General features: G+C 50.7%; 52 protein-coding genes and 1 other annotated feature (1 of these 53 running past the window's edge). Of the genes, 9 read left to right on the forward strand and 43 right to left on the reverse strand.

Annotation, left to right across the window (positions count from 1 at the left end; all coding sequences use genetic code 11):
- Positions 1-226: 226 nt before the first annotated feature.
- From KNP77_RS08750 to KNP77_RS08850, 21 genes are all read right to left on the reverse strand, one after another.
- Complete coding sequence (locus KNP77_RS08750) at positions 227-2878, reverse strand: valine--tRNA ligase (RefSeq protein ID WP_214890159.1); 2652 nt, start codon at positions 2876-2878, stop codon at positions 227-229.
- 55 nt (positions 2879-2933) lie between these two features.
- Positions 2934-3154: a binding site (T-box leader), on the reverse strand.
- Positions 3155-3201: 47 nt separating this feature from the next.
- The gene (gene hemL, locus KNP77_RS08755; RefSeq protein WP_070327715.1) at positions 3202-4506 is read right to left on the reverse strand and encodes a glutamate-1-semialdehyde 2,1-aminomutase; all 1305 of its coding nucleotides are present in this window, start codon (positions 4504-4506) and stop codon (positions 3202-3204) included.
- Entirely contained in the window at positions 4503-5483 is a 981-nt protein-coding gene (hemB, locus tag KNP77_RS08760; protein WP_071399362.1) for a porphobilinogen synthase, read from the reverse strand. The genes hemL and hemB overlap by 4 nt, the downstream gene beginning before the upstream one ends.
- Positions 5480-6145 (reverse strand): uroporphyrinogen-III synthase, encoded by a 666-nt coding sequence (locus tag KNP77_RS08765; protein WP_214890161.1) that lies wholly within the window; start codon positions 6143-6145, stop codon positions 5480-5482. Before KNP77_RS08765 ends, hemB begins: the two co-directional genes overlap by 4 nt.
- On the reverse strand, positions 6138-7055 hold the full coding sequence (gene hemC, locus KNP77_RS08770) for a hydroxymethylbilane synthase (RefSeq protein ID WP_131440976.1): 918 nt from the start codon (positions 7053-7055) through the stop codon (positions 6138-6140). The genes KNP77_RS08765 and hemC overlap by 8 nt, the downstream gene beginning before the upstream one ends.
- 58 nt (positions 7056-7113) lie before the next feature.
- Positions 7114-8457, reverse strand: coding sequence for a glutamyl-tRNA reductase (gene hemA / locus KNP77_RS08775; protein ID WP_214890165.1), 1344 nt, complete (start codon positions 8455-8457; stop codon positions 7114-7116).
- Positions 8458-8643: 186 nt separating this feature from the next.
- The gene (locus tag KNP77_RS08780) at positions 8644-9816 is read right to left on the reverse strand and encodes an AI-2E family transporter (RefSeq protein WP_236633418.1); all 1173 of its coding nucleotides are present in this window, start codon (positions 9814-9816) and stop codon (positions 8644-8646) included.
- A gap of 95 nt (positions 9817-9911) precedes the next feature.
- Complete coding sequence (yihA, locus tag KNP77_RS08785) at positions 9912-10508, reverse strand: ribosome biogenesis GTP-binding protein YihA/YsxC (RefSeq protein WP_071399358.1); 597 nt, start codon at positions 10506-10508, stop codon at positions 9912-9914.
- Positions 10505-12808 (reverse strand): endopeptidase La, encoded by a 2304-nt coding sequence (lon, locus tag KNP77_RS08790; RefSeq protein ID WP_070327724.1) that lies wholly within the window; start codon positions 12806-12808, stop codon positions 10505-10507. The genes yihA and lon overlap by 4 nt, the downstream gene beginning before the upstream one ends.
- A gap of 72 nt (positions 12809-12880) precedes the next feature.
- The gene (gene clpX, locus KNP77_RS08795; RefSeq protein ID WP_016508522.1) at positions 12881-14149 is read right to left on the reverse strand and encodes an ATP-dependent protease ATP-binding subunit ClpX; all 1269 of its coding nucleotides are present in this window, start codon (positions 14147-14149) and stop codon (positions 12881-12883) included.
- 210 nt (positions 14150-14359) lie between these two features.
- Positions 14360-15652 (reverse strand): trigger factor, encoded by a 1293-nt coding sequence (gene tig / locus KNP77_RS08800; RefSeq protein ID WP_070327725.1) that lies wholly within the window; start codon positions 15650-15652, stop codon positions 14360-14362.
- A 98-nt stretch (positions 15653-15750) separates the two neighbouring features.
- A complete protein-coding gene (locus KNP77_RS08805; protein ID WP_214890168.1) occupies positions 15751-16656 on the reverse strand; it encodes a hypothetical protein in 906 nt (301 codons plus the stop codon).
- Positions 16657-17201: 545 nt separating this feature from the next.
- The gene (locus tag KNP77_RS08810; RefSeq protein WP_214890170.1) at positions 17202-17714 is read right to left on the reverse strand and encodes a metallophosphoesterase family protein; all 513 of its coding nucleotides are present in this window, start codon (positions 17712-17714) and stop codon (positions 17202-17204) included.
- 5 nt (positions 17715-17719) lie between these two features.
- Positions 17720-18310, reverse strand: a complete 591-nt coding sequence (locus KNP77_RS08815; RefSeq protein ID WP_071399354.1) for an XTP/dITP diphosphatase — start codon at positions 18308-18310, stop codon at positions 17720-17722.
- Positions 18307-19056: a ribonuclease PH gene (gene rph / locus KNP77_RS08820; RefSeq protein ID WP_214890172.1), complete on the reverse strand. Its 750-nt coding sequence runs from the start codon at positions 19054-19056 to the stop codon at positions 18307-18309. Before rph ends, KNP77_RS08815 begins: the two co-directional genes overlap by 4 nt.
- A complete protein-coding gene (racE, locus tag KNP77_RS08825) occupies positions 19049-19855 on the reverse strand; it encodes a glutamate racemase (RefSeq protein ID WP_070327730.1) in 807 nt (268 codons plus the stop codon). The genes rph and racE overlap by 8 nt, the downstream gene beginning before the upstream one ends.
- 117 nt (positions 19856-19972) lie before the next feature.
- On the reverse strand, positions 19973-20236 hold the full coding sequence (locus KNP77_RS08830) for a phosphocarrier protein HPr (protein WP_021066838.1): 264 nt from the start codon (positions 20234-20236) through the stop codon (positions 19973-19975).
- A gap of 72 nt (positions 20237-20308) precedes the next feature.
- Positions 20309-20749 (reverse strand): acyl-CoA thioesterase, encoded by a 441-nt coding sequence (locus KNP77_RS08835; RefSeq protein ID WP_070327968.1) that lies wholly within the window; start codon positions 20747-20749, stop codon positions 20309-20311.
- 9 nt (positions 20750-20758) lie between these two features.
- Positions 20759-21547, reverse strand: coding sequence for a succinate dehydrogenase iron-sulfur subunit (gene sdhB, locus KNP77_RS08840; protein ID WP_201739228.1), 789 nt, complete (start codon positions 21545-21547; stop codon positions 20759-20761).
- Between the two features lie 8 nt (positions 21548-21555).
- A complete protein-coding gene (gene sdhA / locus KNP77_RS08845; RefSeq protein ID WP_070327732.1) occupies positions 21556-23313 on the reverse strand; it encodes a succinate dehydrogenase flavoprotein subunit in 1758 nt (585 codons plus the stop codon).
- Positions 23314-23328: 15 nt separating this feature from the next.
- The gene (locus tag KNP77_RS08850; protein ID WP_071399350.1) at positions 23329-23946 is read right to left on the reverse strand and encodes a succinate dehydrogenase cytochrome b558 subunit; all 618 of its coding nucleotides are present in this window, start codon (positions 23944-23946) and stop codon (positions 23329-23331) included.
- 214 nt (positions 23947-24160) lie between these two features.
- Here KNP77_RS08850 and KNP77_RS08855 point away from each other — a divergent pair, with 214 nt between their 5' ends.
- Positions 24161-24562 (forward strand): YslB family protein, encoded by a 402-nt coding sequence (locus KNP77_RS08855; protein WP_214890174.1) that lies wholly within the window; start codon positions 24161-24163, stop codon positions 24560-24562.
- A gap of 31 nt (positions 24563-24593) precedes the next feature.
- Here the strand turns inward: KNP77_RS08855 and uvrC are convergent, their stop codons facing one another.
- Positions 24594-26378: an excinuclease ABC subunit UvrC gene (uvrC, locus tag KNP77_RS08860; RefSeq protein WP_214890176.1), complete on the reverse strand. Its 1785-nt coding sequence runs from the start codon at positions 26376-26378 to the stop codon at positions 24594-24596.
- Positions 26379-26449: 71 nt separating this feature from the next.
- On the opposite strand from uvrC, the gene KNP77_RS08865 reads away from it, so the two are divergent.
- A complete protein-coding gene (locus tag KNP77_RS08865) occupies positions 26450-27763 on the forward strand; it encodes a dihydrolipoyl dehydrogenase family protein (RefSeq protein ID WP_131489909.1) in 1314 nt (437 codons plus the stop codon).
- 37 nt (positions 27764-27800) lie between these two features.
- Here the strand turns inward: KNP77_RS08865 and mnhG are convergent, their stop codons facing one another.
- The 16 genes from mnhG to KNP77_RS08945 form a co-directional block, all read right to left on the reverse strand.
- Entirely contained in the window at positions 27801-28160 is a 360-nt protein-coding gene (gene mnhG / locus KNP77_RS08870) for a monovalent cation/H(+) antiporter subunit G (RefSeq protein WP_016510023.1), read from the reverse strand.
- Positions 28138-28434 (reverse strand): Na(+)/H(+) antiporter subunit F1, encoded by a 297-nt coding sequence (locus KNP77_RS08875; RefSeq protein WP_199749311.1) that lies wholly within the window; start codon positions 28432-28434, stop codon positions 28138-28140. The genes mnhG and KNP77_RS08875 overlap by 23 nt, the downstream gene beginning before the upstream one ends.
- Positions 28431-28916 (reverse strand): Na+/H+ antiporter subunit E, encoded by a 486-nt coding sequence (locus KNP77_RS08880; RefSeq protein ID WP_214890178.1) that lies wholly within the window; start codon positions 28914-28916, stop codon positions 28431-28433. Before KNP77_RS08880 ends, KNP77_RS08875 begins: the two co-directional genes overlap by 4 nt.
- Positions 28917-28923: 7 nt before the next feature.
- A complete protein-coding gene (locus KNP77_RS08885; RefSeq protein ID WP_214890181.1) occupies positions 28924-30405 on the reverse strand; it encodes a Na+/H+ antiporter subunit D in 1482 nt (493 codons plus the stop codon).
- Positions 30398-30739 (reverse strand): Na(+)/H(+) antiporter subunit C, encoded by a 342-nt coding sequence (locus KNP77_RS08890; RefSeq protein ID WP_071399343.1) that lies wholly within the window; start codon positions 30737-30739, stop codon positions 30398-30400. The genes KNP77_RS08885 and KNP77_RS08890 overlap by 8 nt, the downstream gene beginning before the upstream one ends.
- Positions 30739-31176, reverse strand: a complete 438-nt coding sequence (locus KNP77_RS08895; RefSeq protein ID WP_131469271.1) for a Na(+)/H(+) antiporter subunit B — start codon at positions 31174-31176, stop codon at positions 30739-30741. Before KNP77_RS08895 ends, KNP77_RS08890 begins: the two co-directional genes overlap by 1 nt.
- Positions 31160-33589, reverse strand: coding sequence for a Na+/H+ antiporter subunit A (locus KNP77_RS08900; RefSeq protein WP_214890184.1), 2430 nt, complete (start codon positions 33587-33589; stop codon positions 31160-31162). The genes KNP77_RS08895 and KNP77_RS08900 overlap by 17 nt, the downstream gene beginning before the upstream one ends.
- Positions 33590-33952: 363 nt before the next feature.
- Positions 33953-34267 carry a thioredoxin gene (gene trxA, locus KNP77_RS08905; protein WP_070327741.1) on the reverse strand — a complete coding sequence of 105 codons (315 nt, stop codon included), beginning with the start codon at positions 34265-34267 and terminating at the stop codon, positions 33953-33955.
- A gap of 107 nt (positions 34268-34374) precedes the next feature.
- Positions 34375-35340, reverse strand: coding sequence for an electron transfer flavoprotein subunit alpha/FixB family protein (locus KNP77_RS08910; protein ID WP_214890187.1), 966 nt, complete (start codon positions 35338-35340; stop codon positions 34375-34377).
- 14 nt (positions 35341-35354) lie between these two features.
- A complete protein-coding gene (locus tag KNP77_RS08915; RefSeq protein WP_214890190.1) occupies positions 35355-36128 on the reverse strand; it encodes an electron transfer flavoprotein subunit beta/FixA family protein in 774 nt (257 codons plus the stop codon).
- A gap of 79 nt (positions 36129-36207) precedes the next feature.
- A complete protein-coding gene (locus KNP77_RS08920) occupies positions 36208-36786 on the reverse strand; it encodes a fatty acid metabolism transcriptional regulator FadR (RefSeq protein WP_070327744.1) in 579 nt (192 codons plus the stop codon).
- Positions 36787-36866: 80 nt separating this feature from the next.
- Positions 36867-38540, reverse strand: coding sequence for an AMP-binding protein (locus KNP77_RS08925; RefSeq protein WP_214890194.1), 1674 nt, complete (start codon positions 38538-38540; stop codon positions 36867-36869).
- A 136-nt stretch (positions 38541-38676) separates the two neighbouring features.
- Positions 38677-39153, reverse strand: coding sequence for a DUF4825 domain-containing protein (locus KNP77_RS08930; protein ID WP_071399337.1), 477 nt, complete (start codon positions 39151-39153; stop codon positions 38677-38679).
- Positions 39154-39165: 12 nt separating this feature from the next.
- Positions 39166-40293 carry an ABC transporter permease subunit gene (locus KNP77_RS08935; RefSeq protein ID WP_131443468.1) on the reverse strand — a complete coding sequence of 376 codons (1128 nt, stop codon included), beginning with the start codon at positions 40291-40293 and terminating at the stop codon, positions 39166-39168.
- Positions 40283-41164 carry an ABC transporter ATP-binding protein gene (locus KNP77_RS08940; RefSeq protein WP_214890197.1) on the reverse strand — a complete coding sequence of 294 codons (882 nt, stop codon included), beginning with the start codon at positions 41162-41164 and terminating at the stop codon, positions 40283-40285. Before KNP77_RS08940 ends, KNP77_RS08935 begins: the two co-directional genes overlap by 11 nt.
- Positions 41139-41522 carry a GntR family transcriptional regulator gene (locus tag KNP77_RS08945; protein WP_251139008.1) on the reverse strand — a complete coding sequence of 128 codons (384 nt, stop codon included), beginning with the start codon at positions 41520-41522 and terminating at the stop codon, positions 41139-41141. Before KNP77_RS08945 ends, KNP77_RS08940 begins: the two co-directional genes overlap by 26 nt.
- A 197-nt stretch (positions 41523-41719) precedes the next feature.
- Between KNP77_RS08945 and KNP77_RS08950 the strand changes: the two genes are divergently transcribed.
- From KNP77_RS08950 to KNP77_RS08965, 4 genes are all read left to right on the forward strand, one after another.
- Complete coding sequence (locus tag KNP77_RS08950) at positions 41720-42466, forward strand: hypothetical protein (RefSeq protein WP_214890200.1); 747 nt, start codon at positions 41720-41722, stop codon at positions 42464-42466.
- Positions 42467-42572: 106 nt separating this feature from the next.
- Positions 42573-42983: a MarR family winged helix-turn-helix transcriptional regulator gene (locus KNP77_RS08955; protein ID WP_131441008.1), complete on the forward strand. Its 411-nt coding sequence runs from the start codon at positions 42573-42575 to the stop codon at positions 42981-42983.
- A 22-nt stretch (positions 42984-43005) separates the two neighbouring features.
- Positions 43006-43644, forward strand: coding sequence for a nitroreductase family protein (locus KNP77_RS08960; protein ID WP_214890203.1), 639 nt, complete (start codon positions 43006-43008; stop codon positions 43642-43644).
- Positions 43645-43659: 15 nt separating this feature from the next.
- Positions 43660-43944 carry a putative quinol monooxygenase gene (locus KNP77_RS08965; protein ID WP_131465525.1) on the forward strand — a complete coding sequence of 95 codons (285 nt, stop codon included), beginning with the start codon at positions 43660-43662 and terminating at the stop codon, positions 43942-43944.
- Positions 43945-44076: 132 nt separating this feature from the next.
- Here the strand turns inward: KNP77_RS08965 and KNP77_RS08970 are convergent, their stop codons facing one another.
- The 5 genes from KNP77_RS08970 to KNP77_RS08990 all read right to left on the reverse strand — a co-directional run bounded on the left by KNP77_RS08970 (position 44077) and on the right by KNP77_RS08990 (position 49142).
- Entirely contained in the window at positions 44077-45615 is a 1539-nt protein-coding gene (locus KNP77_RS08970; RefSeq protein ID WP_131489916.1) for a hypothetical protein, read from the reverse strand.
- A 127-nt stretch (positions 45616-45742) separates the two neighbouring features.
- The gene (locus KNP77_RS08975) at positions 45743-46000 is read right to left on the reverse strand and encodes a hypothetical protein (RefSeq protein ID WP_131465531.1); all 258 of its coding nucleotides are present in this window, start codon (positions 45998-46000) and stop codon (positions 45743-45745) included.
- A gap of 8 nt (positions 46001-46008) precedes the next feature.
- Positions 46009-46452, reverse strand: a complete 444-nt coding sequence (locus tag KNP77_RS08980) for a hypothetical protein (protein WP_214890207.1) — start codon at positions 46450-46452, stop codon at positions 46009-46011.
- Positions 46453-46465: 13 nt separating this feature from the next.
- Positions 46466-48823: a DEAD/DEAH box helicase family protein gene (locus tag KNP77_RS08985; protein ID WP_214890210.1), complete on the reverse strand. Its 2358-nt coding sequence runs from the start codon at positions 48821-48823 to the stop codon at positions 46466-46468.
- Complete coding sequence (locus tag KNP77_RS08990; RefSeq protein ID WP_131469287.1) at positions 48816-49142, reverse strand: nucleoside triphosphate pyrophosphohydrolase; 327 nt, start codon at positions 49140-49142, stop codon at positions 48816-48818. Before KNP77_RS08990 ends, KNP77_RS08985 begins: the two co-directional genes overlap by 8 nt.
- Before the next feature lie 119 nt (positions 49143-49261).
- Between KNP77_RS08990 and dptF the strand changes: the two genes are divergently transcribed.
- The 3 genes in view from dptF to dptH are tightly spaced (at most 1 nt apart) and all read left to right on the forward strand, a layout consistent with a single transcriptional unit that may run on beyond the window.
- Positions 49262-51652 (forward strand): DNA phosphorothioation-dependent restriction protein DptF, encoded by a 2391-nt coding sequence (gene dptF, locus KNP77_RS08995; RefSeq protein WP_214890213.1) that lies wholly within the window; start codon positions 49262-49264, stop codon positions 51650-51652.
- 1 nt (position 51653) lies between these two features.
- Positions 51654-53045 carry a DNA phosphorothioation-dependent restriction protein DptG gene (gene dptG, locus KNP77_RS09000; RefSeq protein ID WP_070327758.1) on the forward strand — a complete coding sequence of 464 codons (1392 nt, stop codon included), beginning with the start codon at positions 51654-51656 and terminating at the stop codon, positions 53043-53045.
- Positions 53026-57671 carry the 5' portion of a DNA phosphorothioation-dependent restriction protein DptH gene (dptH, locus tag KNP77_RS09005; protein WP_214890216.1) on the forward strand. The gene runs 532 nt beyond the window's last position, so only the first 4646 of its 5178 coding nucleotides appear in the window; it begins with the start codon at positions 53026-53028; the stop codon falls past the right edge of the window. Before dptG ends, dptH begins: the two co-directional genes overlap by 20 nt.

Genomic DNA, 57671 nt, shown 5'->3' on the forward strand with positions numbered 1-57671 from the left:
AAGATGATTTTACTCATGATTGTTTCTCCCGTCTGAATGAATAGGTTCATTATAGCGATTCGTACGCACACGAAAAACCCCGAGTGAGGGACTTTTTCAAGTGTCCATCATTCGGGGTTCAGTTCATTCGTGACGTCGGGGGTTCTTCTCGTTTAGATGCCAAAATTCTCCCAAACCACAAAAAAAACCTTCCTTGGAGCATAAATCTCCAAAGAAGGTCCAACTTTTACTTACGCAACTCTTCAAGACGCGCACGCACGGCGTCACGCTTGTCGAGGTAGTCTTTTTCTTTCGCTTTCTCTTCGTCGATGACGTGAGCCGGTGCTTTGCCGGTGAAACCTGGGTTGCCGAGTTTCTTCTGCACGCGTTCGACTTCTTTCTCGTACTTCGCCACTTCTTTTTCAAGACGGGCGATCTCTTCTTCGAAGTTGATCAAGTCGGCGAGCGGGATGAACAGCTCCGCGCCCGTCATGATCGCTGACATCGACTTGTCAGGGGCCGTCAAGCCACGACCGATTTCGAGCTCGGTCGCGTTCGTGAACTTGCCGATCGTCGCTTCGTTCTCGCTCAAGTATCCTTGTGTCGTGTCGTCACTCGTCGCGATGAACAGTTGGATCGGTTTCGACATCGGTGCGTTCACTTCCGAACGGATGTTACGGACTGAACGGATGACGTTCATGACCGCTTCGAACGCCGGTACCGACTCCGCATAGTGGAGGTCGTCACGACGCGTCGGATAGCTCGCACGGACGATCGAGTCGCCTTCGTGCGGCAAGTGCTGCCAAATTTCCTCTGTCAAGAACGGCATGAACGGGTGCATGAGACGCATGATCGAGTCGAGTGTATGCGCGAGCACCGAACGTGTCGTCGCTTTCGCCGCTTCGTCCTCACCGTAGAGCGTGAGTTTCGCCATCTCGATGTACCAGTTACAGAACTCTTCCCAGATGAAGTTGTACAAGTAACGACCGGCTTCACCGAACTCGTACTTGTCGACGAGGCGTGTCACTTGGTCGACCGTGTCGTTCAATCGTGTCAAGATCCACTTGTCGGCGAGCGTCTTCTCACCTGAGAGGTCGATGTCTTCAAACTTCATCCCATCCATGTTCATGAGGGCGAAGCGGCTCGCGTTCCAAATCTTGTTCGCGAAGTTCCATGTCGATTCGATTTTCTCCCAGTAGAAGCGAAGATCGTTCCCTGGTGTCGAGCCCGTGAGCAGGAACCAGCGGAGCGAGTCGGCACCGTACTGGTCGATGACTTCCATCGGGTCGACGCCGTTACCGAGCGATTTCGACATCTTGCGGCCTTCCGAGTCACGGATCAGACCGTGGATGAGCACGTCGTTGAACGGCTGCTTGCCCGTGAATTCGAGCGATTGGAAGATCATCCGCGATACCCAGAAGAAGATGATGTCGTAACCCGTGACGAGCGCGCTCGTCGGGAAGTAGCGTTTGAAGTCTGCTGAATCCGTGTCCGGCCAGCCCATCGTCGAGAACGGCCAGAGCGCTGACGAGAACCACGTGTCGAGCACGTCTTCATCTTGATGCCAGTTCTCAATGTCAGCCGGCGCTTCTTTGCCTACATAGATTTCACCTGTCTCGTTATGGTACCAAGCCGGGATGCGGTGGCCCCACCAAAGTTGACGGCTGATGCACCAGTCGCGGATGTTTTCCATCCAGCGGAGGTACGTGCCTTCGAACCGCTCTGGGACGAAGTTGACTTTCGTCTCGTCGTTGCCTTGCGCTGCGAGCGCCGCTTTCGCGAGTGGCTCCATGTCGACGAACCATTGCTTCGACAAGTAAGGCTCGATGACTGCGCCTGAACGTTCCGAGTGACCGACCGAGTGCGTATGCGGCTCGATTTTGACGAGCGTGCCATCTGCTTCTAAGTCTTTGACGAGCTGCTTGCGGCAGTCGAAGCGGTCGAGCCCTTCGTACTTGCCAGCATTCTCGTTCATCGTCCCCGACTCGTCCATGACGAGGATGCGCGGCAAGTCGTGACGGTTCCCGATCTCAAAGTCGTTCGGGTCGTGCGCCGGCGTGATCTTCACGCAACCGGTACCGAACTCGACGTCGACGTAATCGTCCGCGACGATCGGGATCTCACGGTTCATGACCGGGAGCATGATCGTCTTACCGACGAGGTGCGCGTAGCGCTCGTCTTTCGGGTTGACGGCGACGGCCGTATCGCCGAGCATCGTCTCTGGGCGCGTCGTCGCGATCTCGATGTGACCTGAGCCATCAGCGAGCGGATATTTCATATGGTAGAACGCGCCTTCGACTTCTTGGTAGATGACTTCGATGTCGGAGACGGCCGTCTTTTGTGCCGGGTCCCAGTTGACGATATATTCGCCGCGGTAGATCAAGCCTTTTTCATACAAGCGGACGAAGACTTCCTGGACCGCTTTAGAGAGTCCCGCGTCGAGTGTGAACCGTTCACGCGAGTAGTCGAGACCGAGGCCGAGTTTTGACCACTGGGCACGGATCGTGTCGGCGTACTCGTCTTTCCATTCCCACGTCTTCTCGAGGAACTTCTCGCGTCCGAGGTCGTAACGCATGATGCCGTCCTCACGGAGCTTCTGTTCAACTTTCGCCTGTGTCGCGATACCGGCGTGGTCCATCCCTGGGAGCCAGAGGACGTCATAGCCTTGCATGCGCTTCAAGCGCGTGAGTAGATCTTGGAGCGTCGTATCCCACGCGTGTCCGAGGTGAAGTTTCCCTGTGACGTTCGGTGGCGGGATGACGATCGTGTAAGGCTGTTTCGAGTCGTCCTCGTCCGCCTTGAACACGTTGTTCTCCATCCAATAGTCGTACCATTTCGCTTCCGTCGCACTCGGGTCGTACTTCGTCGGCATGCTGATTTCGTTTGTTTCGTTGGTCATTGTGCCAATCCTCCTCTATCTGTCTACACAAAAAACGGCTACTCTCGTCCTTAACGCTAAGGACGAAAGAAGCCGTATCTTCCGCGGTACCACCTTAGTTCGCCAACACGTGGCGCCCTCAAAATCGAATAACGGTCGATGGACCGGACCTTCCTACTTGATTCAAAAGGTCAGCTCCGAGGCGACTTCCGCACACTTCCCTCGCGACCTTGCACCGTGCGGCCGCGTCTCTAAAAAGGAGTGTTGTTGCGTACTATTCCTCATCATAGCTTTTAAACGTATCTGTTAAACAATTGTAGCGATTGAAGACGTTTCAGTCAAGATTACAGTGAAAACTCTTGTTGCAGCTCTTTAAACGTCGCATCGACCGCAGCGAGCGTTGCGTCGATATCCTCGTCCGTATGCACAGTCGACAAGAACAAGCCTTCGAACTGTGACGGTGGCAAGAACACGCCGCGCGCCGCCATCTTCTGATAGTACGAGCGGAACATGTCGAGGTTAGACGTTTTCGCCTTCTCGAAGTTCGTCACTTTCTCGTTCGTGAAGAAGAAGCCGAACATCGAGCCGGCCCGGTTCGTGTCGTGCGGGATGTTATATTTCTCGGCCGCTGCCGTGAAACCTGCCGCGAGACGGTCGGCTTTGCGCTCGAACTCCTCGTAGTGCTCAGGCTTGAGTTGCGACAGCGTCGTGTAGCCGGCGATCATCGCGAGCGGGTTGCCTGAAAGCGTCCCTGCTTGGTAGATCGGCCCTTGCGGTGCGATGTGTTCCATGATCTCCCGTTTGCCGCCGTATGCGCCGACCGGAAGGCCACCGCCGATGACTTTGCCGAGGCACGTAAGATCAGGCGTCACGCCAAAGTAACCTTGGGCGCAATTGTAGCCGACGCGGAAGCCGGTCATGACCTCGTCAAAGATGAGGAGCGCGCCGTTTTGTTCCGTGATTTCACGAAGTCCTTCGAGGAATCCTGGCTGCGGCGGGACGAAGCCCATGTTGCCGGCAGCCGGTTCGACGATGACGCCGGCGATGTCGTCGCCGTGCTTCTCGAACGCGATGCGAAGCGCGTCGAGGTCGTTGTATGGGACGGTGAGCGTATGGCTCGCCAAGTCTTTCGGGACGCCCGGTGAGTCCGGGAGACCGAGTGTCGCGACACCAGATCCGGCCTTGATGAGGAGCGAGTCCCCGTGGCCGTGGTAGCAGCCTTCAAACTTCAAGATCTTCGTCTTGCCCGTATAGCCGCGTGCGAGACGGAGAGCCGCCATCGTCGCTTCCGTACCGGAGTTGACCATGCGGACCATCTCGATCGATGGGACGCGGTCGATGACGAGCTCGGCCATCTTTGTCTCAAGCTCTGTCGGTGTCCCGAACGTCCAGCCTTTTTCAGCCTGATCTTGGATCGCTTTCATGACGACCGGGTCGCGGTGACCGAGAATGAGTGGTCCCCATGAGAGGACGTAGTCGATATACTCGTTGCCGTCGATGTCGTAGACGCGTGAACCTTCACCGCGTTCGGCGAAGATTGGTGTCATCCCGACCGATTTATAGGCACGGACCGGGCTGTTGACCCCGCCCGGCATGAGTGGGAGTGCTTGTTTGAACGCTGCTTCTGAGCGAGTTTGCTTGTATGTCATGCGAATTCTCCTTCCAAATAGCGACAGACGTCTTTTGCGAAATACGTGACGATCAAATCGGCACCGGCCCGTTTGAAACCGACCATCGTCTCCATGACGATACGTTGTTCATCGATCCAGTCGTTCATCGACGCCGCTTTAATCATCGCGTACTCCCCGCTCACGTTATACGCCACGATCGGCATATCGAGCGAGTCGCGCATGTCGCGGATGATGTCCATGAACGCGAGCGCCGGTTTGACGATCATGAAGTCGGCACCTTGCTCGACGTCTGACTGTGATTCCCGGAACGCCTCACGACGGTTGGCCGGGTCCATCTGATAGCCTTTGCGGTCGCCTTCACCAGGCGCCGACTGCGCCGCGTCACGGAACGGGCCGTAGTACGCCGATGCGTATTTGACGCCGTAGCTCATGATCGGGATGTGGCTGAAGCCGTTTTGGTCGAGCCCTTCGCGGATGGCGGCGACGAAGCCGTCCATCATCGAGCTCGGCGCGATGATGTCTGCGCCCGCTTGCGCTTGCGTGATCGCCGTCTGGACGTGAAGCGGCAGTGACGCGTCGTTATCGACGTCACCGTTCTTCACGATGCCACAGTGGCCCGTCGACGTATATTCACAGAGGCACGTGTCGGCGATGACAGTGAGCTGTGGTGCCCACTCTTTCACTTTGCGGATCGCTTCTTGGACGATGCCGTGATCGTGGTATGCTTCCGTGCCTTCCGGGTCTTTATGCTCAGGTACACCGAACAAGAGAACGGACTCGAGCCCGAGGTCGACGAGCTCACGGATCTCGTCTTCGAGACGATCGAGCGAGAAGTTGAAGACGCCAGGCATCGAGCTGACTTCGCGTTTAATATTTGTCCCTTCGACGACGAAGAGCGGATAAATCAAATCTTCTTTCCGAACATGGTTTTCACGTACGAGTGCACGCATCGACTTCGACGAGCGCAGACGACGGTGACGGTCGAATTGGTTCATGAAAAATCTCCCCCTACACACTGTATTAATGCATCCATAGTATAACACTCAGGCACTCGGACCGGTAACGTCGAAACTTCTCGGACGGCCCGCTCGGTCACTTCACCGATGGCGTACCATGTCCCGTGGAACCGTTCGAGGTAAGGCGTGAGCGCGTGGACGGCGGACGGACTGAGCACGAGTAGCGCCTCGACATGTTCGAGCGCGGCCGCTTGATCGGCCGTGAGTGCTTTCTCGACCGTCTCATAGACGACCCAGTCGTACACATGCGGCAATTGTCGCATATGCTCGGTGTTCGCCAAATCCCCACGGGCGAACAAGATGACGTCATCCTCCCCGACGACGTTCGCCAACTCGCGGAACAACGCCTCGCCCGTATACGTCTCTGGCATGAGCGAAACGGTGAATCCTTCTGCCTCGAGCGCGTCCCGCGTCTTCTCGCCGACGGCAGCGACTTGAACGTTCCGAGGAACGTCTTGAAGCGCTGGGACAGCGGTTTGACTCGTGACGACGAGCCAATCGAACGAATCAGTTGGCGTTGGTTTCCCGGTCAGCCGTGTCTCGATCATCGGGACGTGATGAACGGAAAGACCGCTCGCGTCGAGCAAGGCCCGTTGCGAAGCGGTCAGTCGTTTTGTCCCTGTGTACCAGACGTCACACATTGACCGAGGCGAGGATCTCGCGTCCGCCACGTCCGAGCAAGTCGTCAGCGACGTCTTGACCGAGCGCGACTTCGTCCGTTGACGTTTTCGTCACACGGAGCACGTCTTTGCCGTCGACCGAGGCGATCAAGCCGGTGAGCGTGACCGTGTCCCCGTCGACCGTCGCGTAGCCGCCGACCGGTACGTGGCAGCTGCCTTCGATCGCCTTCAAGAACGTCCGCTCCGCCGTCGCAGCTTTCGCCGTTACGTCATCGTGAAGGAGCTGTAAAATCTGTGTCACTTCGGCGTCGTCTTTCCGGCTCTCGATCGCGAGCACGCCTTGTCCGACGGCCGGTACCATCATGTCGGCGTCGAGCGCTTCGAACTTGACGCGGTCGGTCCAACCCATGCGCTCAAGTCCCGCTTTCGCGAGCAAGATGGCGTTGAAGTTCTCGGTATCGAGTTTTTTCAAGCGCGTGTCGATGTTGCCACGGATCCATTGGATCTCGAAGTCCGGACGGGCTGCGAGCATCTGCGCACCGCGACGGAGCGAGCTCGTCCCGATGACCGCGCCTTGCGGCAACGTCTCGAGCGTATAGCCGTTCTCGCAAATTAGTACGTCACGCGCGTCGACACGTTTTGGCATACAGCTGATAAAGAGGTCTTCCGGCAGTTCGGCCGGGACGTCTTTCATGCTGTGGACGGCAAAATCGATATCCCCGGCGAGCATCTGCTGTTGGATCTCTTTGACGAACAAGCCTTTCCCGCCGACTTTCGACAGTTGGACGTCGACGATTTGGTCACCTTTCGTCACGATTTCTTTGATCTCGAACTCGTTCTGGGCCCCGGCTTGCTTCAATTGTTCGATGACCCATTTCGTCTGTGTCATCGCGAGTTGTGAGCGGCGTGAGCCGACGATAATTTTACGCATAATGTTTAGTCCCCTTCATAGAAAAAGGCGACGAGATTCGCCGCCTTTTTGGTTTGTATTAGCGCATCAACGCGCGAAGTGGTGCTTTAGCCGCCATCGCTTCTAGCTCTTCCGGTTCTGTGTCCGCAGTCGGAACGTCGACGTCTAGCGCGAACGCTTCGACGAACTGGGCGATGCGCGTGTTCGCGTCCGGCTGTGCGGCCGCGTCTTTAATGTAGTCGATCGGTTCACGCAGCATGTGGTTGATGATCGACTTCATGTGCTTGCCGATGACTTTCTTGTCCCGGTCCGACAGATGGTCGAGCTTGCGCTCAAGACTATCCATCGTCTCTTCTTGGACGCGGAGCGCTCGTTCGCGCAACTCGTTCATGATCGGCACGACACCGAGCGTGACGAGCCATGCTTGGAACTCTTGAATCGCCTCATCAATCTTCACTTCAATCTTTTCTGCCTCGACGAGACGGGCTGCCAAGTTTTTATTGACGATCCCGTTCAAGTCATCGACATCAAACAAACGGACGCCCGGAAGCGACCGGACCGCTGGATCGATATCTCGCGGCACGGCAATGTCAATGAGAAGAAGTGGACGTTCCCGACGCAACAATTGCGCTGCGGCGACGTCGTCATACGCGATAACGGCTTCTTTGGCCCCGGTCGAGCTGATCAAAATATCGGCATCGAGCAGTCCACAGGCGATCTCGCGGATCGAGTGGGCTCGGCCTTTGAACTTGGCAGCGACCGCTTTCGCTTTACTTTCAGTCCGGTTGAAGACGGCAATTTGTTTGGCGCCGGCTTCGAACAAGTTGAGCGTTGTCAGCTCACCCGTCTCACCTGCACCGACGACGACAACTTGTTTGTCATCGAGGCGCGTGTACATCTCTTGGGCGAGCGCGACCGCAGCCGAGCTGACCGATACAGACATTTCCCCAATTTGCGTGTCAGTATGGGCCCGTTTGGCGAGCGTCACGGCTTCTTTGAACAATTTATTAAACACTGTCCCCGTCGTCCCGTTCTCTTGGGCGCGGAAGAAGCTTGACTTCACTTGTCCTAAAATCTGCGTTTCCCCGATGATCATCGAGTCGAGACCCGACGTGACACGGAACAAGTGACGAATCGCTTCCTCCCCTTCACGGATCGACAAGTATGGTGTGAACTGATCCATCTCAAGATCGAACCAGTTCGCTAAAAAACGTTTTGTATAATAACGACCCGTATGGAGCTGGTCTGTGACGACGTATAGCTCGGTACGGTTACAGGTCGACAAAATAACCGATTCAAAAATGCTTTTCTCTTCGCGGAGCGCAATCATCGCATCCACGATTTCTTGCTCCCCAAACGAGAACTGCTCCCGAATCGCGACAGGGGCTGTCTTGTTATTTAGTCCAACGACGACAATATGCATGTACCTCTTCCCCTCATCTAAAATCACAGTGGCGGTTGTCATTTCTTTTTTACGTCTCTACCGTACAGTATAACAATTTTTATTTAGGAACTATAATCTTCTGTTCGATTTTCGTGAAATAATTTAAGAACTTTTTGTGACGAAAAAAAGTAGAAACGGTCAAATTGGCCATTTCTACTTGTTTTGTCATTTAAGTGACGATGAATCTGTGATAATCGTACTTTCCGGCTTGTCTTCTTCTTCCGACTCGAGGTAATGTTGTCGCTCTTTCAATTTATAGATGCGGACGATGTTTTTGACGACGACTTTCGCCACCGCATACGTCGGAACCGCAACCAACATCCCGATGATCCCAGCCAGGTTACCGGCCACGAGCAAGACGATGATGATCGTAAGCGGATGCACTTTGAGCGTCTTCCCTTGAATGAGCGGGGAGATGACGTTCGCCTCGATCTGTTGGACGATGATGATGACGAGGATGACCCAGAGCACTTTGATCGGATCTTGGATGAAGGCGACGACGACGGCCGGTGCCGCCCCGAGGAACGGTCCGACGTACGGGATGATGTTCGTCACCATCATGAAGAGTGCGAGCAAGATGGCGTAGTCGACACCGACGATCCAAAGACCGATGAGCGACGTGATCCCGACGAAGAACGCGACGATCAGTTGGGCGTGCACGTAGTTCTTAACGGTCGTGTGCATGTCGTTCAAAATTTTACGCGTCTCTTTCTCATAGCTCGATGGCAACAGCTTGACGATCGAGTCCGGCAAATGCTTCCCGTCAAGCAGCATATAGAGCAACATGAACGGAATGACGACGATCGTGATGACAGCTGATGTAATGAATCCGATGACTTGGCCGAATGAAGAAGCAATATTGCCAAAAATATCACCGAGGTATGTGGTGACATTGTTGGTCAAGTCGGTGAACATGTCATCGTTCTCCGCCATGAAGCGCGACAGGAACTCGTTTTGCATGAGCGAGTCACGCACTGAGAACGCTTGTTGCTGCAACTCTTTGGCGATGCTCGGCATCGCGTTGACGAGATCGGTCACTTGTTCGACGAGCACGGGCCCGAGAATACTGAAAACGAGCGTGATGATCAGGATAAGCGATGTTAGCGTGATTGCGACTGACATACCACGTTTCCCGGACCGTCGTTCTAAATAATCGACGACTCCAACGAGAAAATAAAAGAAAAGTCCTGAAATAATAAGCGGTACCGTGACGAGCGCCAATATGACTTGGATCGGTTCGAACACGAATGAAATCTCTGTCCCGACCAAGATCACTAAGAAAATCGTCAACGTCCAAAATAAGAAGCGATACCATTTGCTTTCAAACATTCTCTGCATCTTTCCACCTCGTTCATTAATGTATTGCTATACAATATGACAATTATACGATACTTACCCGTTCACGTAACCCTAAAAACAAAAAGACGAGGGGGTTATCCCTCGTCGTCCGTCAACAAATCGTAGATGGCTTTCCACGCTTCGTCTTTTCCTTCCGCCGTCTCGGCCGAGAAAGAGACGAATCGGTCAGTCGATTCGAATTGAAGCTTCCGCTTCACGGCCGCCTCATGTTTCTGGCGCTGCGCTTTCTTGATCTTATCGAGTTTCGTCGCGACGACGATGACCGGAATCTCATAATGTTTCAAGAAATTGTACATCGTCACGTCATCACCCGACGGCTCGTGTCGGATATCGACCAAGAGGACGACACCTTTGAGTGCGCTTTGCGACGTCAAGTATTGCTCCATCATGACGCCCCACTTCTCACGCTCGGTCTTCGAAACTTTGGCATACCCGTAGCCCGGGACGTCGACGAACATGATCTCGTCATTGATGTTGAAGAAGTTCAGCGTCTGCGTCTTCCCCGGTTTTGATGATGTCCGGGCGAGTGCTTTACGCTGACAGATCTTGTTGATGAATGACGATTTCCCGACGTTCGAACGGCCGGCGAGTGCGACTTCTGGCAACTCGTGGACTGGATAGTGGTCCGGCGCCACGGCACTCGTAATAAATTCTGCTTTATTGATTTTCATTGTTTTCCTCCAAATGCTACTTCTAATACTTGATCGAGCATCGTGACCGGGACGAACGTCAGTTTTTCACGGACGGTGTCTTGAATGTCATCGATGTCACGTTCATTGTCTTTCGGGATGATGATGGTCGTGAGTCCGGCTCGGTGCGCGGCGAGCGCTTTTTCTTTCAAGCCGCCGATTGGCAGGACACGGCCACGGAGCGTGATCTCTCCGGTCATCCCGATGTCACGCCGGACTTTCTTCCCGGTCAAGGCCGAGATGAGCGCCGTCGCGATCGTGATCCCGGCGGATGGCCCGTCTTTCGGGACGGCACCTTCCGGGACGTGGATGTGCACGTCTTGCCGCTCGTAGAACGTCGGGTCGATCCCGAACCGTTCCGCGTTCGAGCGGACGTAACTGTACGCCGTCTGCGCCGACTCCTGCATGACGTCGCCGAGTTTCCCCGTCAACTGCAGCTTGCCTTTGCCCGGTGCGAGCGCGACTTCGATCGTAAGCGTATCACCGCCGAACGCCGTGTAAGCGAGGCCTGTGACCGCTCCGATCGAGTCTTCCGTCTCGCCTTTGCCGTAACGATATTTCGGTTTCCCGAGGTAGTCGCTTAGGACTTTGAGCGACACGGTGACACGTTTCTTCTCGCCAATCGCGATCTGTTTCGCCGCTTTCCGGCAAAGCGATCCGATGACACGCTCAAGGTTGCGGACGCCGGCCTCGCGTGTGTAGCGGCGGACGACTTCATAGAGCGCGTCTTCTTTAATCGTGAGCTGGCTCTTTTTCAAGCCGTGTTCTTTATATTGTTTCGGAATCAAGTGGCGTTTCGCGATCTCGACTTTTTCGAGCTCCGTGTAGCCACCGATTTGAATGAGTTCCATCCGGTCGAGGAGCGGGGCCGGAATTTGCGAGACGTCGTTCGCCGTCGCGATGAACAGCACGTTCGACAAGTCGAACGGCTCCTCGATGTAATGGTCCGAGAACGAGACGTTCTGTTCCGGGTCGAGCACTTCGAGCATGGCCGAAGCCGGGTCGCCCCGGAAGTCCGACGCCATCTTGTCGATCTCATCGAGCAAGAACACCGGGTTCTTACTTTCAGCTTGCTTCAAGCCACGGATGATCCGGCCTGGCATCGCGCCGATATACGTCCGGCGGTGACCGCGAATCTCAGCCTCGTCACGCACCCCGCCGAGCGAGACGCGGACGAAGTTACGTTCGAGCGCCGAAGCGATCGAGCGGGCGAGCGACGTCTTCCCGACCCCAGGAGGTCCGGCGAGACAAAGGATCGGTCCCCGCAGCGAGTTCGTCAATTGACGGACCGCCAAGTATTCGAGGATCCGGTCTTTGACCGATTCGAGCCCGTAATGGTCATCGTCGAGGACACCGGCCGCATGTTTGACGTCCAATTTATCTTCGGTTTCAATTCCCCACGGCAGCGAGACGATCCAATCGAGGTAGTTGCGGATGACGGCGTACTCAGGTGACGTCGCTGGGACGACGTTCAACCGTTCCGCTTCCCGCATGACGTTCTTCCGTGTCGTTTCCGGCAAGTCGAGCGCCTCGAGCTTCTCAAGGAGACGGTTCGGTTCCGACTCTTGCGACTGGTCCCCGAGTTCTTGTTGAATCGTCTTCATCTGTTCACGTAAGTAGTACTCTTTTTGCGCTTGTTCAATCGTCTTCTTCGTCCGTTCACGCAACTCTTGCTCGAGCTCGATGATCTCGACTTCATGCGTCATGATCTCGAGCAGTTCGAGCCCGCGTTTGACCGCGTCTGGTTCTTCAAGCATCGCTTGGCGAATGTCGACATCGACATCGAGTTTCGATGAGATGTAGTCGGTCAATGACTCGAGCCGCTCATACATCTCAAACCGACGACGCTCGTCCGGTGACAAGCCTTTGATCGTCCCGACGAGTTTGCCGAACTGTTCTTTCAAGAGACGCACGAGTGCCGTCCGCTCGACTTCTTCCCCTTCAACGAGTTCGAGCGAGTCGACGTCAGCAAACCAACCGTCTTTCGTCGCTTCGACGGCGTTGATTTTGACGCGTTCTTTCCCGACGAGGCGGACCCGTACCGTATCGTTCGACAGTTCGCTCATCTTGGCGATGTGGACCCGCGTCCCGATCGCGTAAAGGTCTTCCGGTTCAGGTGATTCTTTGCCTGTCTCTTTTTGTGTGACGACAATCAAGTCTGTCTCGTGTTCCTTTGCGGCAAGGAGTGCTCGTAATGAGAGCGGTCGCCCGACGTCGATCGTCACTCCGATCAGCGGATAAACGACAACTCCACGCAAAGGAAGAATTGGTAATTGTTCCATTACAACGCCTCCTGTGCAAAAAGGCCCAAAACTCGGTTGTGCCGAGTGTTTGAGCCTTTTTCGTTAAGAACTTTAAGCTGTTTCTTGGTTGTCCCCTGTCTGTTCGACAGTACCATCACGGAGAACATATTTCGGACCGGCAAGACCCGTAATCGTTTCGTCTGTAATGATGACTTTCTCGATATCGTCACGCGATGGGACGGTGAACATCACATCGAGCATCATTTCTTCGATAATCGAGCGGAGACCACGTGCACCTGTCTTACGTTTGATCGCAAGTTTGGCAATTTCAATCAACGACTCGTCTGTGAACGTGAGTTCGACATCGTCGAGTTCGAGCATCTTCACGTACTGACGGACGAGCGCGTTTTTCGGCTTCGTCAAGATTTCGACGAGCGCTGACTCGTCGAGTGTCATGAGCGTCGCCATGACCGGTAGACGTCCGATAAATTCAGGGATCAAGCCGAATTTTTGAAGGTCTTCCGGCAATGCGCGGGCGAGCAAGTCTTCTTGCGTCATCTCGCGATTTTCTTGTTCGTTCCCGAAGCCGATGACTTTCTTCCCGATGCGGCGTTTGACGACCGCTTCGATGCCGGCGAATGCGCCGCCGACGATGAAGAGAATGTTCGTCGTATCGATTTGGATGAACTCTTGATGCGGATGCTTCCGTCCACCTTGTGGCGGTACGCTCGCAGTCGTCCCTTCAAGAATCTTGAGCAAGGCTTGTTGGACCCCTTCACCAGACACGTCACGCGTGATCGATGGGTTTTCCGACTTGCGGGCAATCTTATCGATTTCATCGATATAGATAATCCCTTTTTCAGCCTTCTCGACATCGTAGTCAGCCGATTGGATCAGCTTGAGCAAGATGTTCTCGACGTCTTCCCCGACGTAACCGGCTTCCGTCAAGCTCGTCGCATCCGCGATTGCGAACGGGACGTTCAAGACGCGAGCCATCGTCTGAGCGAGAAGCGTTTTACCGCTACCAGTTGGTCCGATCATGACGATGTTCGACTTCGAAAGTTCGACATCATCAGAACGGCCACCGGCGTTGATACGTTTATAGTGGTTATAGACAGCTACCGAAAGCGCACGTTTCGCCCGGTCTTGGCCGATGACATACTCGTCAAGGACGTTACGGATCTCTTGTGGTTTTGGAATGTCTTTGAATTCGACTTCTTCTTCGACACCGAGCTCTTCCTCAACGATTTCATTGCAAAGTTCAATACATTCGTCACAAATGTATACGCCAGGACCGGCGACTAGTTTACGGACTTGTTCTTGCGATTTCCCGCAAAACGAGCATTTAAGTTGTCCCTTTTCCTCGTTAAATTTGAACATTCGGTACACCCCTTCTGAATGAAAATGGATGTAAGTGCGATAAATCGCCTATTTGTATTTTCAGGTGCAAAGCACTCACGAAAAAACATTTACATCTCTGCGTTGCAATAATTGTAGCATGAACATATAGCGACATCAAAGATTAACACATACAAAGTGTCATTACAGAAAAAAGGACGACTGCGTGGCAGTCGCCCTCATCTCATCTAATTACTTCGCTTTACCAGTTTCAACGAGGATGTCGATCGCCTTACGGAATTTGAGGTCACCTTTAAGTGTCTCGATTCCGCCTTGCGGTGCGAGCATCGTACGGAGTTGGTCCGGTGCGATGTTGTAGAGTTTAGACATTTCTTCGAGTTCTTTCTCAGCATCTTCATCAGTTACTTCGATCGCTTCTTTTTCAGCGATTGCTTTCAAGACGAGACGAGCTTTAACGCGCTCTTCAGCTTGCTCTTTCATCTCTTCACGCATAGCTTCTTCTGTTGTGCCAGTGAGTTCGAAGTACATGTTGAGGTCGATGCCTTGTGAAGATACACGAGTACCGAACTCTTGAACCATGCGGTCTACTTCTTGGTCGATGAGGATTGCAGGTACGTCGATTGTCGCGTTAGCAGTTGCTTGCTCAACGAGTTGGTCGCGCATCGTGCCATCAGCTTCTTGTTGCTTCGCAGCTTCTAAGCGCTCACGAATCTTCGCTTTCAACTCGTCGAGTGATGCTACTGACTCGTCGATGTCTTTTGCGAACTCGTCGTCGAGCTCAGGTACTTGCTTCGCTTTTACTTCGTGAAGTTTGACTTTGAACGTCGCTGGTTTACCCGCCAAGTTGTCAGCGTGGTACTCTTCAGGGAATGTTACTTCGATGTCTTTTTCTTCACCAGCAGTCATGCCTACCATTTGCTCTTCGAATCCAGGAATGAATTGACCTGAACCGATTTCAAGTGTGTAGTTTTCAGCCGTGCCACCTTCGAATTGCTCGCCTTCAGCGAAACCTGCGAAATCAAAGACAGCTGTATCGCCGTTTTCGACTGCGCCTTCTTTAACAGCAAGTTCTGCGCCTTGCTCTTTGAGGGCGTCAAGTTCTGCTGCGACTTCTTCGTCTGTGACGTTCGTTTCTACAGCATCGTACTCGAGACCTTTGTAGTCGCCGAGCTCAGCTTCTGGTTCAACCACGAATGTTACTTTGAAAGTAACCGGTTGACCTTTTTCGAGTGTGCCATCCACGTCGATGTTTTCGAGAGCCATTGGTTCGAAACCAGCTTCTTCGACTGCAGATTGGATTGTGTCACGGTAGAGGATATCAAGCGCATCTTGGAAGAGTGCTTCTTCTCCGTACATTTTGTTGAACATTGGACGTGGCAATTTCCCTTTACGGAAGCCAGGTACGTTCAAGTTTTTGACGACATCTTTAAATGCTGCGTCGACTGCTTTATTGAATGCTTCTGCAGGTGCTTCGTACGTGAGTACGCCTTGGCTACCTGATGTTTTTTCCCATTTTGCTGTCATGCTAAGTCCCTCCAACAAATTCGTTTATTCTTCTATACCGTACAAAAATGTACAACAATCAGTATTATAGCATAAATCCGGTGACTGCACACAAGGATTTAGTCTAGAAACGCTTGCGTGAAACGGATGTCCGCCTCTAAAATTTCAGCCGCGAGCCCGTCTGTTTCTTCATCGTTCAGGATCGCTGCTTTCGCTTTCACGACGGCTGTCTCGATTTCAGATGCCTCACCCGGTGTGAACGGATAGTGCGTATACATGTAGTTCATGAGCAGTTGCGTCGCGATTTCGTCGCCTTTGACGGCTTTCTGCACATCGTGGACCACATGCTCCCATTCGTCCATCTTCACTTGTGCCTCTGCCTGCGTCAGCCGATGATGCGTTTCGAGGTCGACCCATTCGATGACGGACAGTTCTTCGAACGCTTTTTCGAGCACGATCAGCTTCATCAATTTCGGGCGATCTTCAAGGAGCAGTCCCTTCAATACGTTGTCGAGTACGTCATCGATATTGAAATGGACGTGCTCGAGCAGTTCAATCTGTTCCCCGACACTGCCACGATGAACCGTCCGTTTCAGTTTGGCGATGGCCGCCGGAAACTCGGTCATCTTAAGTACTTGGAGCACTTGGTAAGCTTGGGTGTTCACTTGATCGGCCTTGTCTTGCCACTCTAAATATTGATGGATCCAGTGTGCCGCCTCGAAAGGTTGGTCACGCATGATGTAGTACTGGGCAATTTGAAGCCCGCCGGCTGCCGGTTCTTCTGCCTCATGAATCTGCGTCGTGACGAGTTCTTCGAGTTTTTCAAGCGTTTCCGGCTCTTCCGGACGCTCCATCAAACATTGAAAAATTTCCATGAAAATAAACTGATCGCCTTTGACGGCTGCGTACCAATCCCATAGGATCGGCTCGACCCGTTGCCGCTCCCCGGCCGCGTCCGCTTCTTGAATCATCTTCTGCAGCCGCGACCAGTTCCCTGGAAACGGGTACTCCCGCTCTTTTTCCATCTTCACACACCCTTTCTTCCATCCATCTCCATCTTCCTTAGGAATTGCTGCGTTGTCAATCAATACCCCGGAAAACGAAAAAAGAGACAACCTCCGTGGAGGCTATCTCTATTTTAAATGGAAGTGTCCCAAGAGGGATTCGAACCCCCGACCGACGCCTTAGCTTACCACCATGGCTTTCGCCACCAACGCATGTTGTTTGTAGTCTGGACTATATCTTCACCATTTCAGGTGCGACACGTGTAGTCTCTACGGAACCTCACGAACAAATTGTTCCTTCAATGGTTCTACCTCTAAAGGCTGACCCTTTAGTCCTTTGAACCACCTTGACCTCGAAAGGATACAAGTTTCCTCGGTATTACCATCAGCATGATCTGTTAAGGCTTCACCGATATAGTGTCGTCCACTCTATAGGTTTCTGTTTCCCTATAAAGGCTCCTATTTGTCTTGAAGGGCGTTGCTCTATCCAGCTGAGCTATTGGGACATTGACAAGAAAACTATAATAGAAAAATGCTTTGCTGTCAATTGGTTCTTTCTGTTTTGTTCAAAGTTGTCCTGACAAGTCCAAATCTTCGACGGGCGTCCCGTCCTCAGACCGGTAAAACCGGACCGCTGCCTGACCGGCGTCAAGGTCGATCAACGCGTACGTCTTGTCCGAGCGTCCGCGCGGCATCCGGATCGAGCCCGGGTTCACGTAGAGCACCCCGTCTTCGATGACGGCCCCGGCCACGTGCGAGTGACCGTACAAGACGACGTTCGCCCCGATTTCCTCGGCCCGATAACGCAACCGGTTCAAATCGAACTTCACGTCATGGTGATGGCCGTGGACGATTAAAACCGTGCCTTCAGGTGTCGCTTCGATCCGTTCGAGCGGCAAGTCGCCCCCAAAATCGCAATTGCCGCGGACGGTCCGATACGGCAGCAAGTGCTCGTCGACGAGCGCGAGCTGGGAGTCGCCGCAATGAAACGCGTCCTCAATCTCGGTTTCATGCCGCGTAAAGATGGTCGTTAGTTCGTCTGTCAATCCGTGACTGTCACTGACTACGAGAAAACGCATACACCTCAACCTTTCATAAATGGAATGATTTCTGCCTCTAGTTTTCTTAACGCCTGACCGCGGTGACTGACCGCCGCCTTTTCGTCACGCTCGAGCTCTGCTGCCGTCTTATGGAGCGACGGGACGATAAAGAGCGGGTCGTACCCGAATCCATTTTCCCCGTGGGGCGCATAGCCGATCGTACCTTCGATCGTCCCGCGCACGGTCAACGTCTCGCCTGTCGGTTTGGCGAGGCAGAGCGCGCAGACGAAGCGGGCCGAGCGATCGTTCGCCCCGTTCAACTTCTCGAGCAGGAGCGCGTTGTTCGCCGCGTCCGACTTCTCAGGACCGGCGAAGCGGGCCGAGTGGACGCCTGGGGCACCGTCGAGCGCATCGACTTCAAGCCCCGAGTCGTCGGCGAGGACGGCGTGTCCGAAGTAACGGGCCGCCTCGGTCGCTTTCAGTTCGGCGTTCGCTTCGAACGTCGTGCCCGTCTCATCCGTTTCCGGTGCATCCGGATAGTCCAAGAGCGACTCGACTTCAAATCCGAGCGGCGTGAGCATCCCTTCGATTTCAACCACTTTCCCTTTGTTGCGTGTCGCGACAATCAGTTTCATATCGTTTCCTCCATTTGTTCCCCGACATACCACCATGAGGCACCGAGCGCGCCTTCTGCTGCTTTGAACAGCGTCTCGATCCCGCCTTGGGCCATCTGTAGCATCTCATTCATTTCTTGCAGCGTGAACGTCGCTTCTTCACCCGTGCCTTGCACTTCGACGAAGCGTCCGCTCGCCGTCATGACGACGTTCATGTCAACTTCGGCCGCCGCGTCTTCTTCATAGTTCAAGTCGAGCAACAGCTCGTTCGTCCGACCGACCGAGATGGCGGCGACGCCTTCTTTGATCGGTGTGTCGCCGAGCTTGCCTTGACGGATGAGCGCGTCGACCGCGAGCACGAGCGCACAAAAACCGCCTGTGATCGACGCTGTCCGTGTGCCGCCGTCCGCTTGGATGACGTCACAATCGATCCAGATCGTCCGTTCACCGAGCCGTTCCAAGTCGACGACCGAACGGAGCGAGCGCGAAATCAACCGTTGAATCTCCATCGTCCGTCCTGTCTGCTTACCGCGAACGGATTCCCGGACGGTCCGGTTGCCCGTCGCCCGTGGCAGCATCGCGTACTCGGCGTTGATCCAGCCTTGCTTCTTCCCGCGCAGGAAGTTCGGGACGCGTTCTTCGACCGTCGCCGTACAAATTACTTTCGTGTCCCCGATCGAGATCAAGACCGAGCCTTCGGCATGTTTGTTCACGTGCGGAATGATCTCAACGGTCCGCAGTTCATCATGTTGTCTTTCGTTACGCATCGACACCAGACACCTCTACTTTCTCCGCTTTCACGGGTTGGCCAAGCCACTCTGTCGCCAATCGGTTGAAGATGGCGACATCCCCGGTCGCATAAAACTGATGCGTCGGGATGGTATCCAAATCGTTCTCAAGTTCTTTAAAATCAAGGATCGCTGCCACTTCGAGCGCCGTCTCATCACCTGACGAAATCAAATGGACATCGGGTCCGACGACGTCTTGGATGACCGGCGCTAGCAACGGATAATGGGTGCACCCAAGGATAAGCGTGTCCATCTCCGAAGCTTGAAGCGGCAGAATCGTCTCGGCGACAATCGACCGGACGCGTTCGCCGCTCAGTTCGCCGGCTTCGACGAGCGGCACGAACGGCGGGCAAGCGAGCGAATAGACATCAATCTCGCCCGCGACGTGACGGAGCGCCGTCTCGTACGAATTGCTTTCGACCGTCATCTTCGTGCCGATGACACCGATATGTTTGTTGCGCGTGCCTTTGACGGCGGCCCGGGCGCCCGGGTCGATGACACCGATGACCGGGATGTTGAGGCGTTTGCGCGCTTCTTTCAAGACGACGGCCGTCGCCGTGTTGCAGGCGATGACGATCATCTTAACGTCTTTTTCTAATAGGAATTCAATCAATTCCCACGTATATGCTTCAATCTCATCGTGCGGGCGCGGCCCATACGGACAGCGCTCCGTGTCGCCGATATAGATGATTTCTTCTTTCGGCAGCTGGCGGATCAGTTCTTTGACCACGGTCAAGCCGCCAACACCTGAATCGAGTACTCCAATCGCTCGTTTCATAAATATCACTTCCATTCCCATCTATCTTACCAAAAAAGCCGTATCCAAAAAAGAAACGGTGTCATGACAAACAAAAAAGACGAGGTAGCCGATTGGCCGCCTCGTCCGTTGCTCGAATTACTGAGCAAGACCTTCGCTAGTGAGCATGTCAGAAAGCGTGTTAACCGCTTCTTCTGCATCGTCACCTGCTGCAGTGATCTTGATTGTTGAATCTTTAGCGATTCCGAGTGAAAGTACACCCATGATCGACTTCAAGTTAACTGTCTTACCGTTGTACTCAAGGTTGATATCTGATTGGAACTTAGAAGCTGTGTTGACCAACTGAGTAGCTGGACGAGCGTGGATTCCTGAATCAGCAACGACTGTGAATGTTTTTTCCATGACGTGATAGTCTCCCTTCAAATCTGAATTCTGCAGGCGAACCGGCAGAAATTTTTGTTTGTGAACTCATTATCAAATGATAGCGGATTCGCAAAAATTCTGCAAGCGATTTTTATATTCTGGAGTCCATTCGGCCGGGCGACCGGCTTTTGACAAATGCACGAGGCTCGTACGGCCCGCGAACATGAGTTGATCTCCATCATATGCGCCGTAATGAATATCACATGAAGTGTTTCCGACCGTCAAGACATTGGCATACACCTTCAACTGTTGCCGCGGCATCACTTGTCGGACGTAATCGCACTGGGCGTCCGCCACGACGACGAAACCGTCTTTCAAGGAAAATCCTGTCGTTTCGAGTAGCTCGATCCGCGCATCCTCAAAATAGATGAACGGGATCGTGTTATTCATATGGCCGTACGGGTCGCACTCCGAAAAGCGGACTTTGACGTCGAGCTCGATTCCTGACCTGACACGCGTTTCCCAACCGGGTTCCCGAAAATACTTTGACATCGGCAAACGTTACGCCTCGACCGCAGAACCGGTACGACCTTTGTCGCTGCCGAAGAACTGTTTGAACGAGTGAAGCGTCGTCTGACGGTTCATCGCGGCGATTGACGTCGTGAGCGGAATGCCTTTCGGACAAACCTCGACACAGTTTTGTGCGTTTCCGCACTGCATGATGCCTCCGTCTTCCATTAGCGCTTCGAGACGTTCTTCCGCGTGGAAAGCGCCGGTCGGATGCGAGTTGAAGAGACGGACTTGTGAGAGTGCGGCCGGGCCGATGAAGTTCGACTTGTCGTTGACGTTCGGGCAAGCCTCAAGGCAGACACCGCACGTCATACATTTCGATAGTTCATACGCCCATTGACGTTTGTTCTCTGGCATCCGTGGTCCTGGACCGAGGTCGTACGTGCCATCGATCGGTACCCACGCCTTCACTTTTTTCAAAGCGTCGAACATGCGCTGACGGTCGACTTGAAGATCACGGATGACCGGGAACGTCTTCATCGGAGCAAGGCGGATCGGCTGCTCGAGTTTATCGACGAGCGCCGTACACGACTGGCGCGGCTTGCCGTTGATGATCATCGAACAAGCGCCGCACACTTCCTCAAGACAGTTCATGTCCCAGGTGATCGGTGTCGTCTTGTTGCCTTCAGCGTTGACCGGGTTGCGGCGGATCTCCATGAGCGCCGAGATGACGTTCATGTTCGGACGATATGGGACCGAGAACTCTTCCGAGTAGGCCGCTTGATCCGGACCGTCCTGGCGTTCGATGATAAAACGAATATCTTTATGCTCAGACTGCATCGGCGTCGTCATTTCGTCTTCGCCCCTTTCTTCGAGTAATCCCGTTTACGTGGCGGGATTAACGAAACGTCGATCTCTTCAAACGAGATATCGACTTCCCCTTCGTTGTAACGTGCCATCGTCGTCTTCATGAACAACTCGTCATTCCGTTCCGGGAAGTCCGGTTTGTAATGAGCGCCACGGCTCTCGTCGCGTTTAAGGGCGCCGAGCGTGATGACGCGCGCGAGGTCGAGCATGTGGTCGAGTTGACGGATGAACGAGGCACCTTGGTTGCTCCAGCGCGCCGTATCGGTCGCTGAGATGTTGTTGAAGCGTTCGCGTAGCTCGCGTAGCTTCAAGTCTGTCGCTTCGAGCTTATCGTTGTAACGAACGACCGTGACGTTGTCGGTCATGAGTTCGCCGAGTTCCCGGTGAATCTGGTAGGCGTTCTCCGTACCTTCCATCGCGAGAATGTCATTGAACCGCTCGATTTCTTCACGTTCGTTGAAGTTGAAGAGCGCTTCTGGCACGCTCTCGGTCGCTTGGTCGAGACCGCGCATATAGTTGACCGCCGCAGGACCGGCCTCCATCCCGCCGTAAACGGCAGACAAGAGTGAGTTCGCGCCGAGACGGTTCGCCCCGTGCATCGAATAGTCACACTCGCCGGCTGCAAACAGCCCTGGGATGTTCGTCATTTGATCGTAGTCGACCCATAGTCCGCCCATCGAGTAGTGAACGGCCGGGAAGATCTTCATCGGTACTTTACGCGGATCGTCGCCGACGAACTTCTCATAAATTTCAAGAATACCGCCGAGCTTGATATCGAGTTCTTTCGAATCTTTATGCGACAAATCGAGATAGACCATGTTCTCGCCGTTGACGCCGAGCTTTTGGTTGACGCAGACTTCGAAAATCTCACGTGTCGCGATATCACGCGGTACGAGGTTTCCGTAGTCCGGATACTTCTCTTCAAGGAAGTACCAAGGTTTTCCGTCTTTGTATGTCCAAACACGTCCGCCTTCTCCACGCGCCGACTCACTCATGAGCCGAAGCTTGTCGTCCCCTGGGATCGCCGTCGGGTGGATTTGGATGAACTCCCCGTTGGCGTAGACGGCACCTTGGCGGTAAACCGCTCCAGCCGCTTGCCCTGTGTTGATGACCGAGTTCGTCGATTTGCCGAAGATGACACCTGGGCCGCCTGTCGCGAGGATGACCGCATCCGATGGAAACGCTTTAATTTCCATCGAGCGTAAATCCTGACAGACCGCACCGCGGCAGATACCCGTTTCGTCGACGATGGCACGGAGAAACTCCCAGCCCTCATACTTCTCGACAAGACCTTGCGCCTCGAAGCGACGGACTTGTTCGTCTAGCGCGTACAAGAGCTGTTGCCCTGTCGTCGCGCCGGCGTAAGCCGTCCGATGATAGAGCGTGCCGCCGAAGCGGCGGAAGTCGAGCAGACCTTCCGGCGTCCGGTTGAACATGACGCCCATCCGGTCGAACATGTGGATGATCTTCGGTGCCGCTTCCGCCATCTTTTGGACTGGCTGTTGGTTGGCAAGGAAGTCCCCGCCGTAAACCGTGTCATCGAAGTGTTGCCAAGTAGAGTCCCCTTCCCCTTTCGTGTTGACGGCTCCGTTGATGCCGCCCTGAGCACAAACTGAATGTGAACGCTTGACCGGTACAAGCGAGAATAGTTTAACCGGAACACCCATCTCTGCCGACTTGATTGTCGCCATGAGTCCAGCTAGACCGCCACCGATGACGATCAAACTTTGATTTGCCATATACATTTCCCCCTATTACAAGATGCCCGCGAACGTCAAGATTGAACGGATGCCGACAAAAGATAGTGCCAAGAACACGGCTCCAGAGACGTAGCTCATGAAGTGTTGTGAACGCGGCGACTGTGTGATTCCCCACGTGATGGCAAACGACCAGAGACCGTTCGCGAAGTGGAACGTAGCCGAGAGGATCCCGACTATGTAGAAGATGAGCATGAGCGGATTGTCGACGATGTTTTGCATCATCTCCGCATTGACCTCGACGCCACGCAACTTCGCCAAGCGCGTTTCCCAAACGTGCCACGCGATGAAGATGACGAGGAATACGCCCGTGAAGCGTTGGATCATGTACATCCAGTTCCGCGCGTATGAGTATCGGTTCGTGTTGATCGAACCGAGGAAGGCGTAATACACGCCGTACACACCGTGGAAAATCATCGGCAAAGCGATGATTGTCACTTCAAGGAAGTACAAGTACGGTAAGCTCTCCATAAATTTTGCTGCCTTGTTGAACGATTCCACCCCATCGACGATATAGTAGTTGACCGACAAATGGACGATCAAAAACAGGCCGATTGGAATGACCCCAAGTAGCGAATGGACTTTACGACTGAAATAGTCACGACGCGCTGCCATTCTAGTTCCCCCTTTTCACGAGCCCTTGGCTCGTTTTGTAAATAAAAGCGTTTTCAAATGTAAATATAGCTTTCTGTCTCCTATTCTACTCTTGTGAAATTTGTATGACAAGATAACCTAGCCGATTTGTCCCACATTCTTTTAGAAAATACCCGGTGACCAAATCCAAATTTGTCGTTATAATAGTATAGAAAGATTGGAGTGATGGAATAAGATGGAAACGATGAGCCAACCCACTTTCGCGATCGAACTGCTTCGCGACTATGTGTTGACAGATTTGCTTGGGGACGATTACGCCCAAGTCATCTATTGGTCCGGAAAACGGGTCGCCCGCAAATTCCCGACGATGCCGAATGAAGAACTGACTGCGTTCTTTTCGGAAGCCGGTTGGGGAAAGTTGACGCTCGTGAAAGAAAAAGAGAGCAAGTTCGTGTTCGAACTCACTCCTCCGCCTGCGACCCAAGCGAAAGCGAACGGGTATTACCAGCTTGAGGCTGGATTTTTGGCCGAACAGATTGCCGGTCGTTTCCAATGCGTCGCCGAAGGCTATGCCGACCCGGGGCGTCAGGCCGTCCACATCACCGTCCAATTAGACCAAAAAGATACGTACGAATAAGAAGAGCCGATGCGGTCGCATCGGCTCTTTCTCATTCGTCCGTCTCCTCATGGACGTATTGGATTACGGTCTCAGCCAACTTCTCCGGCAGGCCTGCTTCCTTCAACTGTTCGAGCGAGGCGAGACGGATCTGTTTCATCGACCCGAAATGACGGATCAGTTGCTGACGCCGCTTCGGTCCGACACCCGGGATATCGTCGAGCACCGACTGCGTCATCTTCTTCGTCCGCAAGCTGCGGTGGAACGTGATGGCGAAACGGTGAACCTCGTCTTGCATCCGTTGCAACAGATAGAACGCGCTTGACCGCGAGTTCAATTCGACGACACCGCCGCCTTCACCGAACAGAAGCTGGCTCGTCCGGTGGCGGTCATCCTTCTTCAGCGATCCGACTGGCAAATCGAGGCCGAACTCATTCTGCAACACGTCAAGGGCGGCGTTCAACTGGCCGAGTCCCCCGTCGATCAATAGAAGATCCGGCAGACGTTTCTCCTCGGTCAACAATCGCCGGAAACGGCGACGGACGACTTCGCGCATCGTCTCGTAATCGTCCGGTCCTTGGACGGTCCGGATCTTGTACTTCCGATATTCTTTCTTGAGCGGCTTGCCGTCCTCAAAGACGACGAGCGCCGAGACGGCGTCAGCCCCTTGGATGTTGGCGTTATCGATGATGTCGACACGCGACAAGTTCGGGATACCGATCGCCTCACCGAGTTCACGCATCGCGAGCAATGTCCGCTCTTCATCACGCGCGAGCAGTTCGAACTTCTCATTCAAGGCGATGCCCGCGTTTTTCGTCGCGAGCTCGAGCAACTGTCGTTTCGCCCCGCGTTTCGGTTGCATCACTTTCGTCCCGAGCGCATCAACCAATAGATCGATACGGACGATCTCTGGGACGAGCACTTCTTTCGGCAACACGTTCTGCTCATAGAACTGGACGATGAAGCTCTCGAGTTCTTCTGACGGTTCCCCGTGGAGCGGGAACAACGAGACGTCGCGTTCGATCATCTTGCCGCCGCGCATATAGAACACTTGGACACACATCCAGCCCCGGTCGAGCGTATAGCCGAAGACGTCGCGCGCCGTCGGGTCGGCCGTGATCATGTTCTGTTTGTTCATGATCGATTCGACGGCCCGGATTTGATCGCGGAGCTCGGCCGCCCGCTCGAACTGCATATCCTCGGCCGCCTGGTGCATATCGACTTGGAGCTTGGCGAGCGTCTCGCTCGTCTCCCCGTTCAAGAAACGGCGGATTTCTTGGACGATCGACTTCTGCTCGTCGGTGTCGACGGCGAGTTCACAAGGACCGAGACATTGGCCGATGTGGTAGTACAGACAGAGCTTCCGTGGCATCGGCTGACATTTCCGGAGCGGATACAGCTTGTCGAGCAACCGTTTCGTCTCGTTGGCGGCGTAGGCGTTCGGGTATGGCCCGAAGTAATGGCCGCCGTCCCGTTTCAACTTACGTGTCGTGAGCAGCCGCGGGTACGGCTCGTTCGTGACTTTAATATACGGATACGATTTGTCGTCTTTCAACCGGATGTTGTATTTCGGGTCGTGTTTTTTAATGAGCGTCATCTCGAGCAAGAGTGCCTCGAGCTCGCTCGCCGTGACGATATATTCGAAGTCACGGATCTCGGCGACGAGACGCATCGTTTTAATATCGTGTGCCCCAGTAAAATAAGAGCGGACGCGATTCTTTAAGTTTTTCGCTTTCCCAACGTAGACGATCTCGCCATACTCGTTCTTATGCAAGTAACAGCCCGGTTCGTCCGGGAGCAGCGCCAATTTATGTTTAATGTGGTCAGTTTGACTCAAATTTTATCACCTCAGTTTAGCTTCCTCCAAGACGGGAAAAAATTGGTGTAGTCTCAGAGGGAGGGTTTTTGATGAAACGATATGACGTAATCATCATCGGCAGCGGTTCGGCAGCGAGTCAAGCCGCGAGCGTTTTACGCGACGCCGGTAAACGGATTGCCATCGTCGAGAATTGGACGTTCGGCGGGACGTGCCCGCAACGCGGGTGCGATCCGAAAAAGATGCTCGCGGAAGGGGCGGAACTCATCGCCAAAGTCGAACGTATGAAACCGCTCGGCGTCAAAGGTGACATCACGCTCGACTGGCACGCCTTCAAGCGACGTGTCGATGAATACCGCTTCGCCATCCCGACGACGAAGATGCACAAGTGGAAAGAAGATGACATCGACTTATACGAGGGCGAGCCCCACTTTATCGATGAGGACTCGATCGTCATCGAAGGCCATGAGATCTCGGCGCATCAGTTTTTGATCGCGACCGGCCAACTCCCGCGCCCGCTCGACATCCCAGGCGGTGAAGACGCCATCACGAGCGACGACGTGTTCGACCTCGAGGACGTGCCCGAGCGGATCACCATCGTCGGCGCCGGATACATCGCGTTCGAGTTCGCGCACATTCTCCGCCGGTTCGGCAGCGCTGTCACGCTCCTCATCCGGTCGCGGGCGCTTAAACAGTTCGACCGAAAAATTGTGAAGCGGCTCATCGATGAGACGGTCCACATCGGCATCGACGTCCGGTTCGGGCTCGAGCCCGTCAAGCTCGACGGGAACATCTTGACATTATCAGATGACTCTACCCTAGAAGGGCTCGTCCTTAACGCCACGGGTCGTATCCCGAGCATCGAGCGGCTACGGTTGGATGCGGCCGGCATCGAGGCGGACAAGGACGGGATCACCGTCAACGACTATTTACAGACGACGAACGCGAACGTCTATGCGGCCGGCGACGTCGCCAAAAGTCCGAACCCGGCGCTCACTCCGTTTGCCGGGCAAGAAGGACGGATCGCCGCCCTTAACCTGTTGCGGAACAACACACGTCCATTGCCGGAGCGTCCGGCCCCGACGGTCGTGTTCACGACGCCGCCAATCGCCAAAGTCGGTCTGACGGTCGATGAGGCGAAATCGCTCGGGATCGACTATGAATGCAGGGACAATGACATGTCCCACTTTCTTACGTATGAACGGGTCAATGACGCGACCGCCTTCTCGCGCGTCTTACTCAGCAAAGACGGCCGCGTCATCGGCGCTCACTTGATCGGGCAACACGCGCCCGAGCTCATCAACTTGTTCTCGTTTATTATACAAAACAATATCAGCCATCAACACGTTAAGCACTTAGAGTTCGCCTATCCGACGTCCGCCTCTGATTTGACACACTTGATGTAAAAAAAGGCTCTTCCATGTCGTATGGAAGAGCCTTTCGTCATTCGATCCCTTTTTCCTTATCTTCTTTGAGCGCGTCCTGTAACGACTTCTCCCAGAGCGGGACGCCTTTAGCGTGAGCCGCCCGAGCGAGCAAGTGTCCGCCGACCGGTGCGGTCAACAAGACGAAGAACAAGCCGAGCAAGAGACGTGCATCGAAGATACGTTGGTCGACCCAGACGTGGAGCACCGCCGCGAACAAGACGAACATGACGCCGAGCGTCGCCGACTTCGATGCCGCGTGCGTCCGCGAATAGACGTCCGGCAAACGGATGAGGCCGATCGCCGCAACGACCGTGAAGAACACTCCGATGATCGTGAAAACGCCGGTCAATATATCAAAGATCGTTGTCGCGGTCATGATGAATGATCTCCCCTCTCTCTAAGAATTTCGAGAACGCCACCGTACCGATGAAGGCGAGGATACTGAGCAAAAGAATGACCTCGAAGAACATCGTCGTATCGAGCAAGATCGACAATAGCGCGACGACCGAGATCAACGCGATCCCGATCGAGTCGAGCGCGATGACACGGTCAGCCGTCGTCGGCCCTTTGATGACCCGATACAGCATGCCGAGCATGGCAAACAAGAGAATGGCGAGCGCAATGTAAATTACAATATCTAATATGCTCATTCCGTCGCCTCCTTAATCGTTGATTCAAAGTTATTGTAGATGTCGCGTTTGAGCGCCTCTTTATCCGGCATGTTGAGTGCGTGGATATAAAGTATTTTATTATCTTTCGAGACTTGGACGACGAGCGTCCCTGGTGTGAGCGAGATCAGCATCGACAACAGGCTGATTTTCCAACCCGTGCGCAGTGACGTTTCATATTGGAAGATACCAGGTTGAATCTTCAATTTCGGGCTCAAGACGAGACGTAACACCTCGAAGTTCGCCATGACGAGCTCACGTGCAAAAATCAAGAACAGCTTGAACAGCTTGATCACACGTGTGAAGTAAAAGCCCGTACCTTCAGATTTGAAGAACCGCCGCATCATGAAGATGACGAGCAGTCCGAGCAAGTAACCGACGAGAAACCCGCTCGTCGTGAACGTACCGGAGAAGAACATCCAGATGAACGCCAAGAAAAAGTTGATGAGTAGTTGGTAAGCCATGTCTAAATCACTCCTTAATCACGGCATCGATGTAGATTTCCGGTTCGACGAGCGGTTCGATTGCCTGGGTAATGAACGGATGCATCGCCTCGGCCCCGAATCCGTACGCGACGGCCACTGCGACGAGTAACAACGTCGGCACGATGAGTCGGTTCATATACGGGACGAGCGGACCGTCATAGACACGTCTCTCTTCTCCCCAGAACCCATAGAGGAAAATCTTAATGACCGAGAACAGAACGAACAAGCTCGACAGCAAGATGAGAAGCGGGCCGAACAAGTCGCCGTCGGCCACCCCGCCTTGAACGATCAACAATTTACCGAAGAAGCCACTGAGCGGCGGAATGCCGGCGAGTGACAACGCGGCGATGAAGAACGTCCATCCGAACAGCGGGAACCGGGTGATCAATCCACCCATGTCGCGAAGTTGACCGGAACCGGTGATCCCGATCATCATCCCGACGAGCATGAACAAGGCGGCCTTGATGAGCATGTCGTGCATCAAATAGTAGAGCGCCCCTTCGAGCGACGTCTGCGTATTGAGGGCGATCCCGTAAAGGATGACGCCGACCGCGATCATGATGTTGTAGATGATGATCAACTTCACATCGTTATAGGCGATCGCCCCGGTCATCCCGATGACGATCGTCAGCACGGCGAGCACGATCAAGAACGTCTGCATGAACGACCCTGTGTCGAACAAGAGCGTGTACGTCCGTAAGATCGAATAGACGCCGACTTTTGTGAGCAAGGCACCGAACATAGCGAGGATCGGCGTCGGGGCAACGACGTACGATCCAGGCAGCCAGTAGTGCAACGGGACGAGCGCCCCTTTCATACCGAAGACGATGACGAACAAGACACCGATGACGGTGATGACGTTTTGATTTTCGACGAGCGGGATCTTCTGTGCCAAGTCAGCGAGACTGAGCGTCCCGACGACGCCGTAAAGAAGTGCGACGGCCATGACGAACAGCGCCGACGCGATGACGTTCACGAGCAAGTATTTGATCGACTCGCGCAACTGAACGCCTTTCCCACCGAGTACGATCAAGACGTACGAAGAGATGAGGAAGACTTCAAAGAAGACGAACAAGTTGAAAATATCGCCCGTCGTGAAGGCGCCGTTGACACCGACGAGTAAAAATAACATCGCGACGTACACGTAGTTCGATTCATAAGCGTCCGAGAAGTAATGCGTCGCAAACCAGACGATGAAGAACACGATCAACGTCGATGTTGTGACGAGAAGCGCCGACAACATATCCGAGACGAGCGTGATTCCGAACGGTGCGGGCCAATTCCCGAGGTTGACGGTCAAGATACCGTCTTGCGATACGGTGAAGACGAGCAACACCGATACCGCGAACGTGACAAGTAAAGCCCCGAGTGCCATCACACGTTGTAGGCGTACCTGTTTTGGTGCGAACATCAGGATGACGGCCGCAAGTGCAGGGATGACAATCGGAAAGATCGGTAAGTTAATCATTCGATTCCGTTCCTTTCATTTCCTCAATATTATCCGTGGTCAACTCCTGGTACGTCCGATAAGCGAGTACCAAGAAGAACGCCGTCACACCGAAGCTGATGACGATCGCCGTCAAGACGAGCGCTTGCGGCAGCGGGTCAGTATATTCCGTGACCCCGTCGACGAGGACAGGTGCCGCTCCCGTCTTCAGTCCACCCATCGTCAAGACGAGCAAGTGGGCTGCGTGACTGAGCAGGCCGGTACCGATGATGATGCGCAACAAACTCTTTGAGAGAATCATGTAGACCGCGCTCATCGTCAGTACCCCGATGATGATGCTAACGAAGATTTCCATTATTCACTCTCTCCAATCGTTTGAATGATCGTCATCGTCACACCGATGACCACAAGGTAGACGCCTAAGTCAAAGGCGATGGCCGTGTGAAGCGTCTGTTCACCAAGGAGCGGCAAATCGAACTTGTCATAAGCGTGTGTCAGGAACGGACGATTCCAAAAGATGCTGTGGAGCGATGTTAGCATCGCAATGACAAGACCGAGTGCCGTCATGATCCGATAGTCGAACGGTAAGACGTTCGCAAGCGTCTTCGAGTCGAACGCGAGCAGTAACAACACGAGAGCAGCAGCCGTCATCAATCCACCGACAAACCCGCCGCCTGGCGAATAGTGCCCGGCGAAGAATAGGTTGATTGAAAACATGATGATGATGAAGAAGATGATCACCGCGGCCGTCTGTAAGATGACGTCATTCACTTGATCATTTTTCCGATTCATGTTCACGTGCTCCTTTCGTGCGTTCTGTCGTTCTAAATTTGATCATCGTATAGATCCCGATTGCCGCAACGGCGAGGACGATGATCTCGAACAGCGTATCAAAGCCCCGGAAGTCGACAAGGACGACGTTGACCATGTTCTTCCCGGCTGCTAAGTCGTAGACGTTCTCTTTATAATACTCAGAGATCGAAGACAACGACCGGTTCGACAGTGCCATGAAGCTGAGCAACATGACCGTCACCCCAACGATGACCGACACGATCGCGTTCTCCACTTTAAATTTGACGCGAACTTCTTTTCTGCTGATCTCCGGCATGTGATAGAACACGAGCAAGAACAAGGCGACCGATACCGTCTCGATGACGAGCTGCGTCAAGGCAAGGTCGGGCGCTCCGAAGAACACGAAGAACAAGGCGACCGAATAGCCGATGACCCCGAGCAAGATGATCGATGGCAAGCGTGAACCCATGAACAGAATCGCGAGCGCCGCCAAAATGATGACCGCCCCGAGCACATATTCATACGGCGCGACAGCCTCCATCTCGCCGAACGAGAAGTTGAACAAGTCGAACCAGTACATCGAGAACAACAGCATCCCTGATAAGAACAGGAAGATGTAGATCAAGTAAGACCGGATGAAGCCGGTCATGTAATTGTCTTTAAAACGATAAGCCGCTTTGTTCGACCAGACGAGCGACCCGTCGTACATACCGTTCAGCGTCAACCGGTTCGGGATATGGTTGTAGATCCCCATCCACTTGTTGATCATGAAGAACATGAGCGTCCCGAGGGCGATAATCCCGAGCGTCATGAATAGCTCTGGAGTCGGTCCGTGCCAGAAGTAGATGTCGACTTTGACCTCTTGCCCGCTCGCGACGAGCGTCGGATAGATCGACTCGACGGCAGGCTTGATGAGCGAGTTCGACAACACGTTCGGAACGAAGCCGAGGACGACGACGAGGATGGCTAAAATGGCCGGCGGGATGAGCATCCCGATCGGTGCCTCGTGCGGCTGTTTCGGCAATTCGTCGAACTTGGCTTTCCCCATGAACGTCCGTGTAAAGATGATCAAGCTATAGATGAACGTGAACACGCTCGCGATGAACGCGACGACAGGGATCAAGATCCCGATCGTGTCGAGCGCGAAGAAGTCCATCGAGAACACTTTCGTCGTCGCCTTCAAGAACATCTCTTTACTGAGGAAGCCGTTGAATGGCGGTAACCCTGCCATCGACAACGAGCCGATGACGGCGATCGTGAACGTGATCGGCATGACGGTCATGAGACCGCCGAGCTTACGGATGTCACGTGTGCCCGTCTCGTGGTCGACGATCCCGACCATCATGAACAACGACCCTTTGAACGTGGCGTGGTTGATCAAGTGGAAGATGGCCGCGATCGTCGCGACCATGAAGATGTTGTCGTCGATCCCGTCGTAATGAAGCGCCGCGGCGCCAAGGCCAAGCAGCGACATGATGAGACCGAGCTGACTGACCGTCGAGAACGCGAGTATCCCTTTCAAGTCCGTCTGTTTGACGGCGTTGAAGGCTCCCCAGAACAACGTGAACGTCCCGACCGAGGCGATGATCCATAGCCAGAGCGATGATTCTTGGAACACCGGACTCATCCGGGCGACCAAGTAGAGCCCGGCCTTGACCATCGTCGCCGAGTGCAAGTACGCACTGACCGGGGTCGGTGCTTCCATCGCGTCCGGCAACCAGATGTGGAACGGGAATTGCGCTGACTTCGTGAACGCCCCAAGCAAAATCAAAATCATGGCGGCGACGAAGAACGGACTTTCGGCGATAAGCGCCTGATTCGCGACCATGTCGCGGATGCTGAACGATCCGACGATCGACTCCAAGATGACGATCCCGCCGAGCATCGACAGACCACCGAACACGGTGATCAGCATCGACTTGCGTGCCCCGTAGCGAGAGCGTTCTTTCTCATACCAATACCCGATCAACAGGAACGACGAAATCGATGTGAGTTCCCAGAACATGTACATGACGACCATGTTATCCGAGAGGACGACACCGAGCATCGCACCCATGAAGAGAAGCAAGTACACATAAAAGTGACCGAGCGACTCTTTATCTTTGTTCAAGTAGTAAATCGAATACAGGACGACGAGCGCCCCAATCCCTGTAATGAGGAGGGCAAACAGTAGTCCAAGCCCGTCCACGTAAGCGGTAAAGTTGATCCCGAGCGACGGCATCCACTCGACCGTTTCGCTCACGACGTCTCCCGCACTCGTGATTCCGATGAAGCGGAAGAAGTAGACGAACAGGAGTACCGGGACGACCAGTACGAACCAGCCCGTATGGATCCGTTTCAACGCCCGAAACAAAAACGGGATGAACGGTGCCGCGAGGAGCGGCAATAAGATAGCGAAATGTAACACCGACAAGAAAATTCCTCCTTCGAACAGAGTCTTACAACGATGACATCAAATATTAAGTTCATTTGACGCCATCACGTCTTCCTCATGAGTATAGCGTAAATTTTCAGGCTGTTTCCATGATAAAAGCTTCTCACTTTTCTAGCCATGGTTAAAAAAACCTGAACTGTTAAATATGAAGGGAGTCGACAAAAAACGACTAAAAAAAATTGGATGCGGACAGCATATGTAAGCTCTCTCAAACGTGTTGCCGCTCCCGAATCGATGGTAAACCTTAACCTATCTTATTCTTTACTCACTCACTAAACTCCTTGTTCCCTAACGAAGCCAACAAAAAACAGCCGATCGGTCTCCCGATCGGCTGTACGTTTATTATTTTGCTGACGCGATAAACTCTTTAAGCGCTTCTTTTGGTTGGAAGCCCATTGTTTTCGAGACAGGTTGTCCGTCTTTGAACATCATGAGTGTCGGGATGCTTTGGATTTGGAAAGCGCCCGCTACTTCTGGGTTCTCGTCAACGTCGAGTTTAACGATTTGGACTTGGTCGCCCATCTCTTGATCGAGTTCTTCAAGAACCGGTGCGATCATGCGGCACGGTCCACACCATGCTGCCCAAAAATCGACGAGGACGACGCCCTCTTTCACTTCTTGTTCGAACGTTTGAGTCGTTGCGTGTTTAATAGCCATTTGGTAAATACCTCCCCAGTAAGATGAGACAGTTCAATTAAGAACTCTCTTGCATTTCATGTTCAGAGTATACCACGGAGGGTAACTTTCCCCAAACGTTATGCCCATCAGCTATTGACGAGGTGTTTTCGGAACTCTTCAGTCAAGAGCGGCACGACGTCGAACAAGTCGCCGACGATGCCGTAGTCGGCTACGCTGAAGATGCTCGCTTCCGGGTCTTTGTTGATGGCGACGATGACTTTGGCGTTGCTCATCCCGGCCAAGTGTTGGATTGCCCCGGAGATCCCGCAGGCGATATAAAGGTCCGGCGTGACGACTTTACCCGTCTGACCGATTTGGAGTGCGTAGTCGCAGTAGTCCGCGTCACACGCTCCACGTGAAGCACCGACCGCGCCGCCGAGCAGTTCAGCGAGCTCTTCGAGCGGTTTAAAACCGTCCTCGCTCTTGACGCCGCGTCCTCCGGCGACGATGACTTTTGCTTCCGCGAGATCGACTTTTCCGGTCGCCTTACGGACGACTTCTTTGACGATCATGGCGAGATCTTTCAATTCGACGGCCGGCGTCTCGACCGACACGCTCGCCCCCGCTTGACGCGGAAGTGCGTCGATGTTGTTCGGACGGATCGTGAAGAACATGACCGAATCTTTGAATTTCACTTTCTCGAACGCTTTACCCGAGTAGATCGGACGGACGAATTCGGCGTCTCGTCCCGAGCCTTCGATCGAGACGACGTCACTGATGAGGCCGGCGTCAAGACGGGCCGCGAGTTTCGGTGCGATGTCTTTTCCGAGTGCGGTGTGACCGAGGACGATCATATCCGGTCTTTCTTGGTCGATGATTTGGCGGAGTACTTGGCCGTAACCGTCCGGCGTGTAATGTTTGAGTCGCTCGTCTTCGATGACGAGGACGCGCGCTGCGCCGTGCTCCCCGAGTTCAGTCGCGAGTGCTTTGACGTTATCCCCAATGACGACCGCCGTCACGTCGTCCGTCAGTTGCTTCGCCGCGGCGATCGCTTCAAATGATACGTTCCGTAACGCGCCTTCGCGCGCTTCTGCGAGTACTAAAGCTTTCATATGTGATGTCCCCCTTAAATGACTTTGGCTTCCGTGCGAAGTAATTGAACGAGCTCGCTCACTTGTGCCGACGTGTCCCCTTCAAGAATACGTCCCGCTTTCTTCTCTTCCGGCAAGAACCGTTTGATCGTCTCGATCTTCGCGCCGATCTCGTCTTCGTCGAGGTCGATGTCTGAGAGCTCGAGTTCTTCGAGCGGCTTCTTCTTCGCTTTCATGATACCTGGAAGGCTCGGATAGCGCGGTTCGTTCAAGCCTTGTTGCGCCGTCACGAGGAGCGGCAGGTTGACTTCGATCACTTCTGTGTCCCCCTCGACGTCACGCGTGACCGTCGCCGTCGTGCCGTTGATGTCGAGCTTCGTGATCGTCGTCACGTAGTTCATGTCGAGCAGCTCGGCGACGCGTGGCGCCACTTGTCCGCTACCGCCGTCGATGGCGACGTTACCGGCGAAGATGAGGTCTGGTGCTTGGTCTTTCAAATATGCGGCGAGCACTTTCGAAATCGTCACGTGATCCGCGTCCTCGACGTCATCCTCGATCGAGATGCGGACCGCTCTGTCCACACCCATCGCGAGCGCTGTCCGTAGTTCTTTGTCCGCGTCGTCCGGTCCGACCGTCACGACCGTGACTTCTCCCCCGAGATCGTCACGCTTGCGGATCGCTTCCTCGACCGCATACTCGTCATATGGGTTGATGATGAATTCGGCACCGTCTTCTTGAATCTCCCCGTTCTCAAGTTGGATCGCTTCTTCTGTATCGAACGTACGTTTTAGCAACACAAAAATATTCATCGTAGTTCCCCCTTTAAGTTGTTCGCACCATCATTCATGAATCTCCATTCATTTTTTGAGCTAGCGAGAGGGCTTACGGTTAAGCAAGCCCTTTTTTCAACATATGGTGTACTTTCGGTAACGTCGACATCAAGTCGTACTTGAAGCCGCTCGCCATCCAACTCGTGACCACTTCATCGATCGTGCCGAAAATCATTTGTCGCGCCAGCCGGTAGTCGAGGTCCTGGTCAAACTCCCCGGTCTCGATGCCGTGCTTGACGACCGCATCGATCAAGTTCAAATACGGCTTCAACACTTCACTGATCTTTTGGCGGAGCGCCAAGTTCGACTGTCTGAGCTCGATTTGCGTCACGACGGCGAGGTCGTAATCGACCGACAGCTGCTTGAGATGCGACTCAATCAACTGGTACAGCTTGTCGCCTGCCGTCGTCTCCTGCTCGATCTGTTGCTTCGAGTAGTCGATGAACAGGCCCATCTTCGTCTGGAACAGCTCGATCAACAGATGCTCCTTGTTTTTGAAGTACAAATAAATCGTTCCGTCCGCGACACCAGCTTCTTTGGCGATGGCTGTCACCTTTGCACCGTGATAACCATGGTCCGCGATCACTTTCACTGCCGCATCGATAATGCGGTCACTTTTTGATACATTCTTTTTCATAGACACCCATGCTCCTTATTGCTGCAGAAAAATGAATGATGGTTCATTCATTTATTATTCTATCATGTCAAAGAGAGGTGTCAACTGCTTTGTTTCACTTGTTTCGCCTTCTCTTCGTCGACGAGGACGCGGCGCAGGATCTTACCAACGAACGTCTTCGGCAACTCGTCACGGAATTCATACAGCTTTGGTACTTTATACGCCGCGAGCTTCTCACGGCAATGCTTGTCGAGCTCGTCTTCGGTCACATTCACCCCGTCCCGCGTGACGATGAACGCTTTGACCGTCTCACCGCGGTAAGGGTCCGGGACACCGATACAGACCGCTTCCTTGACGGCCGGATGTTCGTACAGCACTTCTTCGATCTCACGCGGGTAGACGTTGAAGCCGCCGGCGATGATCATGTCTTTCTTCCGGTCAACGATATAGAAGAACCCGTCCTCGCCCATATAGCCGAGGTCACCGGTCGCGAGCCATCCATCTTTCAAGACGGCCGCCGTCTCTTCTGGTTTTTGCCAGTAGCCTTTCATGACTTGCGGTCCATTCAGGAACACTTCGCCGATCTCACCGACTTCGGCCAATGTCTCGCCGTCTGCCTTTACAATTTTAGCAGAAGTATCGGATAACGGCACCCCAATCGAGCCGACGATGCGTTTATCCCACAAGAAGTTAGCGTGCGTCACCGGTGACGTCTCGGACAACCCGTATCCTTCGACGATGCGCCCGCCCGTCACGTCTTCGAACTGTTCTTGCACTTCGACCGGGAGTGGTGCCGATCCTGAGATACATGCCTCGATCGACGACAAGTCATACTTTTTCAGTTTCGGGTCGTTCAAGATGCCGACATACATCGTCGGGGCTCCTGGGAAGAAGTGTGGTTTCTTCTTGTTGATCGTCTTCAAGACGTCGGTGACGTCAAAGCGTGGCACGAGAATGAGTTCATACCCGTTCGCCACCCCGAAGTTGAGGCAGCATGTCATGCCGTAGACGTGGAAGAACGGGACGACGCTCAAGACGCGCTTCTCATCACCGCGGTTATATTTATAGAAGAAGTTCGAAATTTGGTCGACGTTCGCCGTCAAGTTGAAATGTGTCAGCATGACCCCTTTCGGCAGCCCGGTCGTCCCGCCCGTGTATTGGAGCACAGCGACGTCTTGTTTCGGGTCGATCTCGATCGGCTTGACCGGTCCAAAGTTTTTGAAGTCCTTGAACGCGACCGAACCCGTCGTATCGATGACGATATTGTTCTCGCGTTTCACTTTGATCGGGTACAGCTTGTTTTTCGGGAATGGCAGGTAGTCGGCGATACTCGTCGTGATGATCGTTTGAACGTCCGTCTTCTCCTTCACGCGGAGCGACTTCGGATAGAGGAGATCGAGCGTGATGACGATCTTCGCGCCGGAATCGGTAATCAAGTTTTCAAGCTCGTGCTCGGTATAGAGCGGATTCGTCTGGACGACGGTCCCACCGGCATACAGAACGGCGTAGAACGAGATGACGTACTGTGGGCAGTTCGGGAGCATCAGGCTGACCCGGTCCCCTTTTTGCAACCCTTTCGACTGCAACATCGTCGCCAAACGGTGGGCCGCATCATCGATTTGGGCAAACGTCAAATCCTTGCCGATGAACGAGACGGCGGTCCGGTCCGGGAAATCTTTAGCGGCGCGGCTGAGTGCCTCATAGAGTGGTTTCACCTCGTAGTCGATTGTTTCAGGCATGTCAGCTGGATAATCTTGTAACCACGGTTTTTCCATTGATTCTCCTCCTTAGAATGAATAGCCATTCAGTTAACTCCATTATAATGCTAAGAAAACGCTTTCATCTACCCTTTACCCGATAATTTTCAGAAAATATCGAAAAAAAGTGCATGGATTCAAAAATCCATACACTTTAGACGCGTCTGAAGTACGCTTCAGTTTGCTCTTCATTCCCAATTTTTTCATCCAAGCGGGCAATCAACTCTTCTTCTTTCTCGATCGTCGAGAAGTCGATCCCGAGCCACGCCTCCATCTCGGGACGAGAGAACGCGTATGTCCGGTTCGGGAACGCGAAACGGACGATCTCCGTATTTTGTACGAGCGTGAAATACGTCGCCGCGTTACGGATGGCGAGTTGCTCCTGCTCGATGCGCTCAATCTCCGGATCATGATAACGGACGGTCAAGCCATAGGGACGTTTTTTCGTCTGCAGCTCAATCGACTTATAACAGTCGTGCATCGGCAACGTCTTGGCGATGCCGACGACAGCGTTGATATCGCCGACGTATGTGCCCTCGTATTGAAAGGCACTCGGGGGCCGCTTCGAGGGATCACTACACCCTGAAAGTACAAACAGTAATGCGACGAGCACCAGACCGAACCGTTTCATGATACGTCCTCCTTAAGATTTGAGTTGCAGGTTGAAGCGATAGAGCAAACGTTTGGCGAGCAAGTGGGCGAGGAAGCCGCCAATTAAGAAGCCGACGACGTAAAGGATGCTGTTCGTCGAATACGCGATATTCGCTAAGATAATCCCACCAAGCATAGCGAAACAAAGTACCATCATCAGATGAACGAACCAGAGCCAGTTCGAGAACATGAAGAAGCGGCCGTTGTTCTCTTGCGGGGCCCGGTTGAATGTAAGGAGTCCGAGTCCAAACGATAGGACAATAAAAGCAAGTACGCTTAATGGAGCAACGGCTAGGAACTCTTGCCACACGCTGTTGTCTGTATATAGGTTATACGTGTCGACGTTAATTACATTCGCAAGCGGTGAAATCACGCGCAAGAACACACTTTCAATCGCACGTTCGAATACACTATATACGCCCTCTGTATTTTGAGTGAACGATATGACCGATCCTTGAATCAGCAATAAGATGCCGACAGGGAACAATAGTGCGACGACCGACCAGAGCACTTGCGAGATTGCCTCCCCACCAAACGAACCCATCCATAACGCCAACGAGAAAACAGCAATTCCGGTCAATAGCATAAAACCAACGAGCGCTGCGACTTTCAACGAATGTCCTTCAATTAAGAACGAATAGCGTGACGCATGGATCATCCAAAGCATGAGCGGCCCACCAAGGAGTGTCGAGACGACGATGCCGCTCGTCCCAATCAACCATTTCGATATGTACAACTGGTTCCGGTTGAACGGGAGGGACATCGCAAAGTCAGACATTTGGCTGTTGCGTTCACTGCCAATCAAGACAGACGCCATCAAGAAGCCGAAGATGATATAGAGAAAGATGACTCCACCATACGGGATGAGTGTCTGTAAATCGCCAATCCAGTAACTAGATTGCGGGTTGAACAACTCTTCAACTGATGCGTTCGACGCATCACCATTAAACCACTCGGCATACTCGTCCGGATTCATTTGAATGTCCTGAACTTGTTCATCGAACGACTGCATCTGTGTCCACACCGGGAGCGTGTACGCGACAATCCCAAGGAAGACAAGCAAAATCCATAACAACGACACTTGTTTCCAATCTTTTTTCAACAACACGTTAAATGACACTTGCCTCACCTCCTAATTGGACACGGAAGATGTCTTCGAGCGACATCGGAATCTCTTCGACGAGCATCGGGTCGTGGGCGTCGACGAACGCGTCGAGCTCTTGTGTCCGTTCTTTCGCCATGAACAAGACGACGCGTCCCGTCACGTTGATGATTTCAATATCTTTTCGTTCGAGCAGTTCGACCGGTACTTGGTCGTTGAAGACGACTTGCAGCTTGACGCTCGACTCGCGCGCCTCTTCGAGCGACATGATCGCTTTGACCCGTCCCTTCTCAATCATGATGATGCGGTCGGCGATCCGTTCGAGCTCGTGCAGCTGGTGGCTCGAGACGATAATCGAGCAGTTGCGCGCCTCGACTTGGGCGATCATCAATTTCAAGACGTCGGACTTGGCGACGACATCGAGTCCATCAGTCGGCTCATCGAGCAGGTAATAGCTCGCTTTGACGGCGAAGGCGAGCGACAGCGTCACCATCGCCTTTTGCCCTTTTGACAGTTGGCGGATCTTTTTATTACCAATGTTGTAGCGCGTGAGCGTCTCAGTGAACGCGGCCCGGTCGAACGACGGATAGATCGAGGCGTATAAATCCATCGCCTCGTTGACGGTGTAATGTTTGAGCGCGTCGGCTGAATCCGGAACGAAAATGACGTCCCGCTTCAATTCAGCTTTCTCAAAAATGCTTGACGGTCCGTAGCGGACGTCCCCGGCGTCCGGTCGGATGATGCCGACCATCGTCCGGAGGAGTGTCGTCTTGCCGGCCCCGTTACGACCGACGAGGGCGATAATCTCCCCTGGTCTGACCGAGAAGTCAATCGCATCGAGCACGGTCTGGCGGTCGATTTTCTTACTCAGTTGCTGTACTGTCAGCATGGTTCTCCCCTACTTTCTTATACTCTGTCTCAAATAGCGTCATCGCTTCTTTAAGCGACACGTTCGCGTAATGGCAATCGATAGCGAGCTTTTGGATGGCTGCGACGACCGGCGCTCGTGACGCGTCCTGATCAATCCAGTCCATGGAGACGAACGTCCCGCGCCCGCGATGCATCTCGAGAAGTCCGAGCCGCTCGAGTTCTTGGTACGCCTTGCTGACGGTGTTTGGATTGATGACGAGGTCCGTCGCGAGCTCACGGACCGACATGACTTTGTCGCCTGGTCGTAAGATGCCGCGGATGACGAGCGCTTTCGTCTGATTGACGATTTGTTCATATAAAGGTTCTGCACTTTTCATATCGATCTTATATAACATGGGTCACACCCTCTCTTATAAACGTGGTATAAGTGTATTATATGTATTAGTACACGTAAAAGCAATAGTTCTTAGAGGGCACTTTCAGTTTACAGGGAATTGGGAATAAATAGAATACGACTTTGGACCGAGACGGGATTCGGTCTTTTCGGGTACATTGTAGTAGAGGTGAACAGAAAATGAAGAAAAGGTTGTTAATTGGCGCAGTCGGCTTGCTCGTCGCCGGATCGATGTACGGGAGAAGCGAAGCGACGGAGCGCTATACAGACTACATCTATGACACGTACGGGGAGCGTGTCGATGTCGACGTATCACAGGACTGGAAACTGACTGGATACAAGGCGACGTTCAAACTGGAGACGACACCGCTTCGCGGGACGTATTCCGCGCGGACGTATGGGAACGGCACGATCCAGGACGATGTCATGCCTGCCTACTGGGTAAAAGAAGCCGAGACGACGCTACACGACCGACTCGTCACCGCGAACGTCTTGTCACGTGAAGAGACGGTCCGGGCGAACGTACCGGAAGACGCGGTGCGAATGCGCGACGTAAATACAAAGAAACCGACGTCTATCTTCGAACTGAATCCAGAGACGTTTTTAGGCGCTTCCGTCATGCTGCACGAAGCATGGAACGACACCAATGAACAGAAACAGCGCGTGCTCGACATCATCCGTCTGCTCGAGGACGACGTGGAGTCGATCCATTTCTCGTTCGACGGGACTCCGAACGAGGATGACGACTTCACCGAGCGCTATTTGAACGTATCACGAACGCCCCAAGCCGGCAATCCGTCGTTCAATTCACTCCAAACGATCGACGACTTGAACCGCCACGACCGCTTATACGGCTTTGACAAGACGACGTTCATCAGCGAATACCGATTTGATGGGACAAAAATCGAGCGAGACACTGCCGACTAATCTGGTAGTGTCTTTTTTCGAGTCGTCTTGCTTTACAGAATCAAATAGACTTGCTAACATTTGACTTGTCAATGATTGATGAGTCAAACATGAAAGGTGGGACGCAATGGAACTACGAGACATGAGTCGATTACTTTATCAAATCAAACTCGCCGACCAGCGCGTCGCGACATCGTTCGAGCGCGAGACAGGCTTCAGCCTGACCCGCTACGAGATGCTCATGATCGTCAACGACAAAGGCGTCTGCTCGCAAAGCGAGATCCAACAAGAGATGAAGATCGACAATGCGGCGATCACCCGTCACTTGAAGATCCTCGAGGAGAAAGGCCATGTCCAACGTGAACGGAACGTCGCGAACAACCGCGAAGTGTTCGTCCGCTTGACGGAGACAGCGGCACGCGAGTTACAGCACTGTGAACAAAACCATGATCAGACGAACCATTTGATCGCCAAAGTATTATCGGAGTCGGAGATGCAACAGCTATCCACCCTGCTACAAAAATTAAACAACATTTAAAGAGAGAAAGAGGAGATTACCCATGGCAACTACATTTGAAAACAACACATTAACGGACGTAATGCTCGACAGAAAATCAATTCGCGTCTATGACGAAACGGTCAAAATTCCACAACTCGAAATGCTCGAGATGATCCAAGAAGCGACGACGGCACCGTCGTCAGTCAACATGCAACCATGGCGCTTTGTCGTCGTCGAGAGCCCGGAAGCAAAAGAGACGCTCAAACCGCTCATCCGCTTCAACGTCCGTCAAAACGATACATCGGCCGCAATGGTGCTCATCTTCGGTGACATGGAATGCTACGAGCTCGGCGAAACAATCTACGATCAAGCCGTAGCTGAAGGCAAGATGCCACAAGAAGTACGCGACCAACAACTCGACGCTATCATTCCTTACTACAAAAACTTGTCGAAACAAGAGATGAACGACATCGTCAAAATCGACTCAAGTCTCGCTGCGATGCAGTTCATGCTCGTCGCCCGTGCCCACGGTTACGACACGAACCCGATCGGTGGGTTTGAGAAAGACCAGCTCGCAGAAGCATTCGGAATGGACAAAGACCGCTACGTACCGGTCATGATTCTCTCGGTCGGTAAAGCGGCAGAAGCAGGCTACCAATCGGTCCGTCTCGACGCAGAAACGATCACAAACTTCAAGTAATCGGAGGAATTCAACATGATCTTAGTCAACGCCATTTTTGATGTGAAAGAAACAGAATTCGAAAGCTTTCTAGCCGATATTAACAAACTCATCGACTCGTCGAAACAAGAAGCAGGCTGCTTGAGCTATGAGCTCTATCAGTCGACGACGTCAGAGAACCGGTTCGTCATGATCGAGAACTGGGCCGACCAAGCGGCAATCGAAAAACACAACCAAAACCCGGACTTGATCGCCTTCGCCCAAAACGTAGCCAACTACGTGACGGCGAAACCGGTGCTCCATGTGACGGAAGTCAACTAATCAGCAGACGGTCGACCTCGTGTCGGCCGTTTTTCTGTACGCTCTTTAGCATGATCCCTACCATTGGCAACCCTTATCCGACTAGCAGGCATACAAAAACCGCTTCTACGCATTTGTAGAAGCGGCAGTTTATTATATACCGAGAATGGCGAACGATACGCCGACGACACCGATGAGCGCCATCGCGTAAACTGGTACGCGCGGCATCTCGCCGTTGTTGTCGAGTGCTTTCCCGAACATGAAGAACACGATCGGATGCACGAGGAACGGCATCGAGAAGATGAGCGGGATGAGAAGCGATGCTTCCGTCCCGAACATGCCACCTTGGACCGCTGCGAAGAGGCCAAAGTGTGAGATGGCTGACGATTGCGCCATCGTCGTGTAGTCGAATGCGATCGTGCTGAAGCTCAAGATAACGAGACCGCCGAAGACGGCCATCATCTGCCAACCGAACGAGAACTGCATGAGCGCCTTCACTTCTTTGAAGTCCTCGCCGTTCGCACCGCGCAAGTTTTTAAGCGCGAGTGCCGTCAAGACGAGACCGACCAAGACGATGATCGCCGTCGGCCAGATCCAAAGCGCCCCGTTGTCGGCACTGACTGCCAAGATCGAGAACACGAAGATGTGACCGAAGAACGGGATGTTGATCATGATCGGCGCACGTTTTGCCGCCACTTGACCGAAGTCACCGGCCGTACATGCACCTGTGAGACCACTGTGCGACAGCGAACCGGCCATACCTGGTGCGAGGTTACGGATGTGCCCTGTGCGTGCGAACCACATGAGGAGCGCGATTCCACCGAACATCCAGAACAACTGACCGAAGAAACCGTAGACGAGAATCGAGTTCATGCCTTCAATGGCGAAGGCGTCACCGATCCGCGAACCACCGACCATGAAGTTGGCCGCCAACACGACCGGGATACCGGCGAACAAGAGCGCGCGGACGGTCGGTCCGTACGTCCAGTTTTGGAAGATGGCACCGAGTGCTGATGACAAAAGCATCGCAAAGAAGATTTGCGGCAAGGCGATGACCGGTTGAACGGCCATGGCGATTGCGTACGAGATGAACAAGATGACGAGCAGTAACGCCGTCTCGATCAAGCCCTTCTTCATATAAACGTGCTTGTCGTCGATCTGTGCCTTATGGTCGATCAAGAGGAACGATGCCGCGAGACCGATCAACGCGAGGATCGGATAGTAGAGCGTGATGCCCTCTGCCGCTCCCGGTTGGATCATCATGCGGAAGAACCCTTCAAGTCCGACGAGCAAGAAGAACGAACGAACGATGAAGATGAACTGTGTGCGCCCTGTTCCGAGGAACATCTCTTCTTTAGATGGGACGACGATGTCTTTCATCTCGAGCTCTTGCTTGCTTAAGATCTTACGAAGCTCTTGCCCACCGACGAAGAACGATACGACGAGCGCGATGATCGTCGTCCGCGACAGGAAGTCGACGAGCGGGAACTCAGGAAGACCCGGAGTCGCGATGCCCATCTCGACCATAGCGAAGCCGAGACCGAGGCCAAAGATGACGATGACGAGGATTGGTGAGAACCGTGAACCGGCCACGACCATCCGCGATAAAATGACCATCGGGATGATGAAGGCCACAAGTAACCAGAATTGGTTGAGTAATTGCATTTGCGATAATTGCTGAACGATTTCCATGAAGTAACCCCTTATACATTTTTTTCACACTGTTTCGAAGTTTACAGGATTGAACATTCTGTGACAAGGGGGTGTGACGTATTGTAAACATTGAAAGCGGAACCAACTGAAATGGTTCCGCTTTCGGTTAGGTATTCGGTTGGCGCAAGCCCCAGATGCCTTTATTTCCCGTGGCATAAAATAAGTCATCCTTCCCCGCGAAGCTAGCCGAATCGCTCGAATGGGCGCGAATCTGTTTGTTGACGTGAGCTTTCCAATCTTTGTAGCGATCGAGCTCGAGTTGATAATACGACTTTTCGATATAGTCGTAGATTTCTTTCAATGACGCCGTCCCACCGTAGTGCTGGAGGGCGAATTGGATTTTGCGAAGTAGTGCGCGTTTCAAGTTATCCCTCACCTTTCACTATATACTTCTAAATACTCTTCAAACTTTTGTTCTACTACGTTAATAATTCTATCAAGAGCCGCTTTGCCATCAATACGATATTCTTCCCTCACATAAAACATATTATCAACTAATTCAAAGGGTGGAGAAATATTGCTTATTCTAGTAGAAGTAGTCGATAGACACTTTAATGGGAGTGTTCTTAAATGTCTTTCCACTTTTGCTTGTGAAAAAGGAGTTGTAAAGTCCTTACTTATATTCTTGAGAAGATAAGTACTGTGTTGTTTGCTAACCAAATCATAATAAGGTCTTGCGAGTTCAGTTATCGATATTGGAGCATGCCAATCCTCATAACCTCGCTCTAACATTATCTTCAGTACGTTCATTTTGTAAGGTCCCTGCCTATCGAACTCATCTATGTACTGAATTAATTGCTTAAGTCGATCTTCCATAATCATGCCATCCTCACTCTGAAGCTTTCCGACTGAAGTAGTGATGCAGTCGAACTTCAACGATTTGACTGACCCATTCATACACCAAAGGATGAGCATACGCTTCGTTTTGCTTGATATGTAATGCTTCCTCAGACACAAAAAACGGTCCTTTAGCTATTTTATCAAATGGCATCCGTAACAGTAACTTTTCGATTCTTTGCTGATGGAACGGTGATTGGAAGTCTTTTGTCTTCCCATCGATCTGTTGACGGTACGGGATTGCATTGATGAAGTCATAAAATGGCCGAGCTGCCTCGCTCGCTGAAAGTGGTCCGAGCCATCCTTCTAGCCCGCGGTTCAACATGAGCGATAGCACAATCATCTTATAACTCTTCGTCATGTCGGTGTATTCAACTTCGACTAACAATGATTTAGCACCTTCGGACAGATGACTTTCTTCCTCTCCCAACTCACTAATTCGATTCAAGAATCCGACGTAGCCCCCGTCTTTCTTCCATAGAGAGCGATAGGCGTCCATCGAGTACTCGCCTCGTTGAATCAACTCCATATAACTCGGTCGTCTTCCAAGTTCCTCTTTCACCATGAAATAGTTCCGTTCTAACTGTTGTTGACGAGTCGAAGCTCGAGTCACCATCCGCTTCAACAAATCAACGGCATGCAAATCAAATTCGATTGTGCATCCGTCCGGTAAATCGACTTCTGTAGGGAGTGCTTTGACAATCGGTTGTCGCTTTGTCGTCAAGAGCGCCAACTTCTTATCGATGTTCTTGTAGTTTCCGATCAAGTCGATGATGGTGCAGTGCGTCTTCCCGCTCAACAAACGGAGTCCTCGACCAATCTGTTGCGTGAAGACCGTCAACGATTCGGTCGGACGGCAAAACAACAACGTATCGATTTCAGGAATGTCTACGCCTTCATTGAACAAGTTCACCGCGAAGATGATATCAAGATGTCCTTGCTTCAATTGTTTGATGACATCCTCTCGGTCATATTCAGTCTGGCTATGTAAGGCGACGGCTTGAACGCCTTGGAGACGGAAGTAGTCAGCTAAATATTCGGCTTGAGCGACCGAAGAACAGAATCCGAGCGCACGTGTCTGGTGATGCATCTGCCAGGATTCGAAGATTTTTTGAGCGACACTTTCCTTTAACTGTTCTGCCAATAGCTCATCCTGATCATAACGGCGGCCGTTAATCAATCGGATTTGCGAATAGTCGATTTCGTCATAAATTCCGACGTAATGAAAAGGAGTCAAGTAAGATTCTTCAATTGCTTCAGTAAAGTGCATTTGATAGGCGACATTGTCATCACAGAGAGCGTAAACGTCTCCCCCATCCAGTCGGTCCGGCGTCGCCGTCAGTCCGAGCAAGAATTTCGGCTCGAAGTAATCGAGGACACGACGATAAGACGGTGCGGCCGAGTGATGGAATTCATCGACGACAATCAAATCGAACTGATCAGGCGCGAACTGTTGCATCCGATGTTTCGAGGCTAACGTTTGAATCGAAGCGAATAACACGTCGGCTGACTGCTCATCTCTCGAGTCACCACCTAGCAATAAGCCCGTTTTCCATTCAGTCGAGACTTTCTTATAAGAAGCCTCAGCTTGAAGCAGAATTTCTTTTTGATGGGCAATGAAGAGTACCCGTTTGAACTGTCGGGCGAAGAAGGCACTTAAATATGTCTTCCCTAAACCGGTAGCGAGCACAAGCATCGCTTTCCGTCTTCCCTCTTCCATCGTTTCACGTAACGCCTTTAAGGCGGCATCTTGGACGGTGTTCGGCGTGATCGTGTCGTCCTCGATGTAGACAGGAGTCATCTCAGCTACTTTGCCCATCTCATTCATCCGCTCTTGTCTCGCTTCGTATTCTTCGCGATAAGGCTGTAACGAGATTGGATTCATGATTTGAGCATACTCACTATAAAACAGCTCGTGGAACGCATCGACCGATTGTTCGAACACGTCCTCTGAGATGCTTGCCGGAATCTCGACGTTCCATTCGACGCCACGGTTCAAGGCGCTGTGCGACAAGTTCGACGAGCCGACAAAGAATGTTCCGCTCTCTTCAGTCCGGCACAAATAGGCTTTCGGATGGAACGATTGACCATTCGAACGATAAAGTCGCAACTCAACCCCATCGATTTCCATGAGCATCTCGAGCGCAACCGGGTTCGTCAAATAGAGGTAATCCCCAATCAAAATCCGGACTTGGGCACCGCGCATGACCGCCTTTTTAAGTGAAGACGCAATCTCTTGAACACCTGATACTTGTGCAAACGCGACGACCATATAAATTTCAGTCGCCGCGTTGATTTGATTCTGTAATGGAATTCGTAAATGACTGGTGTGCAGACGTAACTCACTCATGATCAAGGACCTCTTCCAAGAAGATACCTTTTTCGAAACCGCCCCGCTTCTCGCGCTTCTCCTCACGAATGCGATTTAATTCTTCAAAACTCGCACCGTGCATCTTCCCGAGCGTATAGACAAGTTCCAGTACGTCGGCAAGTTCTTCGAGTGATTCTTCATCGATGTTTGTTTCCTCGTACTCTTTGATTTCTTCATGAAGTTTATGAGCTGCGAATTTCATATGTTCAGCATTAGATAGTTTTTTATGTATTGCTATTTTCCCAGACTGCTCAATGATTGTAGGAATTTTATCCCTTACCAACTTGTTATAGATCATGCAATCTCCCCTTTTCAAATCCTCATCCTTTATTTTACATAAATAAAGGATATAAATCATCCTACGTTTCGCCCTATATAAATTATTTAACAAGGTTACAAAGGAATCACTCAGAATCGATGATTATGATTCTATATTTTGTTACAATGTTTGTAAAATATCATTTTTATACAGGAAAGGGATTAACAATGAACACCCAAAAAATCTGGTCTTTTTTAGTTACGAACCTAGTTCCTGAGGAAGATACAAAGTTTACTTATGAGGAATTCAACAAGTGGATGATTGATTCACCTACAGAAGCTATGGTTTACTTAGACGGCATTTTCCAATCTTTAACTTTAAAACGTATGTATATGCTTGCAGAGAACACTAAGCGCCCAGCTCTATCTGAACGATACTTTGATCGTCACGTCATCAAGTTTGGTTGGCAAAAACTAAAGGTCGAACTAAACGCATCGATGAAAGAGTTAAAATGGGCTCACCGTTACATAGAGTTAAGTGATTTATATACAAAGCGCAACCTTTTAAAAATTGAGACTCTAGAAGCTTTTGAAAAATTGATCTCTTTAGGCGAAGTATATCTCAACGAGACGGAGAATTCATCCGGACTTTATGACAGCGATGTCTTCACAAAAGAAGAAATACTGGATGACTCTGAAGAGCATAGAGTAAAGCCCATTACATTCTCAGAACCACCTACTCAAGAAATCAAAGAAACAATCCCTGAAGACACAACTGTAGAGGATAACGTGAACGATTCATTCACTACCGAAAATCTCCTGGCCCAAAAAGATACAGTCACCGAGGATATTGTTAGTTCTATAGATATTAATGGAGACGCTACAACTAGCAAATTGCTAGATAAACTTCGTATGCTGCAATCTTCTTCGAAAGAATCGGTCGTCAATGCAGATAGCTTTGGGGAGTTTCGGGAGTATATGCATATCGATCGCCCGATTCAATACTCTCTCATTGAAACATTAGAGGCGATTGACAATGAATCCACACCACAACTAATTTTGCTAAGTGGTAGTGTCGGAGATGGGAAGAGTCACTTACTGGCTTACATCAAAGAAAAACATTCTCATTTGGTCAAAGATTTCAGGATTCATAACGATTCGACCGAGTCATTTGATCCATCAAAAAACTCAATCGAAACATTAGATAGTGTACTATCTTCTTTTTATAAACAGGATTCTGAAACTAAACATTTGCTGATTGCTATCAACCTAGGAGTTCTTCATAACTTCTATAACTTTGCAGCGTCTGAAAACCGATACGAATCACTCAGAAACTTCATTGATGACTCGGACATTTTCGGAAACGGAGAACACATTGTCTATTCAAATAAGTCACTCCACTTATTAAATATAGCCGGCTTCCAAACTTATAGCTTAGGAACAAACGGTGCCGAGTCTTTGTTCTTCTCGAAGATTTTAGAAAAAGTGGTCTTAACGTCGAACGACAATCCGTTCTATGATGCTTACTGTGAAGACGTCAATAATGGCATCCAATCTATTATTCATGACAATTACGATTTTCTATCGAATTTGGCTGTCAGAGAATCGGTTGAAAATGTCGTCATCCAAACAATGGTGAAAGAAAAGTTAATTATCTCAACGCGAGCATTCTATAATTTCATTTTTGATATTCTTGCACCATCAAACTTAAGCCTTGAACCAGATAAACCGAACGCAGCTCTCCCAAACCTTATTTTTGGTCACCCGGATCGTTCAATCATATTGAATGCTTTACATCGAATTGATCCAGTTTCGTTCCGCACCGACTTCTTCGATCAATTGATTACAAAATATGTATTGGCACAGCAGCCTCAAGATATTGCTAAAAATGCTTTAGGTGACATGGCAGAAATCTATCGATTCATTCATCATGCACCGGAGAATACAGATACTATGAATGCACTCGGGTCGTTCCTCATTCGAAGTTATTCACTATTGAACCCACAAGAAACCGATCGCACTTATCTAGATTTCTTGAAATATTTAAAGGCGTACTATCTCGGTGACGGAGAGAGTATCGAATCATTATTTGAATTGATTCGAGAAGTCATTTACTTATGGCGCGGGTCTCCACGAGAAAATTATTTATATATCGACGGTGCGAATAATGATTATAGAGTCGCCTACCCGTTTCAGGCTGAGGAGATTGTAGACGAACGTCTATTCGCAAGTGCAGAAAACAAAGACTCAGATTTTTATCGTTTTAGCCCATTTATTCGAATCGGTTTTGAAGTAGGCGGAAAAGAAATTTTATTCGATCTCGACTATAAACTCTATAGTCTGTTAGTAAAAATACAAGACGGATATCGTCCAAACCGAAATGATTTGCGCGACGCGGTTCAATTTATCGATTTTTATGATGAACTCATTCGATATACTGATAAATCAAAATCGATTCTATTGGTATCGACACATGATGGATCGATGGTTGAACTGACTAAGCCGAAATTTAGCAAATCTAAGTTTGAAGTAAGGAAGGTGAAACAGTAATATGACTAACGTTCAACATTTAAATGACTATTCACTAGACTGGTCACGACTTGAATCATTCTTAGTTCAGAATAAAGGTTATCGATATGCTCGACGTAAAGATACGTATGTTTTACCTTTACCTACTCGTGAACCTGAGCGCTCAAAGTTTGAAAACGGGTTTTGGCCAATAACCGGAGGACTTGCAAGACTACTCTCCAATGAGCCTATTATTCCTGAAGAAAACAGCACGGACATGAATCAGATTATGTCTATCGGCAAGTTCGACTCACCTGAAACAAATGAATGGTTCAAACATTTTTTACAGAGTCAGCAACGCAAAGTTGAGGAAACAGATGTTTCAAGGCTTTCACAATTACCACTTTTGACGTTAAGTGAGAAAAAAGAAAGAAACGGACAGATTGATTTTATTAACTACGTATATGGGACCCTCATTGAAGGAAACGAAGATGAACTTTCACCACTCTTCTCTGATGACGACAACAATGATTTATTGACTCAAATTTTCCGTAGTACCCAGTTTTCAAAGGAAAGTTCGTTCACAAGTCCATACTCTTGTCTGTTTCCGAATATACAGGAACAGTTCAAACAAGATTTGATTCACCTATCTAAAAATCCAAAATTCTTTTTAGATAACTTAAATCACTTGTTAGTACACTATACATTTATCATGATTTCTCAAACAGTTCTTCAAACGAATCGCTTCACTAAATTTGATCATGAACAAATGATACCGCTCTTCTTTTTGATGGAGTGGGAAAAAGGGGCACGTTGGAGAACCAGTTACACGAATGGGTACAAATTGTTAAAAGAACAGGCAAAGGACTTTTATAAACATGAACATGCATTAAATATCGTTTGTCAGACACCTGCTTTTCAAACGAAAAAAAATCTATATTATCATCACCTCAATGAAATATTGGTGTCAAACGGCGAGGAAGCTTTAAATACTTATGTTCAATCACTTTATGATTGGATGAACAATTTTTATACGAAATACAAGGCAATCGAAACACCAAAATACACTTCCGCAAAAACGTTGGACGAGGCATTCAGAGACTTGGCTGAATCCGTCTCGGTTGGATTGAATAAAGAGCTAAAATCTCGATATCCGGCAGCTCTTGAGGCCTTTGTTTTGAAGTTTTATAAGAAGCATGGCGGATCATTAGGTTCATTACTCGCCATCAATCAGGAACAACTTTTGGCATTAGTAGCTTGCTCAATCAAACAAGAAAAGATTGAATTGAACAAACTTTGGCACGAACTTGAAGCAAGAGGATTATTCTTCGATCACCATTCAAAAGAAGAAATTGTCGGGTTACTGGACAAATTGAATTACCTTGAAAAGAAAAGCGATAGTGGGGATGCACAGTATGTCAAATCAATTTTATAAGTTCATCACGCAACAATTGCTCAATTTCTTCGATAACGAAATTAAGCAAAAAAGAACGGATCGTTACTACGTCTATCTCCCGTCGAAACAAGATGTCAAAGAGATGTATGACGCGTTATCAGCATTAAACGTCGCAAACATATTTACGTACAAACACCCATTCGGGAACGAGGACTACGTCACGACTTCGTTAAACTTCTCATCTGGAAAATTAGTCGTGGCAAGCTCTTTCGATACAGATATTGATTTCCTTGTCACGTTAAGAAATGAGATGAGTGAACAGATTGGTCAATGGGCGAATACTTCTCTCTTAGTCTTGACTGATAATTTAAATGACTCCATTCGTGGAGGTAGTATCGACTTAACTTCTGAAGGACGTCCATTGCATATCAGTAAAATCATTCAACATTTAGATAACCAATTGGCCAGCAGTCAATTATCAAAACCTGAACAGATGATTGTTTCAGACTATTTAAAGCGTCACAATCATCAAAAACAAATTACGAATGGCTCATTCTTAGATTTCATTGATATTTTAGGCCTTCTTCATAAAGACGCTTTAGCGATGGAAGATTATACATCGTTACAATATTTTCAAGATGGAGAGCTATCTTCACTCATCCGAGAACGAGATGAACAAAAATACGGTTCTTCTACTTGGAAAAAAGTTAATAAACAAATCGAAAATCGTTTATCAGAGAACCATGAACTGTTCGAAGATGTCGAGCGATATTTCACATTAGGTAACTCGCGCGAAAAATTAGAAGAACGATTTGATAATGGGGCCTCTAAATTAAAAGAAGATACGTGGCAACAAACGGATTATGATGTCTTGAAAAAGTGGGAGGAAAAAGCAAAATCGAATCGAGACATTCAATTTGTTTCGGAAAAAATGACAGCTAAAGTGAGCGGCTCATTAGTTTCAGGGCATTATTTTTGGAGACGGCCGCAATCTGAAACAAAATCCGGTCAGCGTACTTGGCATATTATCCTCTTTGCTCCAGAAAATGCTAATGATATTCAGATTCATCTCCCATTTGACCGCTATACATCAAAACAATTTTTAGACAACAAGAGTGCGAAGAATACGACAAGTTCAGGTTATTCACTCATCACTTCAGTGGAAGTCGATTCAAATCAAGTCACTTTTTCAAAAGTCCGGTATAAACATGAAGGTCAGTCATCTACCACGTATTTATTCAATATCGCTGTAGTACCATTGACACCTGAATTTTTAACACCGTATCAAACAAGATACTTGGTTGATACAACATCTAAAAGTCAGCAAGCTATCCGCTTGATTCTAGATGGTCACAATGTGATAGAACTTGGCGATGGTACGGGGGATAGCCTTGAAGTCACCATTGACTCCCCTGAGGCGTTAGAGGTTGATCAACATGATGTAATCAATCTCCCGCTTAATGTTTTAGACGAAGGAGAGTCACGCATTCGATTCTCGATCATGTTAAATGACGTCGAAATTCCTCTTTCTATTAAAGATGATATGTTAAAAACCACGCCCTTAGACGGACTTAGCATTTGGACGAGAAAACGAAAAGACGAAACATCATTTTTGATTGATTCAGACTTTAAAACAATCCATAACGGTCAACGTACCTATTCAACGCGTTCCGTTGACAGAAACTATTTCAAAATGGAGCAGGAGTGGTTGGATAATCACGTACGGTATGGAAAACAATTATCTGATGATTCTTTTGAAAACATCCATCTAGATATTCCTACTTCTGTTGAGCAAAGTTATAACGGATTTTTAAATACGGTCAAAAACAAAGGCACAATTCCTTCATTGTTGTACTATGATGCCGAGGTACAAGCTGCGGCTTATACATTTGTGAACGAGTATTTGACTGAAATTGAGAACATCCCTTCTCAGGCACTGATGACCATTCAACAACGAAACTTATATCGTTTAGGACAAATCGAGACAATCGACGGCTTGTTATTGACGCCATTTTCTCCTCTGAACATCGCATACCAATGGCAAGTGAACGAAGCTTTAGGGTCTGAAGACATTGATTCGAACATCTTAAAGAAATTGAAAGCAAGCTACACCGTGCCATATGCATTTAATATGCATGAAATGCTTCTTAAACCGACAGATCAATCTCCTTTGCCAGAGTGGCATGAATACACATTGCGAGAACGTGTAAGTGTAGGTGAAACCAATTCTTATTTAGCAAAAGTGGTCGAAGATAAAATGAATCACTTCACTGAACATTATGATTATTTATTCTCGATTCAGAACTCCGCTCCACTCTGTGTGAATGTCATCAACGTAACAAACGACGACGAAATTTTAAAAGGAATTATTTCATGGTTCAAACAACAAATTGCTTCTAAAGGGACCCTGGATGCGGTCAAGTCATTAGAAGTATCATTGTACATTCCAGACGCTTCTGGTTTGAGTGCGTTTGATAAATTGAACGATATCGAAACGGGCGAACAATTCAAAGACGAATTCGGGATTGATTTGTCTATTCATGAATTTGAGCCAGACGAAGTATTGCATCTACTCCAGCAGTCTATCCTGTATCGCAAGTTAAATTTTGATGCCCCTGTACATTATGCCCATATCTCATTCTATAAGATGGGGAACGAATCTCGGGTCGTTAGTCAACCAATGAGTGAGTTGGCCAGCAGCATGAATTTAGACGGGCTGTTTACTACCGTTTCTTCAGTCCAAAGCAATGAAACCGGGTACCGTGTTGGCTTTGGTACTGCAGGAGCTGACGTTACTCGAAGTCTCATGACACGATTCGGCTATCATTACAATGAACTGACAGCAAACATGAAAGATGGCGGACATAGTTCATACATGAAAAATGTTTCGTTGACGATGCATATTGATGTAGCTGATAAAGGTGCGCTTGAAAAAATCTACGGTTCTTCTCATTGGGTAACCTTCATCGATCCGCCGGTCGGGCTTGATTTCTTCAAGTCGTCTTCCGACAATTTGATTATCATTCATTATAGTGATCAGTACTCGTCTACGAACGGATATGACGCAATCACTGTTACTGACAAATCGGATCAATATTTCAATGTCATCCAAGAATTCATCAGTTCTCAAGGCGTCACCTCTACTCAAAATCAAATCGAGGAAACAATTCGAGCCTTCAATACGTTTAATGGTGAATGGTTACTTCGTGCTGTTCAAGGGAGAGGGTACGACAAGCGCGAGAAGATGAGCATTGTTTCAGCGATTAAAGAAACGCTGTTACTGTTCAATGAAGACAATACAATCTGGGTGCCAATCTCTATGGAGGAAGTTGTTCGAGTAACCGGTAATGTGAAATTGAGTAAGCGAGCTGGATTATTTTCAGGTAAGACTATCGGACGGAGAGGCAACTGTAGCGATGATTTATTGATGATTGGTCTTGAAATCAATCAATCAGATTTGAAAGTGCACTTCTTCCCGGTCGAAGTTAAAATCGGATTGAACGATAACTCGGTCATCACAAAAGGTATCTCACAAATCTCAGAGCTGAAGGCTCGCTTAAACGATCATTTGCTCGACTTAATGACGTTTGATGCGAAATTCCTACGCAACTATTTTGCGAGACTCTTTATCAACAACGCACAAAAAATGCAGGAAAATGATATCTGGCCAAGCAAAGACTATCGGTTAGATGCTTCATTGATTGACCGATTGATGAACGATGATTTTGAAATTGTCGACGAGAAACGTGCGAAATTCGGAAATGGCGTTCTCGTTTCATTCAAGAAGTCTTCGGACTCTGTTCGCCATTCGAGAAACCAAGGGGTCGTTATTCTCGAATTACCTGAACAATATGGATATGAAGTGTTAACAGAATCATTAGACTCGCTTAATGCAAAACAAAAAGAAAAAGGCAGTACGTCTACTATCAAAAATGAAGCGACCTCTTCTCATACGCCTAGACTTCGAATCGCGAAAGAAGTTAGTGACGAAACAGATAGAGCAAAAGTCGCTGTGAAAGTTTCAACAGATAACGACAAAAAAACAGCAGAACCTCAACCAGTGATTCCATCAATCAATCCTGTCACACCTACAGGAAATAGCTTTAATGCTATCAGATTGTTATTAGGTAGCGAGTTTAATAAAAACTACTATTGGGAGTATGGACATTCGCGCTTGTCAAACAGACATCTGTTGATTGGTGGTCGATCCGGTCAAGGAAAAACGTACTTCGTCCAGTCCCTACTCTTGCAATTGGTTGAACAGAATCAATCCGCTTTGGTCATCGACTACTCAAACAGTTATACTTTAGGGCAACTCGATGAAACATTTATAAATCGTATGGGGTCAAAACTGACGGAACGCATCGTCTACCACGAGTCATTCCCATTGAATCCATTCAAGAGACGGGAAAAAGAAATTAGCGGACGGAAAGAACCTGAAAAGATTACTTCCGTCGCCACAAGAGTGGCAGCCGTATTCGCATCCGTCTACAGAGGTTTGGGAGATCAACAAAAAAACGCCATTTATATGGCGACAAAAAACGGGATTGAGAAGTATGGGGAAGAAATGCGAATGGAATTGCTCATCGAAGAGTTAGAAAGTCTCGAGACTTCCTCAAAATCTACAGTCCAATCTGTAATCAGCCGCCTCACCCAAATGGTCGA

This window comes from Exiguobacterium sp. s142 (assembly GCF_018618455.1).
GTDB lineage: Bacteria > Bacillota > Bacilli > Exiguobacteriales > Exiguobacteriaceae > Exiguobacterium > Exiguobacterium aurantiacum_A.

What these genes read in the sequence shown, in the direction of transcription:
- KNP77_RS08750 (WP_214890159.1), bottom strand. Translation starts at nt 2,878, where the DNA reads ATGACCAACGAAACAAACGAAATCAGCATGCCGACGAAGTACGACCCG.
- hemL (WP_070327715.1), bottom strand. Translation starts at nt 4,506, where the DNA reads ATGACATACAAGCAAACTCGCTCAGAAGCAGCGTTCAAACAAGCACTC.
- hemB (WP_071399362.1), bottom strand. Translation starts at nt 5,483, where the DNA reads ATGAACCAATTCGACCGTCACCGTCGTCTGCGCTCGTCGAAGTCGATG.
- KNP77_RS08765 (WP_214890161.1), bottom strand. Translation starts at nt 6,145, where the DNA reads ATGTGTGACGTCTGGTACACAGGGACAAAACGACTGACCGCTTCGCAA.
- hemC (WP_131440976.1), bottom strand. Translation starts at nt 7,055, where the DNA reads ATGCGTAAAATTATCGTCGGCTCACGCCGCTCACAACTCGCGATGACA.
- hemA (WP_214890165.1), bottom strand. Translation starts at nt 8,457, where the DNA reads ATGCATATTGTCGTCGTTGGACTAAATAACAAGACAGCCCCTGTCGCG.
- KNP77_RS08780 (WP_236633418.1), bottom strand. Translation starts at nt 9,816, where the DNA reads ATGCAGAGAATGTTTGAAAGCAAATGGTATCGCTTCTTATTTTGGACG.
- yihA (WP_071399358.1), bottom strand. Translation starts at nt 10,508, where the DNA reads ATGAAAATCAATAAAGCAGAATTTATTACGAGTGCCGTGGCGCCGGAC.
- lon (WP_070327724.1), bottom strand. Translation starts at nt 12,808, where the DNA reads ATGGAACAATTACCAATTCTTCCTTTGCGTGGAGTTGTCGTTTATCCG.
- clpX (WP_016508522.1), bottom strand. Translation starts at nt 14,149, where the DNA reads ATGTTCAAATTTAACGAGGAAAAGGGACAACTTAAATGCTCGTTTTGC.
- tig (WP_070327725.1), bottom strand. Translation starts at nt 15,652, where the DNA reads ATGACAGCAAAATGGGAAAAAACATCAGGTAGCCAAGGCGTACTCACG.
- KNP77_RS08805 (WP_214890168.1), bottom strand. Translation starts at nt 16,656, where the DNA reads ATGGAAAAAGAGCGGGAGTACCCGTTTCCAGGGAACTGGTCGCGGCTG.
- KNP77_RS08810 (WP_214890170.1), bottom strand. Translation starts at nt 17,714, where the DNA reads ATGCGTTTTCTCGTAGTCAGTGACAGTCACGGATTGACAGACGAACTA.
- KNP77_RS08815 (WP_071399354.1), bottom strand. Translation starts at nt 18,310, where the DNA reads ATGAAACTGATTGTCGCGACACGCAACAAAGGGAAAGTGGTTGAAATC.
- rph (WP_214890172.1), bottom strand. Translation starts at nt 19,056, where the DNA reads ATGCGTAACGAAAGACAACATGATGAACTGCGGACCGTTGAGATCATT.
- racE (WP_070327730.1), bottom strand. Translation starts at nt 19,855, where the DNA reads ATGAAACGAGCGATTGGAGTACTCGATTCAGGTGTTGGCGGCTTGACC.
- KNP77_RS08830 (WP_021066838.1), bottom strand. Translation starts at nt 20,236, where the DNA reads ATGGAAAAAACATTCACAGTCGTTGCTGATTCAGGAATCCACGCTCGT.
- KNP77_RS08835 (WP_070327968.1), bottom strand. Translation starts at nt 20,749, where the DNA reads ATGTCAAAGTATTTTCGGGAACCCGGTTGGGAAACGCGTGTCAGGTCA.
- sdhB (WP_201739228.1), bottom strand. Translation starts at nt 21,547, where the DNA reads ATGCAGTCTGAGCATAAAGATATTCGTTTTATCATCGAACGCCAGGAC.
- sdhA (WP_070327732.1), bottom strand. Translation starts at nt 23,313, where the DNA reads ATGGCAAATCAAAGTTTGATCGTCATCGGTGGCGGTCTAGCTGGACTC.
- KNP77_RS08850 (WP_071399350.1), bottom strand. Translation starts at nt 23,946, where the DNA reads ATGGCAGCGCGTCGTGACTATTTCAGTCGTAAAGTCCATTCGCTACTT.
- KNP77_RS08855 (WP_214890174.1), top strand. Translation starts at nt 24,161, where the DNA reads ATGGAAACGATGAGCCAACCCACTTTCGCGATCGAACTGCTTCGCGAC.
- KNP77_RS08865 (WP_131489909.1), top strand. Translation starts at nt 26,450, where the DNA reads ATGAAACGATATGACGTAATCATCATCGGCAGCGGTTCGGCAGCGAGT.
- mnhG (WP_016510023.1), bottom strand. Translation starts at nt 28,160, where the DNA reads ATGACCGCGACAACGATCTTTGATATATTGACCGGCGTTTTCACGATC.
- KNP77_RS08875 (WP_199749311.1), bottom strand. Translation starts at nt 28,434, where the DNA reads ATGAGCATATTAGATATTGTAATTTACATTGCGCTCGCCATTCTCTTG.
- KNP77_RS08880 (WP_214890178.1), bottom strand. Translation starts at nt 28,916, where the DNA reads ATGGCTTACCAACTACTCATCAACTTTTTCTTGGCGTTCATCTGGATG.
- KNP77_RS08885 (WP_214890181.1), bottom strand. Translation starts at nt 30,405, where the DNA reads ATGATTAACTTACCGATCTTTCCGATTGTCATCCCTGCACTTGCGGCC.
- KNP77_RS08890 (WP_071399343.1), bottom strand. Translation starts at nt 30,739, where the DNA reads ATGGAAATCTTCGTTAGCATCATCATCGGGGTACTGACGATGAGCGCG.
- KNP77_RS08895 (WP_131469271.1), bottom strand. Translation starts at nt 31,176, where the DNA reads ATGAATCGGAAAAATGATCAAGTGAATGACGTCATCTTACAGACGGCC.
- trxA (WP_070327741.1), bottom strand. Translation starts at nt 34,267, where the DNA reads ATGGCTATTAAACACGCAACGACTCAAACGTTCGAACAAGAAGTGAAA.
- KNP77_RS08910 (WP_214890187.1), bottom strand. Translation starts at nt 35,340, where the DNA reads ATGAAAGCTTTAGTACTCGCAGAAGCGCGCGAAGGCGCGTTACGGAAC.
- KNP77_RS08915 (WP_214890190.1), bottom strand. Translation starts at nt 36,128, where the DNA reads ATGAATATTTTTGTGTTGCTAAAACGTACGTTCGATACAGAAGAAGCG.
- KNP77_RS08920 (WP_070327744.1), bottom strand. Translation starts at nt 36,786, where the DNA reads ATGAAAAAGAATGTATCAAAAAGTGACCGCATTATCGATGCGGCAGTG.
- KNP77_RS08925 (WP_214890194.1), bottom strand. Translation starts at nt 38,540, where the DNA reads ATGGAAAAACCGTGGTTACAAGATTATCCAGCTGACATGCCTGAAACA.
- KNP77_RS08930 (WP_071399337.1), bottom strand. Translation starts at nt 39,153, where the DNA reads ATGAAACGGTTCGGTCTGGTGCTCGTCGCATTACTGTTTGTACTTTCA.
- KNP77_RS08940 (WP_214890197.1), bottom strand. Translation starts at nt 41,164, where the DNA reads ATGCTGACAGTACAGCAACTGAGTAAGAAAATCGACCGCCAGACCGTG.
- KNP77_RS08945 (WP_251139008.1), bottom strand. Translation starts at nt 41,522, where the DNA reads ATGAAAAGTGCAGAACCTTTATATGAACAAATCGTCAATCAGACGAAA.
- KNP77_RS08950 (WP_214890200.1), top strand. Translation starts at nt 41,720, where the DNA reads ATGAAGAAAAGGTTGTTAATTGGCGCAGTCGGCTTGCTCGTCGCCGGA.
- KNP77_RS08955 (WP_131441008.1), top strand. Translation starts at nt 42,573, where the DNA reads ATGGAACTACGAGACATGAGTCGATTACTTTATCAAATCAAACTCGCC.
- KNP77_RS08960 (WP_214890203.1), top strand. Translation starts at nt 43,006, where the DNA reads ATGGCAACTACATTTGAAAACAACACATTAACGGACGTAATGCTCGAC.
- KNP77_RS08965 (WP_131465525.1), top strand. Translation starts at nt 43,660, where the DNA reads ATGATCTTAGTCAACGCCATTTTTGATGTGAAAGAAACAGAATTCGAA.
- KNP77_RS08970 (WP_131489916.1), bottom strand. Translation starts at nt 45,615, where the DNA reads ATGGAAATCGTTCAGCAATTATCGCAAATGCAATTACTCAACCAATTC.
- KNP77_RS08980 (WP_214890207.1), bottom strand. Translation starts at nt 46,452, where the DNA reads ATGGAAGATCGACTTAAGCAATTAATTCAGTACATAGATGAGTTCGAT.
- KNP77_RS08985 (WP_214890210.1), bottom strand. Translation starts at nt 48,823, where the DNA reads ATGAGTGAGTTACGTCTGCACACCAGTCATTTACGAATTCCATTACAG.
- KNP77_RS08990 (WP_131469287.1), bottom strand. Translation starts at nt 49,142, where the DNA reads ATGATCTATAACAAGTTGGTAAGGGATAAAATTCCTACAATCATTGAG.
- dptF (WP_214890213.1), top strand. Translation starts at nt 49,262, where the DNA reads ATGATTATGATTCTATATTTTGTTACAATGTTTGTAAAATATCATTTT.
- dptG (WP_070327758.1), top strand. Translation starts at nt 51,654, where the DNA reads ATGACTAACGTTCAACATTTAAATGACTATTCACTAGACTGGTCACGA.